56 protein-coding genes (1 of these 56 running past the window's edge) are annotated in these 57,671 nt (G+C 44.4%); 28 read left to right on the top strand and 28 right to left on the bottom strand.

The features are described from left to right. The 7 genes from sucC to sdhC form a co-directional block, all read right to left on the bottom strand. Positions 1-422: the beginning of an ADP-forming succinate--CoA ligase subunit beta gene (gene sucC / locus NL647_RS10525; protein ID WP_005446426.1), read on the bottom strand. 745 nt of this gene lie to the left of the window's left edge; the window shows 422 of its 1,167 coding nt (coding positions 1-422); the start codon lies at positions 420-422; its stop codon lies off the left edge, out of view. Positions 423-625: 203 nt separating this feature from the next. Further along, on the bottom strand, positions 626-1,834 hold the full coding sequence (gene odhB, locus NL647_RS10520; RefSeq protein ID WP_005426699.1) for a 2-oxoglutarate dehydrogenase complex dihydrolipoyllysine-residue succinyltransferase: 1,209 nt from the start codon (positions 1,832-1,834) through the stop codon (positions 626-628). Positions 1,835-1,862: 28 nt separating this feature from the next. Continuing rightward, positions 1,863-4,688 (bottom strand): 2-oxoglutarate dehydrogenase E1 component, encoded by a 2,826-nt coding sequence (gene sucA / locus NL647_RS10515; RefSeq protein WP_009698583.1) that lies wholly within the window; start codon positions 4,686-4,688, stop codon positions 1,863-1,865. A gap of 92 nt (positions 4,689-4,780) precedes the next feature. Continuing rightward, a complete protein-coding gene (locus tag NL647_RS10510; RefSeq protein ID WP_005446424.1) occupies positions 4,781-5,491 on the bottom strand; it encodes a succinate dehydrogenase iron-sulfur subunit in 711 nt (236 codons plus the stop codon). A 15-nt stretch (positions 5,492-5,506) separates the two neighbouring features. Continuing rightward, on the bottom strand, positions 5,507-7,273 hold the full coding sequence (sdhA, locus tag NL647_RS10505; RefSeq protein ID WP_009698584.1) for a succinate dehydrogenase flavoprotein subunit: 1,767 nt from the start codon (positions 7,271-7,273) through the stop codon (positions 5,507-5,509). Beyond that, on the bottom strand, positions 7,274-7,618 hold the full coding sequence (sdhD, locus tag NL647_RS10500; RefSeq protein WP_005446422.1) for a succinate dehydrogenase, hydrophobic membrane anchor protein: 345 nt from the start codon (positions 7,616-7,618) through the stop codon (positions 7,274-7,276). It lies immediately after the preceding gene. After that, complete coding sequence (gene sdhC, locus NL647_RS10495) at positions 7,612-8,004, bottom strand: succinate dehydrogenase cytochrome b556 subunit (protein WP_005446421.1); 393 nt, start codon at positions 8,002-8,004, stop codon at positions 7,612-7,614. The genes sdhD and sdhC overlap by 7 nt, the downstream gene beginning before the upstream one ends. Before the next feature lie 395 nt (positions 8,005-8,399). Here sdhC and NL647_RS10490 point away from each other — a divergent pair, with 395 nt between their 5' ends. Then, positions 8,400-9,689: a citrate synthase gene (locus NL647_RS10490; RefSeq protein WP_005446419.1), complete on the top strand. Its 1,290-nt coding sequence runs from the start codon at positions 8,400-8,402 to the stop codon at positions 9,687-9,689. 313 nt (positions 9,690-10,002) lie between these two features. Here NL647_RS10490 and NL647_RS10485 read toward each other — a convergent pair whose 3' ends face one another. Continuing rightward, on the bottom strand, positions 10,003-10,761 hold the full coding sequence (locus tag NL647_RS10485) for a Nif3-like dinuclear metal center hexameric protein (protein ID WP_005446417.1): 759 nt from the start codon (positions 10,759-10,761) through the stop codon (positions 10,003-10,005). Between the two features lie 132 nt (positions 10,762-10,893). Between NL647_RS10485 and NL647_RS10480 the strand changes: the two genes are divergently transcribed. Continuing rightward, positions 10,894-11,646: a DUF1853 family protein gene (locus NL647_RS10480; RefSeq protein ID WP_045490531.1), complete on the top strand. Its 753-nt coding sequence runs from the start codon at positions 10,894-10,896 to the stop codon at positions 11,644-11,646. A 303-nt stretch (positions 11,647-11,949) separates the two neighbouring features. Here NL647_RS10480 and pgm read toward each other — a convergent pair whose 3' ends face one another. Further along, positions 11,950-13,596 carry a phosphoglucomutase (alpha-D-glucose-1,6-bisphosphate-dependent) gene (gene pgm, locus NL647_RS10475; RefSeq protein WP_017818951.1) on the bottom strand — a complete coding sequence of 549 codons (1,647 nt, stop codon included), beginning with the start codon at positions 13,594-13,596 and terminating at the stop codon, positions 11,950-11,952. Between the two features lie 92 nt (positions 13,597-13,688). After that, complete coding sequence (gene seqA / locus NL647_RS10470) at positions 13,689-14,231, bottom strand: replication initiation negative regulator SeqA (RefSeq protein WP_005446408.1); 543 nt, start codon at positions 14,229-14,231, stop codon at positions 13,689-13,691. A gap of 92 nt (positions 14,232-14,323) precedes the next feature. Here seqA and NL647_RS10465 point away from each other — a divergent pair, with 92 nt between their 5' ends. From NL647_RS10465 to fldA, 3 genes are all read left to right on the top strand, one after another. Then, a complete protein-coding gene (locus NL647_RS10465; protein WP_009698588.1) occupies positions 14,324-15,091 on the top strand; it encodes an alpha/beta fold hydrolase in 768 nt (255 codons plus the stop codon). A 112-nt stretch (positions 15,092-15,203) separates the two neighbouring features. Continuing rightward, on the top strand, positions 15,204-15,425 hold the full coding sequence (locus NL647_RS10460) for a DUF2788 domain-containing protein (protein WP_005446406.1): 222 nt from the start codon (positions 15,204-15,206) through the stop codon (positions 15,423-15,425). A gap of 48 nt (positions 15,426-15,473) precedes the next feature. Next, the gene (gene fldA, locus NL647_RS10455; RefSeq protein ID WP_005446405.1) at positions 15,474-16,007 is read left to right on the top strand and encodes a flavodoxin FldA; all 534 of its coding nucleotides are present in this window, start codon (positions 15,474-15,476) and stop codon (positions 16,005-16,007) included. 55 nt (positions 16,008-16,062) lie between these two features. Here fldA and NL647_RS10450 read toward each other — a convergent pair whose 3' ends face one another. Next, on the bottom strand, positions 16,063-16,566 hold the full coding sequence (locus NL647_RS10450) for a DUF4442 domain-containing protein (protein ID WP_005446404.1): 504 nt from the start codon (positions 16,564-16,566) through the stop codon (positions 16,063-16,065). A gap of 199 nt (positions 16,567-16,765) precedes the next feature. Here NL647_RS10450 and fcrX point away from each other — a divergent pair, with 199 nt between their 5' ends. Further along, a complete protein-coding gene (fcrX, locus tag NL647_RS10445) occupies positions 16,766-17,215 on the top strand; it encodes a ferric iron uptake transcriptional regulator FcrX (RefSeq protein ID WP_005446402.1) in 450 nt (149 codons plus the stop codon). A gap of 72 nt (positions 17,216-17,287) precedes the next feature. Continuing rightward, a complete protein-coding gene (locus tag NL647_RS10440) occupies positions 17,288-17,875 on the top strand; it encodes a Tfp pilus assembly protein FimT/FimU (protein ID WP_005446400.1) in 588 nt (195 codons plus the stop codon). Between the two features lie 53 nt (positions 17,876-17,928). Here the strand turns inward: NL647_RS10440 and glnS are convergent, their stop codons facing one another. Both glnS and nagE read right to left on the bottom strand, forming a co-directional pair. Further along, positions 17,929-19,599, bottom strand: a complete 1,671-nt coding sequence (gene glnS, locus NL647_RS10435; RefSeq protein WP_005446398.1) for a glutamine--tRNA ligase — start codon at positions 19,597-19,599, stop codon at positions 17,929-17,931. A 234-nt stretch (positions 19,600-19,833) separates the two neighbouring features. Next, on the bottom strand, positions 19,834-21,408 hold the full coding sequence (gene nagE, locus NL647_RS10430; RefSeq protein ID WP_005446396.1) for an N-acetylglucosamine-specific PTS transporter subunit IIBC: 1,575 nt from the start codon (positions 21,406-21,408) through the stop codon (positions 19,834-19,836). Positions 21,409-21,897: 489 nt separating this feature from the next. Here nagE and nagA point away from each other — a divergent pair, with 489 nt between their 5' ends. The 4 genes from nagA to asnB all read left to right on the top strand — a co-directional run bounded on the left by nagA (position 21,898) and on the right by asnB (position 27,817). Further along, positions 21,898-23,034, top strand: a complete 1,137-nt coding sequence (gene nagA, locus NL647_RS10425) for an N-acetylglucosamine-6-phosphate deacetylase (RefSeq protein ID WP_005446394.1) — start codon at positions 21,898-21,900, stop codon at positions 23,032-23,034. 2 nt (positions 23,035-23,036) lie between these two features. Beyond that, positions 23,037-24,251: an ROK family protein gene (locus NL647_RS10420; RefSeq protein WP_005446392.1), complete on the top strand. Its 1,215-nt coding sequence runs from the start codon at positions 23,037-23,039 to the stop codon at positions 24,249-24,251. 81 nt (positions 24,252-24,332) lie between these two features. Continuing rightward, on the top strand, positions 24,333-25,922 hold the full coding sequence (locus NL647_RS10415; RefSeq protein WP_253650122.1) for a cation:proton antiporter family protein: 1,590 nt from the start codon (positions 24,333-24,335) through the stop codon (positions 25,920-25,922). Positions 25,923-26,152: 230 nt separating this feature from the next. Continuing rightward, positions 26,153-27,817, top strand: coding sequence for an asparagine synthase B (gene asnB / locus NL647_RS10410; protein WP_009698590.1), 1,665 nt, complete (start codon positions 26,153-26,155; stop codon positions 27,815-27,817). 111 nt (positions 27,818-27,928) lie between these two features. Here asnB and rfaH read toward each other — a convergent pair whose 3' ends face one another. Further along, positions 27,929-28,429 carry a transcription/translation regulatory transformer protein RfaH gene (gene rfaH, locus NL647_RS10405; protein ID WP_005446384.1) on the bottom strand — a complete coding sequence of 167 codons (501 nt, stop codon included), beginning with the start codon at positions 28,427-28,429 and terminating at the stop codon, positions 27,929-27,931. A gap of 334 nt (positions 28,430-28,763) precedes the next feature. Between rfaH and NL647_RS10400 the strand changes: the two genes are divergently transcribed. Next, entirely contained in the window at positions 28,764-30,152 is a 1,389-nt protein-coding gene (locus NL647_RS10400; protein WP_005446383.1) for a peptide MFS transporter, read from the top strand. A 90-nt stretch (positions 30,153-30,242) separates the two neighbouring features. On the opposite strand, the gene hemH is transcribed toward NL647_RS10400, so the two are convergent. The 3 genes from hemH to htpG form a co-directional block, all read right to left on the bottom strand. Further along, positions 30,243-31,208, bottom strand: a complete 966-nt coding sequence (gene hemH / locus NL647_RS10395; protein WP_017818948.1) for a ferrochelatase — start codon at positions 31,206-31,208, stop codon at positions 30,243-30,245. 140 nt (positions 31,209-31,348) lie between these two features. Further along, on the bottom strand, positions 31,349-31,993 hold the full coding sequence (gene adk, locus NL647_RS10390) for an adenylate kinase (protein ID WP_005425498.1): 645 nt from the start codon (positions 31,991-31,993) through the stop codon (positions 31,349-31,351). Between the two features lie 317 nt (positions 31,994-32,310). Continuing rightward, complete coding sequence (htpG, locus tag NL647_RS10385) at positions 32,311-34,215, bottom strand: molecular chaperone HtpG (RefSeq protein WP_050908080.1); 1,905 nt, start codon at positions 34,213-34,215, stop codon at positions 32,311-32,313. A gap of 273 nt (positions 34,216-34,488) precedes the next feature. Between htpG and NL647_RS10380 the strand changes: the two genes are divergently transcribed. From NL647_RS10380 to NL647_RS10365, 4 genes are read left to right on the top strand one after another with little or no spacing between them, the layout of a single operon-like run. Next, positions 34,489-35,364, top strand: a complete 876-nt coding sequence (locus NL647_RS10380; RefSeq protein WP_005446380.1) for a transcriptional regulator — start codon at positions 34,489-34,491, stop codon at positions 35,362-35,364. Positions 35,365-35,375: 11 nt separating this feature from the next. Beyond that, positions 35,376-35,891 carry a transmembrane regulator ToxS gene (gene toxS, locus NL647_RS10375; RefSeq protein WP_053049477.1) on the top strand — a complete coding sequence of 172 codons (516 nt, stop codon included), beginning with the start codon at positions 35,376-35,378 and terminating at the stop codon, positions 35,889-35,891. Between the two features lie 46 nt (positions 35,892-35,937). Then, positions 35,938-36,693: a sulfite exporter TauE/SafE family protein gene (locus tag NL647_RS10370; protein ID WP_253650121.1), complete on the top strand. Its 756-nt coding sequence runs from the start codon at positions 35,938-35,940 to the stop codon at positions 36,691-36,693. A 34-nt stretch (positions 36,694-36,727) separates the two neighbouring features. Further along, a complete protein-coding gene (locus NL647_RS10365; protein WP_005446375.1) occupies positions 36,728-37,006 on the top strand; it encodes a SelT/SelW/SelH family protein in 279 nt (92 codons plus the stop codon). Between the two features lie 43 nt (positions 37,007-37,049). Here the strand turns inward: NL647_RS10365 and yfcE are convergent, their stop codons facing one another. The 6 genes from yfcE to NL647_RS10335 form a co-directional block, all read right to left on the bottom strand. Continuing rightward, positions 37,050-37,595 carry a phosphodiesterase gene (gene yfcE, locus NL647_RS10360; RefSeq protein ID WP_005446373.1) on the bottom strand — a complete coding sequence of 182 codons (546 nt, stop codon included), beginning with the start codon at positions 37,593-37,595 and terminating at the stop codon, positions 37,050-37,052. A 71-nt stretch (positions 37,596-37,666) separates the two neighbouring features. Then, the gene (locus NL647_RS10355) at positions 37,667-37,876 is read right to left on the bottom strand and encodes a hypothetical protein (protein ID WP_009698596.1); all 210 of its coding nucleotides are present in this window, start codon (positions 37,874-37,876) and stop codon (positions 37,667-37,669) included. 160 nt (positions 37,877-38,036) lie between these two features. Then, on the bottom strand, positions 38,037-38,444 hold the full coding sequence (locus tag NL647_RS10350) for a CBS domain-containing protein (protein ID WP_009698597.1): 408 nt from the start codon (positions 38,442-38,444) through the stop codon (positions 38,037-38,039). Beyond that, positions 38,441-38,791, bottom strand: coding sequence for a P-II family nitrogen regulator (locus tag NL647_RS10345; RefSeq protein ID WP_005451557.1), 351 nt, complete (start codon positions 38,789-38,791; stop codon positions 38,441-38,443). The genes NL647_RS10350 and NL647_RS10345 overlap by 4 nt, the downstream gene beginning before the upstream one ends. Beyond that, a complete protein-coding gene (locus NL647_RS10340; protein ID WP_005451556.1) occupies positions 38,781-39,572 on the bottom strand; it encodes a DUF1538 domain-containing protein in 792 nt (263 codons plus the stop codon). Before NL647_RS10340 ends, NL647_RS10345 begins: the two co-directional genes overlap by 11 nt. Beyond that, positions 39,569-40,303: a DUF1538 domain-containing protein gene (locus NL647_RS10335; RefSeq protein WP_005451555.1), complete on the bottom strand. Its 735-nt coding sequence runs from the start codon at positions 40,301-40,303 to the stop codon at positions 39,569-39,571. The genes NL647_RS10340 and NL647_RS10335 overlap by 4 nt, the downstream gene beginning before the upstream one ends. Before the next feature lie 260 nt (positions 40,304-40,563). Here NL647_RS10335 and NL647_RS10330 point away from each other — a divergent pair, with 260 nt between their 5' ends. The 7 genes from NL647_RS10330 to NL647_RS10300 all read left to right on the top strand — a co-directional run bounded on the left by NL647_RS10330 (position 40,564) and on the right by NL647_RS10300 (position 46,015). Further along, complete coding sequence (locus NL647_RS10330; protein ID WP_005451554.1) at positions 40,564-41,481, top strand: TIGR01777 family oxidoreductase; 918 nt, start codon at positions 40,564-40,566, stop codon at positions 41,479-41,481. Between the two features lie 37 nt (positions 41,482-41,518). After that, positions 41,519-42,346 (top strand): SDR family oxidoreductase, encoded by an 828-nt coding sequence (locus NL647_RS10325; RefSeq protein ID WP_253650120.1) that lies wholly within the window; start codon positions 41,519-41,521, stop codon positions 42,344-42,346. Positions 42,347-42,802: 456 nt separating this feature from the next. After that, positions 42,803-43,657 (top strand): co-chaperone YbbN, encoded by an 855-nt coding sequence (locus NL647_RS10320; protein ID WP_017818943.1) that lies wholly within the window; start codon positions 42,803-42,805, stop codon positions 43,655-43,657. 157 nt (positions 43,658-43,814) lie between these two features. Continuing rightward, on the top strand, positions 43,815-44,729 hold the full coding sequence (locus NL647_RS10315) for an SPFH domain-containing protein (protein ID WP_005451550.1): 915 nt from the start codon (positions 43,815-43,817) through the stop codon (positions 44,727-44,729). Positions 44,730-44,738: 9 nt separating this feature from the next. Continuing rightward, positions 44,739-45,200, top strand: a complete 462-nt coding sequence (locus tag NL647_RS10310) for an NfeD family protein (protein WP_047513000.1) — start codon at positions 44,739-44,741, stop codon at positions 45,198-45,200. A gap of 330 nt (positions 45,201-45,530) precedes the next feature. Then, on the top strand, positions 45,531-45,713 hold the full coding sequence (locus NL647_RS10305) for a hypothetical protein (protein ID WP_100216240.1): 183 nt from the start codon (positions 45,531-45,533) through the stop codon (positions 45,711-45,713). Positions 45,714-45,832: 119 nt separating this feature from the next. Further along, positions 45,833-46,015 carry a hypothetical protein gene (locus NL647_RS10300; RefSeq protein WP_009698603.1) on the top strand — a complete coding sequence of 61 codons (183 nt, stop codon included), beginning with the start codon at positions 45,833-45,835 and terminating at the stop codon, positions 46,013-46,015. A 39-nt stretch (positions 46,016-46,054) separates the two neighbouring features. On the opposite strand, the gene NL647_RS10295 is transcribed toward NL647_RS10300, so the two are convergent. From NL647_RS10295 to zipA, 3 genes are all read right to left on the bottom strand, one after another. Next, complete coding sequence (locus NL647_RS10295) at positions 46,055-47,461, bottom strand: hypothetical protein (RefSeq protein ID WP_005451547.1); 1,407 nt, start codon at positions 47,459-47,461, stop codon at positions 46,055-46,057. Positions 47,462-47,972: 511 nt separating this feature from the next. Continuing rightward, the gene (gene ligA / locus NL647_RS10290) at positions 47,973-49,985 is read right to left on the bottom strand and encodes an NAD-dependent DNA ligase LigA (RefSeq protein WP_005451546.1); all 2,013 of its coding nucleotides are present in this window, start codon (positions 49,983-49,985) and stop codon (positions 47,973-47,975) included. A gap of 88 nt (positions 49,986-50,073) precedes the next feature. Next, positions 50,074-51,042: a cell division protein ZipA gene (gene zipA, locus NL647_RS10285; RefSeq protein ID WP_029788503.1), complete on the bottom strand. Its 969-nt coding sequence runs from the start codon at positions 51,040-51,042 to the stop codon at positions 50,074-50,076. A 249-nt stretch (positions 51,043-51,291) separates the two neighbouring features. Between zipA and cysZ the strand changes: the two genes are divergently transcribed. The 5 genes from cysZ to crr all read left to right on the top strand — a co-directional run bounded on the left by cysZ (position 51,292) and on the right by crr (position 56,205). Further along, on the top strand, positions 51,292-52,035 hold the full coding sequence (cysZ, locus tag NL647_RS10280; protein ID WP_005451544.1) for a sulfate transporter CysZ: 744 nt from the start codon (positions 51,292-51,294) through the stop codon (positions 52,033-52,035). Between the two features lie 166 nt (positions 52,036-52,201). Further along, complete coding sequence (gene cysK, locus NL647_RS10275) at positions 52,202-53,170, top strand: cysteine synthase A (protein ID WP_005436896.1); 969 nt, start codon at positions 52,202-52,204, stop codon at positions 53,168-53,170. 298 nt (positions 53,171-53,468) lie between these two features. Next, positions 53,469-53,726 (top strand): HPr family phosphocarrier protein, encoded by a 258-nt coding sequence (locus tag NL647_RS10270; RefSeq protein WP_005436894.1) that lies wholly within the window; start codon positions 53,469-53,471, stop codon positions 53,724-53,726. Between the two features lie 139 nt (positions 53,727-53,865). After that, positions 53,866-55,590, top strand: coding sequence for a phosphoenolpyruvate-protein phosphotransferase PtsI (ptsI, locus tag NL647_RS10265; protein WP_005451541.1), 1,725 nt, complete (start codon positions 53,866-53,868; stop codon positions 55,588-55,590). Between the two features lie 105 nt (positions 55,591-55,695). Further along, positions 55,696-56,205, top strand: coding sequence for a PTS glucose transporter subunit IIA (gene crr / locus NL647_RS10260; protein ID WP_005425608.1), 510 nt, complete (start codon positions 55,696-55,698; stop codon positions 56,203-56,205). Positions 56,206-56,312: 107 nt separating this feature from the next. Here the strand turns inward: crr and NL647_RS10255 are convergent, their stop codons facing one another. Together NL647_RS10255 and NL647_RS10250 are read right to left on the bottom strand one after the other, a co-directional pair. After that, a complete protein-coding gene (locus NL647_RS10255; RefSeq protein WP_005451540.1) occupies positions 56,313-57,437 on the bottom strand; it encodes a flagellin in 1,125 nt (374 codons plus the stop codon). A 114-nt stretch (positions 57,438-57,551) separates the two neighbouring features. Beyond that, positions 57,552-57,671, bottom strand: a 120-nt coding sequence (locus NL647_RS10250; protein ID WP_253650299.1) for a flagellin, incomplete at its 5' end; no start/stop codon positions are given.

Here is a 57,671-nt window from a genome sequence, read left to right as displayed (position 1 = left end):
GGTGTTTCTTCCGCAACTTTTTCGATTTCCACACCACCTTCAGTTGAAGCCATGAATACGATCTTACGGCTTGCACGGTCTACAACCGCACCAAGGTAAAGTTCGTTAGCAATGTTAGATGCTTCTTCTACAAGGATTTTAGTAACAGGCTGACCATTTGCGTCTGTTTGGTAAGTAACCAAGTTCTTACCTAGCCATTTTTGTGCGAATTCTTTTACACCATCTTTTGTATCGTGTAGCTCTACGCCGCCCGCTTTACCGCGACCGCCAGCGTGAACCTGACACTTTACAACTTTCTTTTCAGTAGTGATGCGACCCGCTGCTTCAAAAGCTTCTTGTGGCGTATCACATGCGTAGCCTTCCGGTACAGGCAAACCGAATTCTGCAAACAGCTGTTTGGCTTGGTATTCATGCAAATTCATTTTGATATTCCGTTTGTTTATCCCTTAAGGGATTTATTATTTCCATAACACCACTTCATGCGGTGCGTCTGTAGGGTCTTCTCAAATCAACTGCTTATAGATTATATCGGGGGCAGTTCAAGTGAAGGCCAGACGCTGAGCCAGTCTAGCCTTGGATGCTGTAGGCGTCGAGCTATCAGGGACAACTCGACGTTTTAGCGATATTAAACGTCTAATAACAGACGCGCTGGATCTTCTAGTAGCTCTTTAATTGTTACTAGGAAACCCACTGACTCACGACCATCAATCAAACGGTGATCGTAAGATAGTGCTAGGTACATCATTGGCAAGATTTCTACTTTGCCATCAACCGCCATTGGACGCTCTTGGATCTTGTGCATACCCAAGATTGCTGATTGTGGTGGGTTAATGATTGGCGTAGACATCAATGAACCAAATACACCGCCGTTAGTGATAGTGAAGTTACCGCCCATCAACTCATCAACCGTTAGCTTGCCGTCACGACCTTTGATTGCTAGCTCTTTGATGCCTTTTTCGATATCAGCAAAACCTAGCGTGTCACAGTCTTTTAGAACTGGCGTCACTAGACCGCGTGGCGTAGAAACCGCCATACTGATATCAAAGTAGTTGTGGTAAACGATGTCATCACCATCAATAGATGCATTCACTTCTGGGTAACGTTTTAGTGCTTCAGTTACTGCTTTCACGTAGAAAGACATGAAGCCAAGACGAGTGCCGTGACGCTCTTCAAACTGGTCTTTGTACTGCTTACGAAGGTCCATGATTGGCTTCATGTTCACTTCGTTAAACGTAGTTAGCATTGCCGTGTTGTTTTTCGCTTCTAGAAGACGATTTGCCACTGTCTTACGTAGACGCGTCATTGGAACACGTTTTTGGCTGCGAGCTGCTGCAGGCGCTTCAACGGCTGCTGGAGCTTCTGCTTTCGGAGCTGCTTTTGCGTTTGCAAGGTGCGCTTCGATATCTTCGCGAGTAATGCGACCGCCAACACCAGAGCCTTTCACTTGGCTTGCTTCTAGACCGTGTTCAGCAAGAAGACGACGAACCGCAGGGCTTAACGCATCGTTGCTCTCTTCTGTCAGCGTTGCTTTATGACGCTTGTCAGGAGATGCTTCTTTGTCTTCTGTTGAATCTGTCGTTGGTTCGCCTGCTACGGCACCTGGCTTAAGCTTTGCGATCAACTGCTTAGAAAGTACTGTCGCACCTTCTTCTTCGATAATGGCTTCTAAAACGCCCGCTTCCGGAGCAGGTACTTCAAGCACGACTTTATCAGTTTCGATATCAACCAGAACTTCATCACGCTCGACTACGTCGCCTGGTTGTTTGTGCCATGTCGCTACGGTTGCGTCAGCAACTGATTCAGGTAAATCTGGAACCAGAATTTCAATTGTCATATCTGTTTCTTCCTTTAACTTCTAGTTCTTAATTCGAAGTTTTTGAGTTCACGTTCAGAGCGTCTTCAACCAACGCTTTTTGTTGTTTCAAGTGCACCGACATGTAGCCTACTGCTGGCGAAGCAGAAGCTGGGCGACCTGCGTATTTAAGATCTGCGCCTGCTGGAATAGCAGCACGGAAGTTGTGTTGGCTACAGTACCAAGCACCCTGGTTTTGAGGCTCTTCCTGACACCATACAAAGTCTTCAACATTCGTGTATTGCTCAATAGCGGCTTGAACTTCTTCCATCGGGAATGGGTATAGCTGCTCAATACGCACAATAGCAACATCATCTTGTTCGTTATTGCGACGCTGTTCTAGAAGGTCGAAATAAACCTTACCCGAACAGAACACAACACGTTTCACTTTGCTTGGTTCCAGATTATCGATTTCTGGAATCGCTGGCTGGAATGTACCTTCAGAAAGATCTTCCAAAGACGATGTACAAAGTGGATGACGCAGTAGCGACTTAGGTGACATAACAATCAGTGGACGACGCATTGGACGCACCACCTGACGACGGATCATGTGGTAAACCTGTGCTGGTGTAGATGGCACTACAACCTGCATGTTTTGTTCAGCACACAATTGTAGGTAACGTTCTAAACGCGCTGACGAGTGCTCAGGACCTTGACCTTCATAACCGTGTGGCAACAGCATCGTCAGACCACATAGACGAGCCCATTTTTGCTCACCCGACGAAATGAACTGGTCAATCACCACTTGCGCACCGTTTGCGAAATCACCAAATTGTGCTTCCCAAATGGTCAAACCGCTTGGCTCTGCCGTTGCGTAACCGTACTCAAACGCCAGTACCGCTTCTTCCGACAATACAGAGTCAAAGACTTGGAATGGACCTTGTTTGTCATGAATATTCGCTAGCGGGATGTAAGTGCTCGCATCGTTTTGGTTATGCAAAACAGAGTGGCGATGGAAGAAAGTACCACGACCTGAGTCCTGACCAGAGATACGAATACGCTTGCCATCGTCAACTAAGGTAGCGTACGCAAGTGTCTCTGCCATACCCCAATCTAATGGCTTCTCACCACTGATCATTGCAGCACGATCGTTGTAAAGCTTGTTTACACGGCTTTGTAGCTTATGGCTATCCGGGTATTGAATTAGGCGTTGACCAAGCTCTTTCAAGCGAGTTGAATCAAATTTGTTGTCCCACTCAACATCCCAGTCGTGACCTAGATACGGAGACCAGTCAACAGAGTGAAGAGCCATTGGACGCCACTCTTTCACCACAACTTCACCTTTATCAAGCGCGTCGCGGTACTCATTCACAAGCTGAGTTGCAACTTCAATGTCTGATTCATTTTTATCGATCAATACATCAGCGTATAGCTTACGTGGTGTTGGGTGCTTTTTGATTTTCTGGTACATCAACGGTTGAGTCGCATTCGGCTCATCCGCTTCGTTGTGACCATGACGACGGTAACAAACCAAATCAATCACAACATCACGCTTAAACTCGTTGCGGTAATCCAGAGCAATACGAGTGACAAAAGCAACTGCTTCTGGGTCGTCAGCGTTAACGTGGAAAATCGGAGCCTGTACCATCTTCGCAATATCAGTACAGTACATCGTCGAGCGAGTATCACGAGGGTTCGATGTTGTAAAACCAACTTGGTTGTTCACAACGATACGTACCGTACCGCCGACACAGAAGCCACGCGCTAGAGACATGTTAAACGTCTCTGCTACCACGCCCTGACCTGCAATTGCTGAGTCACCGTGAATAGTGATTGGCAGTACGCGGCTACCATCAAAATCACCAAGGCGATCTTGACGCGCACGAACCGAACCGATAACTACTGGGTTTACAATCTCAAGGTGAGATGGGTTAAATGCTAGCGCTAAGTGGACATCGCCACCTGGCGTTGCAAAGTCTGCAGAGAAACCTTGGTGGTACTTAACGTCACCCGTACCCCATGTTTCGTCATGTTTGCCTGCAAACTCGTCAAACAAATCTTGTGGCTTCTTACCTAGAACGTTGACTAGCATGTTCAAACGTCCACGGTGAGCCATACCGATAACCACTTCACGCATGCCGCTCTTACCAGCATGACGAATCAGCTCTTTTGTCATCGGAATTAGTGCATCACCACCTTCTAGAGAGAAACGTTTAGCGCCCGGGAACTTAGCACCCAAGTAACGCTCAAGACCTTCAGCAGCAGTTAGCTCCTCAAGGAATGTACGTTTTTCAGTTTTATCGAAAGATGGCTGACCAACCACAGACTCTAAACGTTGCTGAATCCAACGCTTCTGTTCTGTATCCGTCATGTGCATGTATTCAGCACCAATAGAACCACAGTACGTTTTCTTCAGAGCTGAGTAGATGTCTTTCAACTGCATGGTTTCTTGCCCAATAGCAAAAGAACCTACGTTGAAAGTTTCTTCGAAGTCATCTTCGGTGAGATTGTGGAATGCAGGGTCTAGCTCCGCCACAGGTGGACGTTGCCATAGACCTAGAGGATCAAGCTCAGCAGCTTCATGACCGCGGAAGCGGTATGCGTTGATAAGCTGTAGAACTTTTACTTGCTTAGCGTCGACATCTGGATCACTAACTTGGACACTGTAATGCTTTGTTTCTTGAGCGAGTCGTCGGAAGTAGTCACGGACACGCGAATGCGGCTGTTCTGCCACTTCTTCTGAGTTTTTAGGCAACTCATCAAATACGCGTTTCCACTCCTCACTTACCAGATCGGGATCACTTAGATACAGTTCGTAGAGGTCCTCTACATACGTTGCATTGGCGCCAGCCAAGTGTGAAGACTCGAGCCATGCCTTCATCACGCCGTTGTGCATATTTTCCCTTAACCAGTAGTTTTCACGTTTGCTTCGGTCTGCGCCGAGCTATTAAGAGCCGACCCATTTGGGTCGGCAATTTTTGTTGTTAATTAAATCGAACGATTCACCAGCATCGACTTGATGTGACCGATGGCTTTCGTAGGATTTAGCCCCTTAGGACAAACACTTACACAATTCATGATGCCATGGCAACGAAAAACGCTAAATGCATCATCAAGATCGGACAAACGTTCATCAGTTGCTGTATCTCGGCTATCAATTAGCCAACGGTAAGCCGCTAAGAGACCAGCAGGGCCGATAAATTTATCTGGGTTCCACCAGAATGATGGACAAGAAGTTGTACAACATGCACACATAATACATTCATACAATCCATCTAAATGCGCACGTTCATCTGGCGATTGTAAGTTCTCTCGCGATGGTGGTAGAGCACCGTCATCAATCAAGAAAGGCTTAACTTTCGCATAGTTATCGTAGAACTGTGTCATGTCAACGATAAGATCACGTACTACTGGTAGGCCAGGTAACGGTCGGATGACAATCTTGTCACCTTGAAGCGCAGATAACGGAGTAATGCACGCTAGACCGTTTTTACCATTCATATTCAGACCATCAGATCCACATACCCCTTCACGACATGAACGACGGAATGCAATGCTCGGATCTTGCTCTTTTAGTAAAATCAGCGCGTCCAGAACCATCATGTCTGAGCCTTCTTCCACTTCAAGAACGTAGTCTTTCATGTAAGGTTTTGTGTCTACATCCGGGTTGTAACGGTATAAAGAGAAGTTCAGTTTCATAGTCATATCCTCCCTTTAGTAAGTACGTACTTTCGGAGGGAAAGCTTCACGATGAGTTGGCGTCATATTCACATCACGCTTAGTCATTGCTTCAGTTTCCGGGTTGTAGATTGAGTGGCATAGCCAATTTTCATCATCACGCTCAGGGAAGTCGAAGCGAGCATGTGCGCCACGGCTTTCAGTACGGTAGTTCGCCGCTACTGCTGTAGAGAATGCAGTTTCCATCAAGTTGTCTAGCTCTAAACACTCAATACGTTGCGTGTTGAATTCAGAAGACTTGTCAGCTAGGTGTGCATCTTTTAGGCGCTCACGAATCACTTTCAACTCTTCCAGACCTGTTGCCATTGCATCGCCTTCACGGAATACCGAGAAGCTGTTTTGCATGCAAGATTGTAGATCTTTACGGATTTGAACTGGATCTTCACCACCAGTGCTGTTCTCCCAACGCATAGTACGCGCTAGTGAAGCTTCGATGTCAGACTCTGTTGCTGGACGAGCTTCAGCTTGTGCAGCCAGTGTTTCGCCAAGGTGTAGACCTGTTGCGCGACCGAATACCACCAAATCAAGCAGTGAGTTGCCGCCCAGACGGTTTGCACCGTGTACCGATACAGAAGCAATTTCACCACAAGCGTATAAACCTTGGACTTCGACATCATTACCGTCAGCAGTCTGTTTGATTGCTTGACCTGAAACTTGCGTTGGAACACCCCCCATCATGTAGTGACAAGTTGGGATTACTGGAATTGGCTCTTTAACTGGATCAACGTGCGCGAATGTACGCGAAAGCTCACAGATACCAGGCAGACGAGACTCAAGAACATCTTTACCTAGGTGATCCAATTTCAGCTTGATGTGTGGGCCCCAAGGACCGTCACAACCACGACCTTCACGGATTTCAATCATCATAGAACGAGCTACTACGTCACGACCAGCAAGGTCTTTCGCGTTTGGCGCATAACGCTCCATGAAGCGCTCGCCATCTTTATTTAGAAGGTAACCACCTTCACCACGACAACCTTCTGTAACAAGAACACCTGCACCAGCAATACCCGTTGGGTGGAACTGCCACATTTCCATGTCTTGCATTGGAACGCCTGCGCGAAGTGCCATACCAACACCATCACCAGTATTGATGTGCGCGTTGGTAGTCGACGCGTAGATACGACCTGCACCACCTGTTGCTAGGATGGTTGCTTTCGATTTGAAGTAACAAATCTCACCCGTTTCCATACAGATAGCCGTACAACCCATGATCGCGCCGTCTTGGTTTTTCACCAAATCTAGAGCGTACCATTCAGAGAAAATGGTTGTTTTGTGTTTTACGTTTTGTTGGTAGAGCGTGTGAAGAAGTGCGTGACCAGTACGGTCTGCCGCTGCTGCTGTACGAGCCGCTTGCTCACCACCAAACTCTTTTGACTGACCACCAAATGGACGTTGGTAGATTGTTCCGTTATCAAAGCGAGAGAATGGAAGACCCATTTTTTCTAGTTCGATAACTGACTCAGGACCATTTTTACACATGTACTCAATCGCATTTTGGTCACCGATGTAATCAGAACCTTTTACCGTATCGTACATATGCCATTGCCAATCGTCCTTGTGCGAGTTACCAAGCGCAACTGTAATACCACCCTGCGCGGATACAGTATGAGAACGAGTTGGGAAAACTTTAGATAGCAAAGCACATGATAAGCCTTGCTCCGAAATTTGTAGTGCAGCGCGCATTCCCGCACCACCAGCGCCGATTACTACGGCATCAAACTCACGAACTGGAATAGACACTTACGCACCCCACAGAATAAATAGACCAGAGAAGACATAGCCGAACAGAACGGCAATAACACCAAGTTGAAGTGCACCGCGAAGTTTCGAGCACTTAATGTAATCGGTTAAGACTTGCCATAAACCAATCCACGCGTGAATCAGAATAGAAACAAGTGCCAACATGGTGAAAACTTTGGTGAAAGTACCACCAAAGAATTGGGTCCAAGATGCGTAAGAGATATCTGAGAAAGCACAGAAGCTCACTAGATAAATCGTGTATAGCGTCATAATGATGGCTGAAGCACGAATCAATAAGAAATCGTGAACACCATTACGACCAAATGAAGAAACGTGTTTTACCATACCAAGATCCCCGCCAGTAGTGATAACACTGCAGTTGCACCAAATGCGACTTTAGCGCTCATCGCGCCTGAATCGAGTTCTTCGAAATGACCTAGGTCCATCAATAAGTGACGAACACCACCAGCAATGTGGTAGGCAAGTGCAGTTAGAATGCCCCATAGAATGAATTTCACGAAGAAGCTATCGACAATGTCAGCGGCTTCCATAAAACCCATCGGGGACGACAGAGAAATGGACAGTAACCAAAGTAATATACCCACCGCAACAAACGTAATCACACCAGATACACGGTGTAGGATTGACGCGATTGCTGTGATGGGAAAGCGGATGGTCTGTAAATCTAAATTAACAGGTCTTGACTTTCTTTCTTTCACGGGCTTGCTCACTCAGCTCCATTGAGCATTTATTGTTATAACCAATTTCAGCTTCCAAACGTACAAAAGTTAACATTTGATTAACAAATACTCGCAATAAGCTCGGAGATAATTGTAAACACTTTGTTAACAATCGGAGTCCACAAACAAACCTCACTTTTGTTTCTAGCCCCGAATTTATAAGGATTTAACTAAAATTTTCTGTGCCAATATACGGCTAGCAACATTCTAATACAATTGATGTAACAAATTATGCTACATAGAACAGATTTTTAACGATTTTCATGAGAAAAATCATAACAAGTGCACACAAAAATGGAGAAAAATTGACTTTAAGCTTTAACAACAGTACAAAAATGGCACATAAACATCCTGGACGGATTAAATAATAAACAAAGGAGATTGTTATGGCGGATAAGAAAGCTACCCTTCATGTTGAAGGTCATGCGCCGATCGAACTGCCAATTATGGACGGTACGCTAGGTACACCTGTGATTGATGTTCGTAAACTGGGAGCCAATGGTTACTTTACTTTTGACCCAGGTTTTCTTGCCACTGCATCTTGTGAATCGTCAATCACGTACATCGACGGCGGCAAAGGTATTCTTTTGCACCGCGGTTACCCAATTGACCAATTAGCCAATAACGCAGATTACTTGGAAGTATGTTACATCCTGCTTTATGGCGAAGCCCCTACCCGTGAGCAATACGAGCAATTCAAAACAACGGTTACTCGCCATACAATGGTGCACGAGCAAATCGCAAGCTTCTTCCATGGCTTCCGTCGCGACGCTCACCCAATGGCAGTAATGTGTGGTGTGGTTGGTGCACTAGCGGCCTTCTACCACGATTCACTAGATATCAACAACGACGAACACCGTGAAATTGCGGCGTACCGTCTGCTATCGAAAATGCCAACATTGGCGGCGATGTGTTACAAGTACTCAATCGGTCAGCCATTTATCTACCCTCGTAACGACCTAAGCTACGCAGAAAACTTCTTACACATGATGTACGCAAACCCATGTGAAGAATACGAAGTAAACCCTGTTGTTGCTCGTGCGATGGATAAAATCTTTACGCTTCACGCAGATCACGAACAAAACGCATCAACATCGACCGTTCGTCTATCTGGTTCTTCTGGAGCGAACCCATTCGCATGTATTGCCGCAGGTATTGCTTCTCTATGGGGTCCTGCACACGGTGGTGCAAACGAAGCATGTCTGAAGATGCTTGAAGAGATCGGCAGTGTAGAGAACATTCCTGAGTACGTTGAACGTGCAAAAGACAAAGATGACCCGTTCCGTCTAATGGGCTTTGGTCACCGCGTTTACAAAAACTACGATCCACGCGCTACAGTTATGCGCGAAACATGTCACGAAGTTCTAAAAGAGCTAAACATTAAAGATCCACTACTAGACGTAGCAATGGAGCTTGAGCGTATTGCACTTTCTGACGAATACTTCGTGTCTAAGAAGCTTTACCCGAACGTAGACTTCTACTCAGGTATCATTCTAAAAGCGATCGGCATTCCTGTATCGATGTTTACGGTAATCTTCGCGATTTCTCGTACTATCGGTTGGATCGCTCACTGGAACGAAATGCACAGCGACCCACTAAACCGAATCGGTCGTCCTCGTCAGCTATACACAGGTGAAACTCAGCGTGAGTTCTCTCCACTGCACGAGCGTGAATAACCGTTAGAATCGATAATCGGACAAGAGTTGGGGTTGACGTGAAAGCGTCAACCCTTTCTTTATTTGAAGAGATGAGAACACGCAGCGTTCTATGAAATGCGTCGCATCGAGAGACTATTTCTCTACGCTCTTACAGCTATTACACAAGAAATTCCTGACGTTGCTCCTACCTCACAATCGGAGATGACGTCGTGAAGACTTCAGAGTTTTCGTCTTCTTTATGAGCGAGGCACAAGTGAGTTGGGGATCTGCTCTTTCTCTCTGTTTAGAAAGCAGAGCGTCCCCGTATCACGAAGGATGAAGTCCGTCCCGTCTATACTGGATTATCAATATCGATAAACGTGACATCTAACCCGTGCTCTTGCGCCAACCATTCACCCAACGCCTTAATACCGTAACGTTCTGTAGCATGGTGACCCGCAGAGAAATAATGAATGTCTAACTCACGAGCGGTGTAAGTTGTTCGCTCTGAGATCTCACCCGAAATAAACGCATCTAATCCGTGCTGAGCGGCAAGCTCAATAAAATCTTGACCACCGCCAGTACACCAACCGACGGTCTCAATCATTTTGTCTGCATTTTCAGGTGCGATATGCAAAGGTTCACGGTTTAGGACTTGATTAATTTTGTTCGCAAACTCAGCACCTGTCATCGCTTGTTTTAAACGACCAAACATCGCCACGGACTGAGGGTGACCTTCTAACCCACCTTCAACCGAGATATTCAACAAACGAGCAAGCTCAGCGTTATTGCCGAGTTCTGGGTGAATATCTAACGGTAAGTGGTAGCCGTAAAGGTTGATGTCGTTTTTAATCAAACTACGAATGCGCTTACCTTTCATACCACGAATAGGCTCTGGTTCACCTTTCCAAAAGTACCCATGATGCACAAGCAGAGCATCAGCTTCCAACTCGATGGCTTTATTGATCAAGGCTTGTGAAGCAGTGACACCAGTTACGATACGTTTGATTTCTGATTTACCTTCTACTTGCATTCCATTTGGCGCGTAGTCTTTGATAAGTTGCGGCGACAATTTCTCGTTGAGGATCTTTTCCAACTGTAAATTATTCATTATTACTTCCAATACTTGTGGCTTGAGCAAAGTGTATATCGAACCGCAATCCAGATGCCAGTTGTGACATCCCCAACTCAAACAAATTTAGATACAATAGAAAGGCTTTACCCGTGACAACAAGGATAATGGATGAATTCACTACAACGTTTCCAACAATGGATTGCTAACACCTCTCCACTTTTCAAACTTAAGCCCCCTTTTGTCACTGTCAAAGATATTCAGACGCAGGCTCTGCCAGACAATGAAGAATATGATGGAAACCCTCGCCTTGGTTTTCTGTATCAGTACCTTTGCACCAAGTTGCTAACCTGTTCGCCTCGTTATGAACTGGTTGCTGAAGAGATTCAATTAAATGACGCCACAGGGCGAACCATTGGTGCTGTCGATCTGATCTTAAAAGACGTAGAAAGTAATCAACATGAGCATTGGGAAGTCGCAATTAAATTCTACTTACTTCATCAAGGCGTTTGGTATGGGCCGAATGCTCACGACCAACTGCACAAAAAGCTCGAACGCATGCTCAACCACCAGCTAAAAATGAGCCAAAGGGAAGAGTTTCGTCAGCAACTACCGCTAAACAGTGAACCGAGTGAACATTTACTAATGCAGGGACGTCTGTACGTAAACCCTTTTTCAAAAGAGCCTATCCCTACAACCTGTTTAGGTTATGAATTAGACCTTACACAAATATCTGGTTTCTGGTGTTATCAAAGCCAATGGGAACAAATTAAACAGCCACTTTACGCACTTCCTAAACCGCTCTGGGCAACTGGTAATGAGGAATTCTTGGATCCAATCGACAAACCATCTGATAGGTTTGTTCACGCGCAGACAAAGGACGGCCAGTTTTGGTTTGTTGTACCGGATACGTGGCCCAATTAAAAACGAAAGACATTTTATTTTGTCTTTTTAGGGACAAGTTCTTTCAACGAGCTAATCTCCACATTTCCGGTTATAAGAAAGATTCTCGACCACAACCTTTCGCCGCTTTCGGAAATGACGCTGCCGAGGTCCAGTATATCCAGTTCATCACCTTCAAAAGGGAGAAACGAACGAGTTGGACTCCCTTTCTTTTTGCTCGCCTCTCCAAGCGAGGCTCCTTCGAATCTTGAAGCGAAGTATACCTCTTCACAAACAAAAAAGGGTCGACACAAAGTCGACCCTTTCAAACAATAATCGCTAAAGTTACAAACCAGCGGCTGCAAATACTTGATTAACGATTTCTTGTGCTTCAGCTTCAATTTGTTTTAGGTGCTCTTCACCCTTGAAGCTTTCACAGTAAATTTTGTAGATGTCTTCAGTGCCTGATGGACGAGCTGCGAACCAACCATTAGCGGTCGTGACTTTAAGACCACCAATTGCAGCACCGTTACCAGGAGCGTGCGTTAGACGAGCAGTGATTGCATCACCTGCTAGTGTTTCAGCCGCTACCATTTCAGGTGAAAGCTTCTTCAGTACGTCTTTTTGCGGACCATTCGCTACAGCTTGAATACGGTTGTACTTAGACTCACCATGCTTCGCAGCTAGCTCCTCATAGTAATCTTGCGGGTTCTTACCCGTTACCGCAGTGATCTCTGCCGCTAGAAGACATAACAAGATGCCATCTTTGTCTGTTGACCAAGGCGTACCATCTTTACGAAGGAAAGACGCACCAGCACTTTCTTCACCGCCGAAGCCGAACTTACCAGTGTATAGACCATCAACAAACCATTTGAAACCGACTGGTACTTCGCACAGTTCACGACCTAAATCAGCCACAACACGGTCAATAAGAGCACTTGATACTAGCGTTTTACCAACAGCAACATCTTTGCCCCACACATCGCGATGACGGTATAGGTAGTCAATACAAACCGCTAAGAAGTGGTTCGGGTTCATCAAACCTTTTGGCGTAACGATACCGTGACGGTCGTAGTCAGGGTCATTACCAAAAGCTAAATCATATTCATCTTTCAATGCCAATAGACCAGCCATTGCGTAAGGAGAAGAACAATCCATACGTACAACGCCATCTTTATCGAGAGACATGAATTGGAAAGAAGGATCAATCGCTTCACTTACTAGCGTTAGGTCTAGGTTGTACACCTGACCAATTTGACGCCAGTAATCAATACCGCTACCACCCAATGGATCAACACCAATTTTCAAGTTTGCTTTTTGGATTGCTTCCATATCGATAACATTAACTAGGTCATCGATGTACGGTTTCACCAAGTCCATCTCTACAAACAGATCCGATGCTTTTGCTTCTGCTAGAGGTAAGCGTTTAACACCTTGTAGACCTTCGGCAATTAGCGCATTTGCACGATCTTCGATCGCTTGAGTCAGTTCAGCTTCTGCAGGACCACCGTGAGTCGGATTGTATTTGATACCGCCGTCTTGTGGTGGGTTGTGAGATGGTGTGATCACGATGCCATCTGCCTTATCATCGTGCTTGATGTTGTAAGTCAGGATCGCATGAGAAATACCCGGCGTTGGTGTGTAGCCGTTGTCTTGCTGCACAATCACTTGTACACCGTTTGCAATCAATACTTCAACCACACTTGAAAAAGCAGGCTCAGAAAGCGCGTGAGTGTCTTTACCCACAAACAATGGACCCGTTGTGCCTTGTTCTGCACGAACTTCCGCTACCGCTTGAGCAATCGCTAAGATGTGGTTTTCGTTAAAAGTGTGTTTGTCTGCAGTACCGCGATGACCAGAAGTACCAAATTGAACTTTATGTTCTGCATTAGTTGCATCTGGCTGAAGTAAGAAGTAATTAGCAACGAGTGCTGGGATATTGTGAAGATCTTCCTGCTGCGCTTTTTGCCCAGCACGAGGGTGCATAGCCATGTTTGACATCCTTTCTTTAAATACAAATAAAATCAAAAAAGCCTCATAATATCCGCTACACGCTACACATTATGAGGCTTCTATCAGGTTTCTTAGATTGAACCTGTTACTTTCTCTATTAAGTCAGGCTGGAATTCCATGTGCGTCATCACCTGCTCCACCATTTGTCGTTTACGACTGGTGTTGTTGTTAGTGATTACCCAAAATGGCGTACCAGGAATTGCTTTAGGTTTGGTAGTGTTACCATTTGCTAGTAGAGTCTCTTCGTTATCAGCAAAGTAAACACGTTTGCGTCCCTTCACTTTTGTCGCTTGGGAGAAACTCTCTGGATTTAGTTTGTGTAAGGTTGATAGTACCAACATGAAGCGATCAATCGCTTTCTTAAGACCAGCAAACTCATCAGAGATAAGTAGAGAACGCATCTCTTTTACGGTATCTACTGATTCTGCTTTACCTGCATCTTTACTTACTACAATCCCTTGTGGCTTTTCTACTACAGGTGCAACGACTGCTTCCTGCAACTGACCATCAAGGTTCAAAAGGCGTCGTAAAATATCCGAGGCACTTTCACCGATATGCTTGGTTTGACCTGCAATGTAACGGTATAGATCCTCATCAACCTCAATTGTTTTCATTCGCTTTTCACATTCTCAATGTTTAAACTCTGGGGGATTATAACGAGATCCTCGCGGATACTCCACGTTAAACCCATCACGAATAAGATAAAATGTCAGCATTACTCAACTATAAGCAGGAAGGGCAAGGCCAAACGGTTGTTTTGATTCATGGATTATTTGGCAGTTTCAGTAATCTAGGTTTACTGGCTCGCGATCTCGTTCAAGATCACTCAGTGATCAGCATTGATCTCCGAAATCATGGTCTTTCTTTCCATTCAGATACACACAATTACGAAGTGATGGCACAAGATGTTGCTGATTTACTTCACCATTTAAACATCGAGCCAGCGTTAGTTATTGGTCACTCAATGGGTGGCAAAGTAGCGATGAAACTCGCAGATGTCGCACCTGAATTCGTCAAACAGCTGATTGTATTAGACATGGCTCCTGTGGCTTATCAAACCAACCGTCATGACAATGTATTTAATGGCTTGCGAGCAGTAATCGAGGAACAACCAGCCAATCGACAACAAACTATGGATATTCTCGCTCAACACATCGAGATGGATGGAGTCAGACAATTCTTGTCAAAGTCCCTATATAAAAACGGGAACAAAATGGATTGGCGTTTTAACGTCACGGGCTTACTGAACAACTACGACAACATCATCGGTTGGAACGACATCGCACCCACCGACATTCCAACTCTATTTGTTAAAGGCGGCGATTCCGACTACTTGATGCCAGAGCACCAGCCTGCAGTTAAGCGTCAGTTTAACAATGCAAAAGCGCACATTATTGCTAACACAGGACACTGGTTACATGCAGAAAAACCAGCAGAAGTTATGCGGGTGATCAGGAAATATATTTCCAGTTAACAAATTCGGAAAACAACGCCAGATTATTGAAATAACCCTTCTTGTTGTGCATTAACTTTACGGTTTAACAGTGGTATAGTGCGCCCAAGAATTTTTGGCATGAAGGACGACAATGCTATACGACTATATGGACATGCTCGAGTCGATCGGGCTCGATCTTCTTTTTGCTGCTATCTTCTTTTTCATCGGGATGGCAATAAAAGATGTACTAAAACAAGGTAACGTACCTGTTTTCGGTCGTCGTATTGTGTGGTTGGTTCTTTTCCTTGGCTGCGCTGGCTTCATTGCGAAAGGTCTGATTCAGCTCAGTTGGGAAGGCACAGGGCTCGGTTAAGCTCTCTATCCCATAGCCAGTAACAAACAATGTAAAGGTATAGACTCTATGGCAAGTGTAGGTATCTTCTTCGGTAGCGACACAGGTAATACTGAAGCCGTTGCAAAGATGATTCAAAAGCAACTAGGTAAACAACTAGTTCACGTTCAAGACATCGCAAAAAGCAGCAAAGAAGACATTGATAACTTTGATCTTCTGCTTCTAGGTATTCCGACTTGGTACTACGGCGAAGCACAATGTGACTGGGATGACTTCTTCCCTGAACTTGAGCAAATCGACTTCTCGACAAAGCTAGTTGCTATCTTCGGTTGTGGTGACCAAGAAGATTACGCAGAGTACTTCTGTGATGCAATGGGTACAGTACGTGATATCGTTGAAGCGAAAGGTGGTACTATTCTGGGTCACACTTCAACTGAAGGTTACGAGTTCGAAGCATCTAAAGCACTTGTAGAAGGTGATGATAGCCAGTTTGTAGGTCTATGTATCGATGAAGACCGTCAACCAGAACTTACTGATGAACGTGTTGAAAACTGGGTTAAGCAAATCTACGAAGAGATGTGCCTAGCTGAGCTTGAAGGCTAATTAAAAGCATTCATTAAAAAGACCTCCACTCTGGAGGTCTTTTTGTATGTGGTAATCAAGATACCTCAGTAGCAATTTCTTCTTCGCGAAATTGTGGTTTCTTGCGTACATACAATTTGCGCTGAACTTCAGAGACCACATTGCCTTCCTTATCTTTGACGTGGGTAATAAACTCAGGGAAACATTTTTCTCCATTGCGCGTCATCTGATAGATGTCGTCCAGCATTCCTTCCGTCACCTCAAATTCAGCAAACAAATCACTTTGTCCTGGCTTGATAAAGTTGATGCTCGCCTCTTTGTCCCATACATAATATTCTTCACGTAGAATACCCATGAGCATCAGCGAGTAGATAGGATCCGTCAGGGAAAAAATGCTCCCTCCATATTGAGTGCGATTGGCGTTTTTATTCCACCATCTCAACTTCAAACGTACTTTAACCGTTCGAAAGTCTTCAGAAATATGTAAGATTTTAATACCCGCCCCCCAAAATGGCGGCCAAATATTGAGCGCAAATTTCACAATTCCCGGTTTATATATCTTAGCAAGTCGCTTATTCATAACTTTCCATGTCTTTGCGATTCTGATGTTATCAATTTGTAACTGGTCTGATCTGTAATATAATCGACCTGTTTCTAATTTACAAAAAGAATCTATTAACCCTTTGAAGTTCGTGGTTTAATGTTTCGAACGCTTCGCCTATAATGGTAGGAATATTGAATTCTGTTAAATCGCTGCAGATGATCCAACGGGAAAGTATATGTCAGACAATAATCAGGCGCTGAAGGATGCGGGCTTAAAAGTAACCCTTCCGAGGCTAAAAATTCTAGAAGTACTTCAGCAGCCAGACTGCCAGCACATCAGTGCTGAAGATTTGTACAAAAAGCTGATTGATCTCGGTGAAGAGATTGGTCTTGCAACCGTTTATCGTGTACTCAACCAATTCGATGATGCTGGTATTGTAACTCGTCACCACTTTGAGGGCGGCAAATCAGTTTTTGAATTATCAACGCAACACCACCACGACCACCTTGTTTGTCTGGATTGTGGTGAGGTTATTGAATTTTCTGACGATGTTATTGAGCAACGTCAAAAAGAAATCGCCGCTAAGTACAACGTGACGTTGACTAACCACAGCTTATACCTATACGGCAAATGCAGCGACGGTTCTTGCAAAGATAATCCAGACGCACACAAACCAGTAAAATAAGAAGTATTTCTTTTTATTGATAAACATAGTAAAACGTCAGCTAAGGCTGACGTTTTTTTATGGAGAAGAGCAATGAAGAGAAGGAATCCTCAAGGCTTTACCCTACTAGAACTTATCATTGCGATCGTCATTCTCGGCATCCTAGCTGTTGTTGCAGCTCCCCGTTTTTTAAACCTCCAAGACGATGCGTATCAAGCAAAAATGGAATCCATCGCTGACCAATTCGAAACAGGCGTGCGATTTACCCAAAGCCAATGGTTAGTCAATGGTGGAACACAGGAAGCTCAAACAGATATCGATGGATATGGTGGTGGCGAACTGGATGTAAATGAGTTTGGCTTTCCGCTTGGCACTAACAAGGGCAACAGAAATGGCGTGATTGGCAACCCGTATAACATAGGACAAGGGAATGCTGGTTGTATTGCCGTGTGGCAAGCTTTACTCGGCAACGAATATTCTCTATCAAATAATCGTAACGCGAACGATAGGTTTGATTTTATTACCCGACGAGTCCAAGACAAAGAATCCCACCAATCTGTTTGTTATTATACCTTTACTAAAAAAGGTTACGATCGCAATCCTGATAACTCTAGCTTCGTCATATGGTATGACTCAAAAACAGGCAGCGTCACGACATCAAAACCAACTAGATTGGAATAACAAACAAAAATGCCAGCAATGATGCTGGCATTTTTATTAGCGAAGGATTGAGATTATTGGTTCTCGATTTTCGCCCAAGTATCACGTAGACCAACCGTACGGTTGAATACTAGGTTCTCTGCTGAAGAGTCTTTTGAATCTGCACAGAAGTAACCCATACGCTCAAACTGATAACCTGTTTCCGCTTCTGCGTTTACTAGGCTTGGCTCAACAAAACCGTTTAGAACCACTAGTGATTCTGGGTTGATTGTCGCAGCAAAGTCATCCGCAGCCGCTGGGTTTGGTACTGTGAACAAACGATCGTACATGCGGATTTCTGCAGGCAATGCTTTGTCTGCTGATACCCAGTGAATTACGCCTTTCACTTTACGACCATCTGCAGGGTTCTTACCTAGCGTTTCAGCATCGTAAGTACAGAAGATTGTCGTGATGTTACCTTCTGCGTCTTTTTCGATGCGCTCAGCTTTGATCACGTATGCGCCACGTAGACGTACTTCTTTACCTAGAACCAGGCGCTTGTACTTCTTGTTCGCTTCTTCGCGGAAGTCTTCACGCTCGATCCAAACTTCACGAGTGAATGGCACTTCACGCTCACCCATCTCAGGTTTGTTTGGATGGTTAGCAACAGTCAGCGTCTCTACCGCGCCAGCTTCGAAGTTCTCGATAACGATCTTAACTGGATCTAGAACAGCCATCGCACGTGGTGCGTTTTCGTTTAGATCGTCACGAATACAAGATTCTAGTGAACCGAACTCAATCATGTTCTCTTGCTTCGTTACGCCAATACGCTTACAGAATTCACGAATAGATGCTGATGTGAAGCCACGACGACGCAAACCAGACACTGTAGGCATACGTGGGTCGTCCCAACCATCAACCAATTTCTCAGTCACTAGTTGGTTTAGCTTACGCTTAGACATCACTGTGTATTCAAGATTTAGGCGGCTGAATTCGTACTGGTGTGGACGACAATCAATCGTGATGTTGTCTAGAACCCAGTCGTACAGACGACGGTTGTCCATGAATTCTAGAGTACAGATAGAGTGCGTAATGCCCTCTAGCGCATCAGAGATACAGTGCGTGAAGTCGTACATTGGGTAAATGCACCACTTATCACCAGTCTGGTGGTGAGTCGCGAAACGTACACGGTAAATAACTGGGTCACGCATTACCATGAATGAAGAACCCATATCGATCTTCGCACGTAAACACGCTTTACCTTCTTCGAACTCACCTGCGCGCATTTTTTCAAATAGCGCTAGGTTTTCTTCGATTGGACGATCACGGTATGGGCTTGGTTTACCCGGAGCCGTTAGCGTACCGCGGTATTCACGAATCTGCTCAGGACTTAGCTCATCAACGTACGCTAAGCCTTTATTAATCAATTCAATTGCATATTCGTAAAGCTTGTCGAAGTAGTTTGATGAGTAACATACTTCACCATCCCACTCGAAGCCCAACCAGTTTACATCTTTCTTGATAGACTCAACGTATTCGATGTCTTCTTTTTCAGGGTTTGTATCGTCGAAACGTAAGTTACATTGACCCTGGTAGTCCTGAGCAATACCGAAGTTCAAACAGATAGACTTAGCATGACCGATATGCAGGTAGCCATTTGGCTCCGGCGGGAATCGAGTATGCACGCTAGTGTGTTTACCATCCGCTAGATCTTTATCAATGATCTGGCGAATAAAGTTTGATGGACGAGCATCAGCTTCACTCATCTATAGCACCTCAAAAATATTAGTATTGTCAGAGAAAACAGTACTCCGTAGCCTTACTCGGTTTACAGAGTGCATTGTTCCTAATGATCCACAATTCTTAGCGATTAGACAACAAGAACCGTCGTTAAAACGGGAATATTTCTGTTCTTCGCTTGAAAGCGCAGCATATTAAATCCGTATAAACAAAAAAAGACCTCCCGAAGGAGGTCTTTATAGAGAGTCATTAAGATGTAATTAAGGAAGTTTTACATCTGATAGGTCTTCACCTGCACCGATTGCTTTCATTTCACCAGCAACGATTTCTGCAAGAGGACCAAGGATAACTTGAAGGTTGTTTTCGCCTAGCTTAACAACACCTTTCGCGCCTAATTTCTTAAGTACTGCTTCGTCTGCAACAGAGCGATCCTTAAGTGTTAGACGTAGACGAGTGATACACGCGTCGATTGAAGTTAGGTTGTCGTGACCACCTAGCGCTTTTAGGTATTGACGAGCTAGGTCACCTTTTGCTGCATCACCAGCAGGAGCTGCAGATGTTTCATCTTCGTCATCTTCACGACCTGGCGATTTCAGGTTGAAAGCGCGGATTGCGAAGCTGAATGTGAAGAAGTATAGAGCACCGAAAGCCAAACCTAGAGCAAGTAGTACTAGAGGCTTAGTTGCTAGACCGTAGTTCAGTACGAAGTCGATTAGACCTGCAGAGAAACCAAAGCCGTGTAGCGTGCCAAGCATGTTTGCAAGTACTAGAGATAGACCTGTAAATACCGCGTGGATAGCGTATAGAGCAGGAGCTAGGAACACGAACATGAACTCTAGAGGTTCAGTGATACCTGTTAGGAATGAACAGAATGCTACTGAGAATAGTGCACCACCAACTTGGCTACGCTTCTCAACCGGAGCTGCTAGGTACATAGCAAGTGCTGCACCAGGTAGACCGAACATCATTACAGGGAAGAAACCGTTCATGAATACACCAGCGCTCTTATCGCCGCCGAAGAAGCGGTGTAGGTCACCAGATTTCAGAGTTTCAGTTACTTCTTTAACTGTTGCTGTGATTTCTGGAGTTACAGAGTTAGCGAATTCGAATGTGTGAGTTTGACCAGCAACAAGAGTCTTAGCTAGAGCTGGGTCAACACAAAGCTGTTGTAGAGCAGGAAGCGCTTGACCCGCCGCTGTTGCGCCAGATACTAGAACTTCTTGACACGTACCCATACCGAACCAGAAGTACGAGTTTAGTACGTGGTGTAGACCTACAGGGATTAGTGCACGGTTAAGCGTACCGTATACGAATTGACCGATAGCACCAGAAGTAGAAACTGCGTGCGCTAACGCGTCAAGACCGCCTTGGATTGTTGGCCATACAACACCAGCAATTGCACCAGCAACTAGCGAGAATAGACCCGCCATGATTGGTACTAGACGTTTGCCAGAGAAGAATGCCAACCACTCAGGTAGACGAGTAGCGTGGAAAGCGTTGTAAGAGTGACCAGCGATGATACCTGCAATGATACCGCCGAAGAATGACATGTTAACGCTTGCATCGATCGTTGCTGCTGTCGCAGTAAGAACGAAGTAAGCAACTGCACCAGCTAGACCTGCAGCACCTTGACCGTCTTTAGAAAGACCAATCGCGATACCTAGACCGAATAGTAGTGGAAGTTGACTAAAGATTGCATTACCAGCAGATGCCATAAACGCAATATCTAAAAGGTCAGGCTGACCCAAACGTAGTAAAAGCGCTGCAACTGGAAGCGTTGCGATAGGAAGCATAAGAGCTTTACCTAACTTCTGCGCGTATCCAAGAATATTCACCTTAAGTTCCCCCTATAGGATTTTATGTTTTGTTGAATGACTTATTTCAGTCGTTCAATTTAGTCGCTATCAGTTTATGATATTAATTTTGCTCCGCAAATTAAAACCTCATTGTTTGTGATCATAATCACCAGAAATTGGTCATTCAGAAGGTTTTTGCTAGCGAGATCATAAAACTTATTTTATTATACGAAAAAATGGCGTTTTAGAGATAAGATTCTCGTACTTTATGCAAGACAGAATCAGTGTTATTTTGGTATCTCTACAGATGATTCGCAGTAACTTCGCTCTGGAAAACAATCATAAAAACTAATTCATTTATTATTTTTCAGTTAGTTACTCTGATAATGACATCGATAAAACGCGACTTGCTGTATGTGACTCGTTATCTAATTCAGTGATACAAACTAAGTACCAGCCTGACTCATAGAGTCACCAGTTAGATAACGGGACAGAAAATGAATTCTCATCTATAAGGACTAGCTGACTATGTACGCGCTAAGTAACTGTAAAATCTATACCGGTAGTGATGTTCTTACCGATCATGCTGTCATCATCGACAATGACCAGATTCAATCAGTTGTACCAGTGACTCAACTACCAGAAGGTATTGAAGTAAAAGACCTGGACGGTGCTAATCTAAGCCCTGGTTTTATCGACCTACAGCTAAATGGCTGTGGTGGTGTGATGCTTAACGACGAAATCACACCAGAAACAATGCAGATCATGCATGAAGCTAACCTAAAGTCGGGTTGTACAAGCTTCCTACCTACCCTAATCACATCTTCAGACGAAGATATGCGTGCTGCTATCACTGCTGCTCGCGAGTACCACAACAAATACCAAAACCAATCGCTAGGTCTGCATCTTGAAGGTCCGTACCTTAACGTAGCGAAAAAAGGTATTCATAGCGTTGACTTCATCCGCCCTTCTGATGACGGTATGATCGATCTAATCTGTGCTAACGCAGACATCATCGCGAAAGTAACGCTTGCACCAGAACAAAATGATCCTGAGCACATTGCACGCTTGAAAGCAGCTGGCATTGTTGTTTCTATCGGTCACACGAATGCAACTTATGCAGAAGCTCGCCAAGGTTTCGATGCAGGCATCACATTCGCAACTCACCTATTCAACGCGATGACACCGATGGTTGGCCGTGAACCAGGTGTAGTTGGTGCGATTTATGACACCCCTGAAGTCTACGCTGGTATCATCGCTGATGGTTTCCACGTTGATTACGCAAACATCCGAATCGCTCATAAAATCAAAGGCGAAAAGCTTGTTTTGGTGACGGATGCCACAGCTCCAGCAGGTGCTAACATTGATCACTTTATTTTTGTCGGTAAGAAAGTATATTACCGAGATGGTAAGTGTGTTGATGAAAATGGCACACTAGGCGGCTCAGCTCTGACTATGATTGAAGCAGTTCAGAATTCAGTTGAGCACGCAGGCATCGCTTTAGAAGAAGCTCTACGAATGGCTACGCTTTACCCAGCAACCGCAATCGGTGTTGAGGAGCGTCTTGGCCGAGTTCGAAAAGGAATGGTAGCTAACCTGACCATTTTCGATCGTGACTTCAATGTAAAAGCGACGGTTGTTAACGGACAATACGAGCAAAATTAAGCATGAATGGCGGACAGATTGGTAATGTAGATTTAGTAAAACAGCTTAACAGTGCTGCGGTATACAGGCTGATTGACCAACAAGGTCCAATCTCCCGTATTCAAGTCGCGGATGTTAGTCAGCTCGCCCCAGCGAGTGTTACCAAAATAACCCGCCAACTATTAGAGCGCGGCTTGATCAAAGAAGTCGCGCAACAAGCTTCTACCGGTGGTCGTCGAGCCATCTCGTTGACCACTGAAGTAAAACCTTTTCACTCTATCGCTGTACGATTAGGTCGTGACTATGTGCAATTCTGTTTGTACGACCTAGGTGGAACGGCACTTGCAGAAGACCAGCACGAACTTCACTATACCAATCAAGCAGACCTTATCGCAGGTTTGATTGACTTGCTAAAGGACTTCGTGAGTCGCTGCCAAGATAAAATTGACCAACTGATTGCTATCGGTATCACACTGCCTGGTTTGGTGAACCCAACCACAGGCGTAGTGGAATACATGCCGAATACAGACATCGATAACCTTGCACTGGGTGAAATCATCCGTGAAAAGTTCAATACCGCTTGTTTTGTCGGTAACGATGTTCGTGGTATGGCATTGGCTGAACATTACTTTGGTGCAAGCCAAGATTGCCAAGACTCAATTCTTGTCAGTGTTCACCGTGGTACTGGTGCCGGCATCATTGTTAATGGTCAAGTATTCCTTGGCTTCAACCGTAACGTCGGTGAAATTGGTCACATCCAAATCGACCCACTTGGCGAGCAATGCCAATGTGGCAACTTTGGCTGTCTAGAAACGGTTGCAGCAAACCCAGCAATCGTACAACGCGTTAAAAAGCTTATTGCACAGGGCTATGAATCAAGCCTTACTCAACTAGAGCACATCACAATCGATGACGTTTGTACTCATGCGATGAACGGCGATGAACTTGCTAAGCAAAGCTTAGTGCGCGTAGGCAACCAACTTGGTAAAGCTATCGCAATTACGATTAACTTGTTTAACCCACAAAAAATCGTCATTGCCGGTGACATTACGGCGGCTGAAGAAATTGTTTTCCCAGCAATCCAGCGCAATGTTGAAAACCAATCTTTGAAGACTTTCCATAACGAACTTCCGATTGTTGCTTCTCATATTGATAAGCAACCAACAATGGGCGCATTCGCAATGATAAAGCGCGCCATGTTGAACGGAGTTTTGTTACAAAAGTTACTAGAAGACTAAGTTTATACAACCAATTGAGTTACAATCTCGGGCTGTGGTTTCACAGCCCGTTTTTGTATATCAGGAATATAGCTCAATAGTATGGAAATTATTCTAATTACAACGGCGTTTCTCGCCGGCTTCATCGCTCTAAAATGTAACCTTCCGCCCTTGGTTGGTTTCCTACTCGCAGGCTTCGGTCTTCACGCGTTTGGCTACCAAAGTAATGACGTCATTGTCACGCTTGCTGATCTTGGTGTGACCTTGCTGCTTTTCACTATTGGTCTAAAGTTGGACGTAAAAACGCTACTTTCCAAAGAGATTTGGGGTGGCGCAACCGCGCACAATATTCTTTCTACCCTTTTCTTTGCGCTGGTTCTCGTTGGTCTAAAACTGCTCGGTTTGTCATCACTGGCCACTATGGAACACAGCCAGATTCTGTTGTTGGCTTTCGCTCTGTCTTTTTCTAGTACTGTCTTCGCGGTAAAAACCCTGCAAGAAAAAGGTGAGATGAATGCGACTTACGGCACCCTAGCAATTGGTATTCTGGTCATGCAGGATATTTTTGCTGTGGTCTTCCTTACCGCTTCAACAGGTAAAATTCCGGAGTGGTATGCGATAGGTTTGTTTGCACTCCCTCTTATCCGCCCATTGTTCTACAAACTCCTAGATAAAGTAGGTCACGGCGAGATGCTGGTTCTATTTGGTATCTTCTTTGCGCTCGTCGTCGGGGCTGGTTTGTTTGAACTCGTCGGTATGAAGCCAGATTTAGGCGCGCTGATTTTAGGCATGTTACTAGCTGGGCATCGTAAAGCATCAGAGTTATCAAAATCGCTCTTTAATATGAAAGAGCTCTTCCTCGTGTGCTTCTTCCTCAATATTGGTTTGTCAGCATCATTGAGCTTCACTGGTGTGGGTCTTGCGCTGCTATTCATCTTGTTGCTACCGATCAAAGGTCTGCTGTATTTCCTTACTATCAACCACTTTAAGTTCCGTGTTCGGACTTCATTACTGACGTCTCTTTCTCTTTTCAACTACAGTGAATTTGGGTTGATTGTCGGTGGACTGGCTTACAAGATGGGCTGGATGCCTAGTGACATGCTAGCGGCTATCGCTGTGGCTGTTTCGATTTCATTTATCATCTCAGCACCGTTAAATCGTCTTGGTCACCAAATCTACCAACACTCGGGCAAATGGTTACAAGAAACGGCGGCAGAGAAATTGAACCAACGAGATCAATTAATCAATCCAGGGCATGCCCAAGTATTGATCCTAGGTATGGGTCGAATTGGCACCGGTGCTTACGACGAATTACGATCTCGCTATGGCAAAGTTTCTCTTGGTGTTGAAGTAAGAGAAGAAGCTGCGCATAAACACCGCTCTGAAGGTCGCAACGTTATTTCAGGCGATGCAACAGACCCTGACTTTTGGGAACGCATTTTAGATACAGCAAACGTAAAGTTGGTCCTATTGGCGATGCCACACCACCAAGGTAACCAAACCGCGCTTGAACAGCTTCAAAGCCGAAACTATAAAGGGCAAATAGCAGCAATTGCCGAATACCCAGATCAACTTGAAGGCTTACTAGAGACTGGGGTCGACGCCGCATTCAACATCTATAGCGAAGCTGGTAGTGGTTTCGCACGCCATGTTTGCGAGCAACTTCAACCTCAATTTACACCGATGATATAAGCATCAAACGTAACTATCCTTATTGAGCCCTCTTCTAATAAGAGGGCTTTTTTGTGCATTTTTTAAACCAAACCTTGATCGCATTCACCATATCAAGGTTATTTTTAAACAATATCTAATCATCAAGCCTTTTTATCATTTTTTTCATCATCAAACGTTGCTTTTTTTACTAAGAATGGCAAATTGAACCCATACCGATTAAAAATTGTTTAGTTTAAAAAGGATGTTGTATGTGTTCAGTATTTGGCATTTTAGACATTAAGAGCGATGCAGCAGCATTGCGCCCTATCGCACTTGAGATGTCGAAAAAGCTTCGTCACCGCGGTCCAGACTGGTCTGGTATTTACTCATCAGAACGCGCGATTCTTGCGCATGAACGTTTGGCGATCGTTGGTCTAAATAGTGGTGCTCAACCACTATACAGCCCTGATAAAAAACTCATCCTTGCTGTAAACGGTGAAATCTACAACCACAAAGAAATTCGTGCTCGCTACGAAGGTAAATACGAATTCCAAACTGACTCAGACTGTGAAGTTATCCTAGCGCTATACCAAGACATGGGTGCAGACCTTCTTGAAGAACTAAACGGTATTTTTGCGTTCGTACTTTACGATGAAGAAAAAGACGAGTACTTAGTAGGTCGTGACCACATTGGTATCATTCCTCTTTACCAAGGTTATGATGAACATGGTAACTACTACGTTGCATCAGAAATGAAAGCACTGGTTCCAGTATGTAAGACCGTGAGCGAGTTCCCTCCGGGTTGTCACTACGGCAGTGCAGATGCAGAACCTCAACGTTACTACATTCGTGACTGGAATGAGTACGCAGCAGTACAAGGCAACAGCACAAGCAAAGAAGAACTTACAGAAGCTTTAGAAGCTGCGGTAAAACGCCAACTAATGACTGACGTGCCATATGGCGTACTTCTTTCTGGTGGTCTGGATTCATCGATTACATCTGCTGTAGCAAAACGATTTGCAGCAATGCGTATTGAAGACGACGAAAAGTCTGAAGCTTGGTGGCCACAGCTGCACTCTTTCGCTGTAGGTCTAGAAGGAGCACCAGATCTGAAAGCCGCTCGCGAAGTTGCAGAACAAATTGGTACGGTTCACCATGAAATGACGTACACCATCCAAGAAGGCTTGGACGCGATTCGTGACGTGATTTACCACATTGAAACATATGACGTAACGACTATCCGCGCTTCAACACCTATGTTCCTAATGGGTCGTAAGATCAAAGCAATGGGAATCAAAATGGTACTTTCTGGTGAAGGCGCTGATGAAATCTTCGGTGGCTACTTATACTTCCATAAAGCGCCAAACGCGCAAGAGTTCCACGAAGAGACCGTACGTAAGCTTCTAGCTCTGAACATGTTTGACTGTGCACGTGCAAACAAATCGCTAGCGGCATGGGGTGTTGAAGGTCGTGTACCATTCCTAGATAAGGAGTTCATTGACGTAGCAATGCGTTTGAACCCTGCCGATAAGATGTGTGGCAACGGTAAGATGGAGAAGCACATTTTACGTGAGTGCTTCGAACACTACCTACCGGAGTCGATTGCATGGCGTCAGAAGGAACAGTTCTCTGATGGTGTTGGTTACAGCTGGATTGATACGCTAAAAGAAGTCGCAGAGCAAAAAGTAACAGATCAGCAAATGGAGACGGCTCAATTCCGCTTCCCTTACAACACACCTACAACTAAAGAAGGTTATGTATACCGCGAGATCTTTGAAGAGTTGTTCCCTCTACCATCAGCTGCGGAATGTGTTCCTGGTGGCCCATCAGTCGCGTGTTCTTCAGCGAAAGCGATTGAATGGGATGAGTCATTCCAAAACTGTGTTGACCCATCAGGTCGTGCCGTTCAAACCGTACACAACGATGCATACTAATCGTATCACGTGTTAAATAGGGCTGAGTCACCAGCCCTTGAACACTGGTAAGTTAACACGATCAAAAAGAGGTGCATTACGCACCTCTTTTTGATCTTTCAATGAGTTGGTTTACATAAATTCCAAATCATTATTGTCAATGCTGACAGGCACTCGCTTAGAGAGCATTTGAACCAACATAATCGAACGCTTTTCACCATCTTGTTCGTGATAAATCGCATCAATACCAGCAAACTGTCCGTTCATAACACGAACATGATCGCCTGGTTTCGGCATACATTCTGGGCTTGTCGGCTCCTCAGCACACTTTTCAATCTGCTTTAGTTCATAAACAAGATCACCTTGAATCTCTTTTGGTTGTGCTCCGAAGCGTACGAAGTCAACGACACCTCGAGTGGAACGTACCGATGTAAAATTCGGTCCTTGTTCATAATCAAATCGAGAAAAAACATAGCAAGGGAATAATGGTTCTTCGACCTTTTGTCGCTTGCCGCGTAAGATCTTTTCGACCTCCACAGTTGGGTAAAAACACTCTACTCCTTGGTTTTCAAGGTGTTGCTTCGCCCTAACTTGCTCTCCTCGTTTACAATACAATAAATACCAACGTTTCATTTTATTACTAGCCAATTATATTTTTATTTCATCCTAGCATTAAGCCTAGAACGAGTCATGGGTATTCAAGAAACCTATCAGTAAGCCTCTTAAACATAACATGCATAACTTACACTTTTTCGAAGCATTAAGAAAATAAGTCTATAGGCAAAAATGGAAAGTAAGTTTGTAACACGAACGATTCGCCGATTAAAACCCCACAAAATCAACGCGGAGCCATCATTTAATAAGGCAAATGAATCGTCACATAAAATTTTATTGTTTGTAAGTCATCAAAATGACATGTATACGTAGATTTCTTTAAAAAATGTAATAACTACTATTAGAAGAGCTTATGTCAAACCAACATCAATACTTTGGTCACCCACGTGGCTTGTTCTTATTGTTCGGTACTGAACTTTGGGAACGCTTTTCTTACTACGCAATGCGCGCCATTCTAGTACTGTATTTAACTGACACAACAATGAACGGTGGCCTTGGCTGGTCGACTAAAGATGCCCTAGACCTATACGGCATCTATACTGGACTTGTCTACATTACTCCTCTCATCGGTGGTTACCTTGCGGATAACTACTTAGGTCAACGCCGTTCTATCTTGATTGGTGGCGCGTTGATGGCAATCGGTCAATTTACACTAGCAATGCCTGCTGACGCCCTAGGTCTTGGTGCTCTACACACATTCTATTTAGGTCTTGCTCTACTTATCTGTGGTAACGGTCTATTTAAGCCAAACATCTCTACAATGGTTGGTGACTTGTATCAAGAAGGTGACAACCGTCGTGATGGTGCTTTCACTATCTTCTACATGGGTATTAACCTTGGTGCATTAATCGCTGGTGTTGTTTCTGGCTCTGTAACAACTGAATTCGGTTGGAAAGCGGGTTTCGTGGCTGCTGGTATCGGTATGCTTATCAGTCTAGTCATGCAGATGACGTTTGCTCAAGCATGGCTTGGTGATATTGGTCGTGTTCCAGCTGCAAAACGTGATCTAGCGATTAAAAAATCTTCTCAAAAAGAACCGTTAACAAAAGAAGAAACGGATCGCATCAAAGTAATCCTAGTGATGAGCCTATTCACTATCGTATTCTGGGCAGGCTTTGAACAAGCTGGCGGTCTAATGAACATCTACACTCAGCAATACACAGATCGAATGATCGGTGGCTTTGAAGTGCCTGCTGCGTGGTTCCAATCACTAAACCCATTCTTCATCATCACGCTAGCACCTGTACTAGCCGTGCTATGGGTGAAACTAGGTAAACGTGAGCCAAACTCACCAGTGAAATTTGCTTTAGCGATGTTCTTCCTAGCGCTTGGTTTCCTATGTATGGTTGGTGCGGTTATTGAGCAAGGCGGTGACACTACAGTTAAGACATCCATGTTGTGGCTTGTTGGTGCATTCTTCTTCCATACTCTGGGCGAATTGTGTCTATCTCCGATTGGTCTGTCTCTTGTTACTAAACTGGCTCCGCTGCGTCTTGCTTCACTAATGATGGGTGCATGGTTTGGCTGTAATGCAATTGCAAACTACGTTGCTGGTTATGTGGGCTCTCACGTTGGTGAGCTAGGTGCACTGGCTATCTTCAGCGGTATTGCAGTAACAGCGATGGTTTCTGGTGTCATTCTTCTGTTGTTCTCTAACACGCTTGTTCGTTGGATGCACGGTGCTGAAAACACACATAGCACAGCAGAACAAATTGAAGAGCAGCAAACTCAAGTTGCTTAATATATAAAGTGCAAATAAAAACAAAGGGTCGCAATTGCGACCCTTTTTGTATTCAAAGCTCTAAGTGAAAGAATGTAGGACACAGACGCTTTACAACTTTGAGCGAACCAAATCCACCATCATCTCGATGTGTAACTCGTTGTCATTTAAACACGGAATGTAGCTAAAGCTCTCACCACCAGCTTCTAAGTAAATTTCACGGCACTCTTCTGAGATCTCTTCCAGTGTCTCTAAGCAGTCAGCAGAAAAAGCTGGCGTTACGATATTCAGCTTTTTTTTACCTTGGCTGGGTAGGACTTCTAATGTCTTGTCCGTGTATGGTTGTAACCATTCTTCGCGACCAAATCGAGACTGGTAGGTCATACCAATTTGATCCTCATTCAAACCAAGGGCCTCACCAAGCAAGCGAGTTGTCTCGGCACAATGTTGAGGATAAATATCACCATTGTCCGCGTATCGCTTCGGAATACCATGGTAAGAACATAGCAAGTAATCACCCTTACCATTTGCTTCCCAATGCTCGCGTACCGACTGAGCTAAAGCTTCAATGTATTTAGGGTGATTGTGGTAATCGCGAATAAAACTAAACTCTGGCATCACAGGCATATTCTTAAATGCCTTTGTCATCCCGTCAGAAACTGCAGCTGTCGTTGTTCCTGAGTATTGAGGGTAAAGCGGCAAAACGATCACTTGTTCAACGCCTTGGGCTAATAGCGCCTCAAAACCGGTTTGCAAGCTAGGATTGCCATATGTCATTCCTAGCTCTACTGGCATGTCTAAAGCTGTGCTCAGCTTCTTTGCCTGGCGTTTTGAATACACCATGAGAGGTGATCCCTCTTCCATCCACACCGACTCATACAACTTGGCAACTTTTGGAGAACGAACTGGAAGAATGATGCCATGCAAAATCGGGCACCAGAGCCACCGTGTCATATCAACAACACGATGATCATGAAGGAACTGACTTAGAAAGCGTTTAACGGCTGGCGGAGTTGGCTCATCAGGCGTCCCAAGGTTGACCAATAACACGCCCTGCTTCTTATTGTTGTTTTTCATAACATCCTATTCATGGTAAACGGCTTGATTTGTACGGCATATCTAAGAGAAAAGTTCATCGTACTAACAGGCAGAATAAAAAAAGCGACCCAAAGGTCGCTTTTAAATATATCAAAATATTAAATTTTGCCGTTAGCAAATTATGCTAGCGCTTTCTCAATATCTGCGCTTACTTCTGCAACTTGCTTAGTGCCGTCGAATTTAAGGTACTTAGTGTTGCCAGCTTCTGCTTCTTTGCCGTAGTAGTTGATCAGTGGTGCAGTTTGCTCGTGGTAGACGCCTAGACGTGCGCGTACTGTTTCTTCTTTGTCGTCATCACGAACAACAAGATCTTCACCAGTTACGTCATCTTTACCTTCCACTTTTGGTGGGTTGTAAACAACGTGGTAAGTACGACCAGAAGGAAGGTGAGCACGACGACCAGCCATACGCTCAACAATCACATCATCAGCTACGTCAAATTCAATCACGTAATCTACGTCAACGCCCATTTCTTTTAGGCCATCAGCTTGAGGGATAGTGCGAGGGAAACCATCTAGTAGGAAACCTTTTTCGCAATCGTCTTGAGCAATACGCTCTTTGATTAGACCAAGGATGATTTCATCAGAAACTAGCTGACCAGCGTCGATAACAGCTTTAGCTTGTTTACCAAGCTCTGTACCTGCTTTGATAGCAGCACGAAGCATATCACCAGTAGAGATTTGTGGAATACCGTATTTATCCATGATGAAGTTTGCTTGTGTGCCTTTACCTGCACCTGGAGCACCTAGAAGAATGATGCGCATGATTTATCCTCTTTAATATTTAAGATTTATACCGAAGCTCACAATAGCTGGACTTCTAGGTATCACCCTCGAAGCACTGGCAACGATAAGTTTCGGTATAACGTTTAGGCGAGCCAAAATACACGCCTTATTACTCACATTCAAGTGTTGAGATTCTAACATAGGTTCACTGTGCAATGAGCAGATTAAGACTAAAGAATGTTAGCGATGCCAGCTTTCCTGTCTTATTGACTACTAACTCAACACTTAAAGTGTGAATCTATGCGTTTACAAACAAAAAGCTCGCATTTCGCGAGCTTTTTAGTGGTATTTAGTTATTAAACCTTAGTCAAAAGCTTATTGATGGCACCTAAGAATTGAGAAGGATCTTCCATCGAGCCACGCTCGGCTAACATTGCCTGACCCAGTAACACTTCTACCCAGCGACCAAACGCTTCGTCGTCTGCTTCATCCGCCATTCGCTTCACGAGCTCATGCTCAGGGTTGATTTCGAAGATGTATTTCACTTCTGGTACCGCTTGACCTGCTGCTTCAAGAAGCTTCGCCATTTGCGTCCCCATTTCGAAATCGTCCGTCACCACAACGGCAGGTGTTGTTGCAAGCTTGAAGGTTGTACGAACTTCTTTTACGCGGTCACCTAGGTAAGACTGAGTGCGCTCAACAACAGACTTAAACTCTTCTTCTGTTTCTTTCTGCTTTTCTTTTTCTGCTTCGTCTTCGAACTTGCTCAGATCCAGACCCGCTTTGGTGATCGATTGGAACTGCTTGCCGTCAAACTCTGTCAGGTAGTTCATCAACCACTCATCAATTCGATCGAACATCAAAATAACTTCAATGCCTTTCGCCTTAAATTGCTCTAGGTGCGGACTGTTCTTCGCCGCTGCGTAGCTGTCTGCTGTTAAGAAGTAAATCTTATCTTGACCTTCCTTCATGCGTTCAACATAAGCAGCCAAACCAACAGATTGCTCAGCTGAGTCCACTTCAGTAGATGCGAAGCGCAATAGACCGGCAACTTTCTCTTTGTTTGCCATGTCTTCAGCAGGACCTTCCTTCATCACCTGACCAAACTCTTTCCAGAATGATTGGTATTTCTCTTCGTCATTCTTCGCCATGCGCTCCAGCATTGTCAGTACACGCTTAGTACAAGCGTTACGCAATGACTGAGTCACTTTGTTGTCTTGAAGAATTTCACGAGAAACGTTCAGTGGCAGATCGTTCGAATCAATTAAGCCGCGGACGAAACGCAAGTAAGACGGCATAAACTGCTCTGCGTCATCCATGATGAATACACGTTGTACGTATAATTTCAGACCCGACTTGTGATCGCGGTTCATCATGTCCCAAGGTGCCTTCGCTGGAATGTAAAGCAAGCTTGTGTAATCGTTCTTGCCTTCTACGCGGTTATGACTCCAAGTTAGAGGATCTGCAAAGTCGTGAGAAACGTGTTTGTAGAACTCTTGGTATTCTGCTTCAGAGACGTCTGATTTGTTACGAGTCCAAAGTGCTTGAGCTTTGTTGATTTGCTCCCACTTCTTCTCACTTGTTTCGTTGCCTTCCTCATCGCGAACAGCAGTTTGGATAGAAACTGGAATACCGATATGGTCGGAGTATTTGCTGATCACGTCACGTAGACGCCATTCATTTAAGAACTCTTTCCCTTCTTCACGCATGTGAAGCACGATATCAGTACCACGAGATTCTTTCGTGATCGTCTCAATAGTGTATTCGCCTTCGCCCGCAGAATGCCATTGAACCGCTTCATCTGCAGAAATACCTGCGGCACGAGTGCGTACCGTCACAGCATCAGCAACAATGAATGCAGAATAGAAACCCACACCAAACTGACCAATAAGCTGAGAGTCTTTGCTCTGCTCATCGGATAATTTAGAGAAAAACTCTGCTGTACCTGATTTTGCAATGGTACCTAAATGTTCAATCACATCATCACGGCTCATACCGATGCCGTTATCAGAGATTGTTAGTGTATTAGCACTTTCGTCAAACGCCAGCTTAACACCCAGATCCGCGTTACCCTCATATAAATCTGGGTTAGATAGCGCTTGGAAACGAAGCTTATCTGATGCGTCAGACGCGTTTGAAATCAGCTCGCGTAGGAAAATCTCTTTGTTTGAGTAAAGAGAGTGAATCATCAGATGAAGTAGTTGTTTTACTTCTGATTGAAAGCCACGAGTTTCTTTGTTTTGTGATACGGTTTCGCTCATGTTTGCTCCATAACATCTAAACTAAAAAGACTTTTAATGACAAAGTCCTAACCGCCACCTTAAAAAAGCAGCATTACTAAGATGTCATTTAACATGTGGCTGACAAATGTAAATTCAAGGTCAATATTGCTAAAAACGGTGTTTTTTTAGAAAATTTTAATTATCCTACGTCCCTAAAAGCATCTAAAACGTAGCACATGTCTTTTTGCGCACGCCTTATTATGTGACGCAAATCACTTATAATTACAGAATCATCCATCTAAGAAGAACTAAATGACTAACATCGGCACCAAATTTCTGCTTGCTCAAAGATTTGTCTTTGACCCAAATAGTAATTCGCTCGCTGACCAACAAAATGGCAACGAAGTTGTACGATTAGGAAGCAACGAAAGCCGTATTCTACTCATGTTGGCAGAGAGACCCAATGAAGTGTTAACGCGTAACGAGCTTCACGAGTTCGTATGGCGGGAGCAGGGTTTTGAGGTGGATGACTCAAGCCTTACTCAAGCGATTTCCACTCTACGTAAAATGTTGAAAGACTCTACGAAGTCGCCTGAATTTGTAAAAACGGTGCCAAAGCGCGGTTACCAACTGATTTGTTCAGTTGAACGTTTAAGCCCACTATCTTCTGAAGCAGCACTCACCGATGTTGATGCTCAAGAGGAAGAAAATGAAGCTCCAGTCGTTGACCTAGAGCAATTCGCAGAGCCCACTGCTGAGACAAAAGCAGAAACAGCCGTCGAACAAGCACCGACAGCTCAACCATTAAAATCTGCACCTGCACAAAAGAACACAAACTGGTTATTCAGAATCATCGTGTTAGTTGCCCTGCTACTTCCTGTTGGCGTGTTAATGCTAACCAACCCTGCAGAATCACAATTTCGTCAAATTGGTGAATATCACAACGTGCCAGTGATGACACCGATCAACCACCCTCAATTAAACAATTGGCTGCCGTCCATTGAGCAATGCATTCAACGCTATGTTGAACACCATGCTGCTGAGTCTTCACCAGTCGAAGTCATTGCAACAGGTGGTCAAAACAATCAATTGATTCTGAACTACATTCACGACAGTGATCACTCATATGAGAATGTAACACTGCGTATTTTTGCTGGTCGTAACGACCCAACTGACATCTGCAATTAAGGGAGGCTGAAATGAAGATAAGAATAGCATCTGCGGTTTTAGCCGTATCCATCCTTTTTAGTGGTTGGTTGTACTGGGGTAGTGACCTTAAAGTTGAGCAAGTCCTTACGTCAAATGAGTGGCAATCAACCATGGTGACACTTATTACTGATAACTTGCCAGATGATACCGTAGGTCCGCTACGCAAAGTCAACGTTGAGTCGAATGTGAAGTACCTACCTAATGGTGACTATATTCGCGTGGCAAACATCAAGCTATTTGCACAGGGCTCAAACATCGAGTCTACGATCAATATCTCTGAAAAAGGTCGTTGGGAAGTCAGTGATAACTATTTGCTGGTCTCTCCTTCTGAGTTCAAAGACATCTCCGCATCACAATCTAAAGATTTTTCGGAGTCTCAACTTCGTCTTATCACTCAAATCTTTAAGCTAGATGCTGAACAGAGTCGTCGTATTGACGTCGTTAACGAAAAAACTCTACTACTGACTAGCCTGAATCACGGTTCTACGGTACTGTTTAGAAACTGATTTTGATTCGATAAGAAGGGGGCAAGATGCCCCCTTTATTTTGCATATGGATTGGCTAGACACCCTCACCCTCTTCTTCGGTTCCCTTGTCGCAAATACGCTTGCTTCACTCTCTGGCGGTGGTGCGGGATTACTGCAGTTTCCACTTCTTATCTTTCTTGGTCTTCCCTTTTCTGTCGCACTAGGTACGCATAAAGTCGCTTCAGTCGCACTCGGTTTAGGCGCAGCAAGCACACACCTTAAAGCCGGTACGATTAAACCAAAAGTCGCCCTCTATCTCATACTCACCGGCAGTATTGGCGTGGTGATTGGCGCTAATCTCATTGTACAAATCCCAGATGGCATTGCTGAAAAAATGCTTGGCGCGATGATCTTAGCTCTTGGTATTTACTCTCGATTTAAGAAAGAGCTCGGTCAAGCGGAAACTAAAACGCATCGTGACAGTGCCGGCTGGCTTATTGGTGGACTGGGTTTACTGCTGATTGGGATTGTAAACGGCTCACTCACAGCAGGTTCTGGGTTGCTTGTGACACTCTTTCTTGTCCGCTGGTTTGGTTACGATTACAAGCAAGCGGTAGCTTACACCATGATTTGTGTCGGTCTGTTTTGGAATGGCATTGGAGGTATTGCCGTTGTGCAAGCTGGTGCCCCTATTCATTGGGCTTGGTTACCTGTTTTATTATTCAGCTCATTTCTAGGTGGCAGCATAGGCGCATGGGCAGCAACTCGATACAGCAATCGCGTCATCAAAGTTGCCTTTGAAGTTCTCACCTTCGCCGTTGGAATCAAATTGCTCCTCTGACGTTTTAAAAAATTTGAAATTAAGGAATTCGGAAATGGATAAAGCCATCATTGACATTTATTACTGTCGCCAGTGCAATTGGATGCTACGTTCAACCTGGCTCTCACAAGAGCTATTACATACCTTTAGTGAAGAAATAAAAACGATGAGCTTACACCCAGATACGGGCGGTCGGTTCGAAATCTTTTGTAATGGCACCCAGATTTGGGAGCGTAAGAAAGATGGTGGCTTTCCTGAGGCGAAAGTCCTCAAACAACGCGTTAGAGACATCATCGACCCAGAACGCGATCTAGGACATTCAGACACAAAATAGGGAGCCATTCGCTCCCTTTATCTTTTCTTTACTCGCAAGGCTATTAAATCGTAGTTTGTGCTAGTACTTCGCCTTCTGGAGTTTGAACTGTTAGCGTATTACCTTCGAGTACACCATAACTGCGTGGTAAGCCATTTCTCGGGAACGTCATTGAGCCCGGATTGAAAATGATGACACCATCTTGCATCTCCGCCACAGGAACATGAGTATGACCATGGGCAATGATGTCGCCCTCACGCAACGGCGGTCGCTTTGTGGTGTTGTATAGGTGACCATGAGTCAAGAACATACGCTTACCAGACTCTAACAGAAGCCAAGCATACTCCGTCATCATTGGGAAATTTAACAGCATCTGATCCACTTCACTGTCGCAGTTACCGCGCACAGAGATAATGCGCTCACTGTATTGATTCAGCAATTCTGCCACTTGTGGTGGGTTATAGCCTTCTGGTATTGGATTTCTTGGTCCGTGATTAAGCGTATCGCCCAATAAGATTAGGTGCTCTGCACCAGAGGCTAAATAAAGCTTGATGGTTTCTTCTGTGGCTGGCAAAGAACCGTGCAAGTCTGAGGCAAAAAATAGTTTCACGACATCGTCTCCTCAAAATGTATGAGGGTATTCTACGGCATTCCTATAGAAGCTCAACCACAGTGAAACCTCTAATGACCACGCAACATTTCCACCAGCATCGGAACCAGGTAGAACCACGCGACATAACCAACGCCCACTAAGACAATCATCCAGAAAATGAGGGACAAGAACTTTGACTTAGCAAGATGGTTAAGTGGATCTGGCTCTCCGCAGCCAGGACAAGTATGAGCTCGTTTTGAAATTTGTTTCTCGCACACAGGACAAGCAACTAGCGGCATGACATGACATCCTCAATTATTTCTTTAATTCTCAAAGGATAAGCCTCAGATCGAGGATATGCAATGGCACTAATACGCTAATCTTCTTAGCTAGGCAAAATGTCGCTGACCTGAGAAATTATCTTTACCAGCAGCGCGCGAACCACACTCAAAACCGTCGCTATACTTCTTCCCGAGCCATACCATTGATAACAATATTGTTATAACTCACCATGCCAATGACCTCTCCATTTTCAATGACTGGCGCGCGGCTGATACCAAAACGCTCAAACAAACGCGCACAATATTTCACATTCATATTGGGGTCGACGGTTAACGCAGGTTTGGTCATGATTTCATAGATGTTGGTGCGTTGTGGTGAACGGTTTTTTGCCAACACTTTTTTCGCTATGTCGTTCATTAAGACGATGCCATATTCATCATCGTCATCACGCTTTTTCACCACCAGCGCTTTCACTTCACTCTTCCTCGCTAGCGTGATCCCTTCGTGAACCGTAATCAACCCATCGACAATGATGTATGTTGCCGCCATTACGTCTCTGACTCTAATCAGCTCATGACTACTCATAACTCATCCTCTACCACTTTAGTTAGCTTCTCGACTTGGTGTGCGACACCGACAGCATCCTCGACATCAATCTGCACGGCAATCCCTTGACCGGATTCCTGATCGAACTCTCCAACGTCACTGATGGTTTCTAAAATGTGTCTCGACAAATGCTCCTCTACAACAAATAACAGCACATCTTTTTGCACCTCCAAGGTTAATCCAAAGAAAGTTCGTTTCTGGTTTAAACCTTGTCCTCGGGCATTGTTGATCACCGTAGCCCCCGTTGCTCCTGCATCTCTTGCTGCATCGAGCACCTTGTCGGTTTTGCTGTCTTCAACAAAGGCCAAAATCAATTTAAAGCGCATTTTCTTTTTCCTCCGCGGTTCCTTTATTCAACCACTGGGTAATCTGGGCATAGCCCATCACAGAAATCATTGGAAACAGGCTGGCAAACGCTATCAAGCCAAAGCCATCTATCATTGGGTTTCGTCCTGGTACGGTTGAAGCTAACCCCAACCCAAGCGCGGTCACTAAAGGTACGGTCACCGTCGAGGTAGTAACACCGCCTGAATCGTAAGCCAAAGGTACAATCAACTTTGGCGCATAGAAGGTTTGAATCACCACTACGATGTAACCGGCGATAATGTAGTAGTGAATAGGATCACCAACGACAATCCGATAGCTGCCTAGAGCAATACCAACTGCCACCCCCAAAGCAACGGCAACGCGCAATCCATTCACACTAATACTGCCACCAGAAACCTGATTTGCCTTTATCGCCACTGCAATAAGAGAAGGCTCTGCGATTGTCGTGCTGAAACCGATAAAGAAAGCAAAGATATACACCCAGTAGTAGTCTACCCAACTTAAGGCTTGACCGATGGATACTTTAAACTCGCGTAGAAATGCAGGGGCAGTAAGCTGCGTTGCCATGGTTTCACCCAACGGAAACAGCGCCATTTCTAACCCAAGCAAAAACAGCGACAAACCGAGGATAACGTAGGCAAATCCAAGCAGGACTTTAGGCAGGTTAGAGATGGGACGTCGTAATACTGCAAGCTGGAAGCCAAAAATAATGGTCGCAATCGGGATCACGTCACTGATAGTAGAAACAAAGGTATCGAAGAAGTGCTCAAACGAAATCATGCCACCACCATCCCGTATACCATCACAAACATCATTGGTAGCAATGAGGCAAAGGCGATCAAACCAAACCCATCAATCATAGGGTTTCGCCCTTTGATCGCAGAAGCGAGCCCAACGCCAAGCGCTGTGACCAAAGGAACCGTAATTGTGGATGTCGTCACTCCTCCAGAATCATAAGCCACCCCAATGATTGATTCAGGCGCAAATCCCGTTAGTATCACAACGCCAATATAACCGCCTATGATCATGTACTGAATCGGCCAGCCCTTGAGAATTCGCAACACGCCGAGCACAATCGCTACACCTACCGACAAGGCAACCGTTAAGCGTAATCCATCTGCGTACTCTTCCATAGATTGTTCTGTATTGGCAATCATGCCCCCTTCAGCCGCAACTTCTGATGCTTCCTCTGCAACAGCGGTCAAGGCTGGTTCTGCAATGGTGGTACCAAAACCCAAGCAGAACGCAAAGATCAGTAACCAGAAAACGCTGCCTTTATTAGCAAACGCTTGTGCCATATTTTCCCCAATGGGAAACAAACCAAGCTCTAACCCAAAGATAAAGAAGGTTAAACCGAGAATAACCAGAAGAAGACCAAATAGAATAGAGACGAGATTAGGCAGCGGTTCCTGAAGTACGACCAACTGAAAAAAAGTGATGACAATAACAATAGGTAGCAAGTCACGAGCACTACTGAGCAACGCTCTAAATAGAGCAACAAATGCCTCCATACTCCCTCCTACCCACTGACTGTTATTTTCCTTTAAGTTCAGCATGACACAGTTTCCCTAAGCTAAGTGTGAGCTTTGCTAAAGGCTTGATAACATTTTGTTACATTCTTTCAAATTGTGAACTTTGCATCGCTTCCCAACAAAATGCTTCTAACTCCTTAGGAACTAATAATAAAATCGACACTGCAAGTCATTGATATGATCACGCTAGGCGTATAACGACTATAATGTTTGAATAGTTTTACCATCAAAGGGATGACATGAAGATACTACTGACCGGCGGCACAGGCTTTATTGGCTCAGAGCTACTTAAGTTACTGACCACTCACCAAGTCATTTTGCTTACGCGTAACCCAGAGCAAGCAAAACAACGACTTAATCATGCCGATGTCGGTAATATTGAATATCTCGACTCCCTTGATTCACTTGAAGATCTTAATGATGTTGATGCCGTGATTAACCTCGCAGGCGAACCGATCGCAGACAAGCGCTGGAGCAAGGAGCAGAAAGAGATCATTTGTAACAGCCGTTGGAAGGTTACCGAGCGTATTGTCGCACTGATCCACGCAAGTACAGAGCCACCATCGGTGTTCATCAGTGGATCTGCCGTTGGTTATTACGGCGACCAGCAAGACCATCCTTTTGATGAGTGCTTACACGTCAATAGCGAGGCGTTCGCTCACTCCGTTTGTGCTCGTTGGGAGCAGATAGCAAAACGTGCAGAATCCGAACAAACCCGAGTATGCTTGTTGCGTACTGGCGTTGTCCTTGGTCCAAATGGTGGCGCACTTGCCAAAATGATTTTGCCTTACAAACTAGGTTTAGGGGGACCATTGGGTAGCGGTAAACAATACATGCCATGGATCCATATTTTGGATATGGTTCGTGCCATTATGTACTTGCTTGAAACGCCACACGCTCATGGTGAATTCAACTTATGTGCTCCCCACCCTGTTAGCAATCGAATCTTTAGTGGCACACTGGCGAAAACGCTAAAACGTCCACATATTCTCTTCACCCCTAAATGGGTGATGAATATGGCGATGGGAGAATCCTCTTGCTTACTGTTTGATAGCATTCGCGCCAAACCGAAAAAGCTGACCGAATTGGGTTTTCAATTCAGCTACTCTCGCGTCGAACCTGCACTCAAGAACTTGCTTCAAGATCGAAGTTATTGAATCATAAGGCTCACTATACTTTCGTGAGCCCTCTAATATGAAAAAATCCATTCTTATCACCGGATGCTCCACTGGCATCGGCTACGTTTGTGCCCATGCTTTGAAAAAAGAGGGCTTCCACGTGATTGCCTCCTGTCGGCACGAACAAGATGTCGAACGCTTAACAAGCGAAGGACTAACCTGTATTCAATTGGATCTTAACGATTCTGAAAGCATCTCTTCGGGAGTCAAGCGAGCATTAACACTAGCCGACGGAAAGTTATATGCCGTATTCAATAACGGGGCATATGGTCAGCCTGGCGCGCTAGAAGACTTGCCGACAGAGGCGCTCCAAGCTCAGTTTCAAACCAACTTTTTTGGCTGGCATCAGTTAGTCAGAGAAGTACTGCCACATATGCGCAAACAGGGTGAAGGAAGAATCATCCAAAATAGCTCTGTGCTTGGGTTTGCAGCCATGAAATATCGTGGTGCCTATAATGCCTCTAAGTTCGCACTCGAAGGCTGGACCGACACACTACGTTTGGAATTGATGGACACCAACATCAAAATCGTACTGATAGAGCCGGGACCTATTGAAACCCAATTTAGACACAATGCATTAAAAGCCTTCGAGCGATGGATTGATGTCGAGAACAGCCCACACAAAGCCGCGTACGAAGGTCAGAAGCAGCGTCTAGATAACGACAAGTCGAACAATAGATTTGTGCTTCCTGCAGAATCTTGCATCGAGCCAGTGCTTCATGCGCTAACAAGCGATAAACCAAAAATCCGCTACCGCATTACAACGCCAACTAAAGTATTTGCCGTGTTAAAGCGCCTATTACCAACACGTATTCTTGATAAGATTCTGCGACAAGCAGCATAAAAACTTTTTATCACAATGTAATTTTACCGTAACAATGTGATGTCATTATGAGCATGTAGGTTAAGAAAGCCTCAATGTTCGAATCAATTTCTAAGTTAGTATCTTCATCTATCGAGCCTGAACACGATGTTGATACTCACTTTAGATTTGGTATCGCCACCCTTTCTGTTTTGTATTTACGCGAGACAATAATGACATTAAATCAGCTCAACTGGCTTAGTGTGGGTGTAGTGTTGACTGTGTTCATCCTATTTTGATACCTCACCCAGCACACAAAGATAATGTCTAACAAGACTCCCTAATTCGTGCTGGAATAGCCAAAGTTTTATAGCACTTTCGCTTGCTATCAGGATTACGCTGCTTCGGCAGCGTTTTTCCTTTCTATCGCTTGAATTTCCCAAATATCAACTCCATATCTACAATCAACGACAAGAAACAAAAAGCAAGGACACTCTGATGCAATCCCCATTTATCGTTGAGTTAACAGAACAAAATTTCCGCGAGACTCTTGAAGGGTCAATGAACACGCCAGTGTTGATCCACTTCTGGGCGAGTGCTCAACCAGAAAGTGCGCAAGTGATCCCTGAGCTACAAATGCTAACTCAACAATACAACGGTGCATTCACCCTTGCTCTATTGAACTGTGAGCAGCAACCAGCTTTAGCATCACAGTTTGGCGTACAAGTCTTACCAACTATCGCGTTGTTTATGAACGGTCAAGCGGTAGATGGTATGGGTGGTCCTCAGCCGATTGATGCCATTTCAGCCATGCTGCAAAAACACCTCCCAAGCCAAGACGAAATGCAGTTAAAGCAAGCAAGCGAGTTGCTACAACAAGGCGAACATGCTCAAGCTCTAGCTATTTTGCAAACCCTTTCAGAAGATCTGCAAAACCGCGGTGATGTAAAACTAGCGATGGCAGATTGTTTGCTAGAAACCAAACAATTTGAATTGGCACAAACGCTATTGAGTGCAATCCCACTGGAATATCAAGATAACTACTATAAGGGATTGATTGCCAAGTTAGATCTGCACCTCCAAGCAGCAGATAGCCCAGAGCTTCAACGCCTTGAACAAGAGCTAGCCGCAAACCCAGATAACTTCGAATTGGCATGTGAGCTTGCAGTTCAATACAACCAAGTTGGTCGCGATGAAGAAGCGTTGGAGCTACTTTGGAATATTTTAAAAACCAACCTCGGCGCACAAGACGGTGAAGTGAAGAAAACTTTTATGGATATCTTAAGTGCATTGGGTCAAGGCAATGCATTAGCAAGTAAATTCCGTCGTCAGTTGTACTCTATTCTCTACTAATTAAAGTACTAACCTGCTGAATTAAAAATATAAAAAGGTCGGATTAATCCGGCCTTTATTCTGTCTATAATTTATCGAGGCTCTCATTTCTACGATTGTGTCATAAGCCTAAATGAGTAAAAATGAAACAAACATTATGCACTTAAGGGAATAGAACATGCCAATCGACTCATTGATCACCATCGGGATCTTAGTTGTACTAGCCATTATTGTCCTCGCTTCTGGGATCAAAACCGTACCACAAGGGAACAACTGGACCGTCGAACGCTTCGGACGTTATACCCACACCTTAAAGCCAGGTCTAAACCTAATCATTCCTTTCGTTGATCGCGTAGGTCAAAAAGTCAACATGATGGAACGTGTACTGGACATCCCGGCACAAGAAGTCATCTCAAAAGACAACGCGAATGTTGTTATCGATGCAGTCGGCTTTGTCCAAGTCATCGACGCAGCCAAAGCGGCGTATGAAGTCAACGATCTAGAACACGCTATCCGTAACCTAACACTAACGAACATTCGTACCGTGCTCGGCTCAATGGAATTGGATGAGATGCTTAGCCAGCGTGACATGATCAACACCAAATTGCTCTCTATCGTTGACCAAGCAACCAACCCTTGGGGCGTAAAAGTAACTCGTATCGAGATCAAAGACGTTCAACCACCAGCAGATCTAACAGCAGCAATGAACGCTCAGATGAAAGCAGAACGTAATAAGCGTGCTGAAATCCTAGAAGCTGAAGGGATACGTCAAGCAGAAATCTTACGAGCAGAAGGTCAAAAACAATCGGAAATTCTGAAAGCGGAAGGTGAAAAGCAATCGGCGATCTTACATGCGGAAGCGCGTGAGCGTGCAGCTCAAGCAGAAGCAAAAGCGACTTACATGGTATCTGAAGCAATCGCTAAAGGTGATGTTCAGGCGGTTAACTACTTTATTGCCCAAGGTTATACCGATGCACTGAAGAGTATCGGTCAAGCGGAAAATGGTAAGATCATCATGATGCCGATCGAAGCGACAGGTCTAATGGGCTCAGTCGCGGGTATTGCTGAAATGTTCAAACAAAGTAAGGACTAAGGATTGCCTATGGATTTATTTAGCCTATTAGAAAGCGTGTCATTCTGGCATTGGATTGCGCTTGGTTTAGCCTTGCTCGCTGTAGAGCTATTGGGCACAGCAGGCTATTTTCTTTGGCTAGGCATTTCCGCCCTGATCGTTGGCGCTATCCTATCTTTCTTACCAATGAGTTGGCAGATGCAGTGGCTTGCCTTTGTGGCTTTCAGTTTGGTTACCACTTGGCTATGGTGGAGAAAGCAATGGTCCAAGGATCGCAAAAGTGATCAAGCCAGAGATCTCAATCAAAAACACAAACAGCTGATAGGTAATATTGTCACGCTCGAAGAAGATTTTCACATTGGAATAAATCGTCTTAGAGTGGCAGATACAACGTGGTCAGCTGAATGCGAACACGAATTGCCGACGGGAACTCGGGTCGAAATTATCGCCGTAGACGGCATAATTTTGAAGATTAAACCGGTTTCTCGCTGATTTGTGTCAAAATAAAAGGGTGCTCAGCATCCTTTTATTTCCTTTCCGTGACTAATGCTTTTATTTCATCTACTTATTTAAATTAACCACAAAAATTAAGTAATAGAAATATTATTAATATTCTCTCCTTTGTCAAAACAGATCCTCCTACTAAATTAAAATTTCAAGCACATAGATAAATATATCCCAAAATTTAAAATCTAAATTCATTTTAAAAAATAAAACACTGTTGAATTAATTTTTGATCTTTCTAGGTCTCTATACATACTTAACGCATAAGCATGGCAATTAAATGCTTATATTTTTTTAAGGTAAGTAAGAGGATGTACTATGAAGAAGTGTTTTTTGTTTTTAGCGTGCAGCGCGTTTGCGTTTTCTTCATTCGCCTATAACAACGGGAATGGAGGCACCACCAATCTAGGACCTATCGTTGAATGTGTTTTACCAAGTGGCGATGTTGCCCATCTACCTAGTGAGATGTGCCGCTTTCAAGGTGGTTCATGGGACAACTAAATCGTAGGTTAGATTAAGGAGCAGAACGCTACGCTTTAATATTTCCCACCTAAACAACGAACTCAAGTAATTAAGTGAAATTAAAAAGAAAATACATTCTAGATTACAAGGTAAATAATATGAAACTGGTAACTGGATTATTAGTCGCTATCGCTGCATTAATGCCATTGACTTCGCTAGCAAATGGCGCTTCTGGTGGTAGAACATTAGCACCGGAAATAAAGTGTGAATTGCCCAACGGCAACGTACACATGCTTCCTCCCCTATATTGCAAAATGTATGACGGAAAAGAAGTAAAATAAAAAAGGAGCCGATTGGCTCCTTTTCTTAACTTCTAAATATTAGTGGAAGCTGTATGGGATAAGAACTTGTAGACGTAGGTCTGTCTCATCCGCGTCTGCTGCACCAGCAAACTCGTCACGCTCTAGGATAGTACCGTGTAGACGCACGGTTGTACCTTTAAGAGAACCGCTTTGTAGAGAGTAAGAAACTGTTGCGTTAACTGCGTACTCGCTCTCGTAATCCCAGTCACCAGATGCGCCGCTTGCTGCAGAGTCTGCACCAGAACCGTAGCCGAAGCCTAGGTAGTAGTTCCAGCCGTTACCTTGGTTGTAAGATAGACGGTTGTACCAAGCTAGCTCGCCAGCTTTGTTCCAGTCAGATAGAGCATCCCACCATTGTGACCAAGTACCGTTATTCATACCGTAAGTATGGATTGTACGAGGAACGAAATCTGAACGGTTGTCTGTGTCTGTGTAACGTAGTTCAGACATCCAAGACAGTTTACCGAACGATTGGTTTAGAGATAGACCAGTGTGGAAACCTAGACCATCGTATTTCACATCGTCATCAACACCGTAGAAGTCAAATGCAAGAGTAGTACGGTCACTTACTGTGTACTTCAAGTAAGCTTTGTATGACGTGTTATCAGTTTCGTCATGGTAGCTAGTTACTTGACCTGCACCCCAGTCGATACCGTTAGCATATTTAACGCCTGTCGCTTGACCAAGACCAACTTGGAAGAATAGAGCGTCAGTAATGTTACCGTTCAAACCTAGAGAGTGTAGGTAGCTCCAAGAAGTGTCTGACCATAGTGCTGGCGCGTAGTCATCTTCGTGTAGCAACCATGGTGCTGTAAATTGGTCTGCACCAAAGTAGCTTAGGTTGAAATCACCCAGCTTCGCGTTTAGTTCGAAACCACGGTAAGTACCTGGTACGAAGCTCCAAACGTTACCGATTGTGCCATTACCACCAGCTTGCAACATACCGAAGCGAGCGTTAAAGTTTTCGCCAGTCTTAAACTTCAGAGCAGCTTTGTAAACTTTAAGTTGATCACCGTCACCTGCACCCCAGTCTAGGTTAGTACAAGTAGAGATCTCGTTACATAGGTAACCGTCTGCGCCTTTCAAGCTATCGTTGTATAGGTCGCCAGAGTAGTAAGCTGCTACGTCTGCACCTAACCAACCATCATGGTAGCCAGAAGTGAAGTCAATGATCGCGTTGTAAGATGAGTAGTTTAGACGGCTCCAGCGGTCGCCATTCTCACCACCAGGTTTACCTGTTGTACGAGTACGAGAACGAGTATCAACAACGAACATTGCATTAAGACTTGAGTCTTGCATAAATTCGTTAACTTTTTCTACATACTCACCACCAGCTGCACTTTCAGTAGATGCTGTAGCCGGAGCTACTGCAACCGCACCAAACATCGCAGCTGTTAACGCTGAAACCTTGAAAAATTTGTCCATGGAAAAAACTCCTAAAAATGGATATAGCTGTATTTTTCTATCTCGCCTTAAGTTGGCCGCCGAAGGAGAGAAGTAAATTCCTGAGTGAACCTCAATATTTCTAAATTGGTTCTTTTTAGTTCCTGCATACACACCGTGTATCCACGCTTCTAAGACTAACTTCGCATCTAAAAACATCCAAATGGAACTTATTTTTTTTCTAAAAAAATATGACCAACGCCAAAGTTCCATATAAGTTGTTGATCCAGATCTTATTTTTAACACCAAAGACACAAACCAAAGAAAAGGCTTTAAATATCAAACACATAATGAAAACCCATCCATTCTATTTTGAAGTCGATCGCAGAGTTTTAGTTATAAAAGAAGAATAACGTAAGGAGAGATCCCGATCACTGAAATCAGGAAAAGTGGTATTTGAACGGTTATTGAATGACTTTTTAATCGCCAAGAAAAAGCCCCAAGCAACTGACACTTGGGGCTTTTAGGTATTTTTTATCTTTTTTGAGGAGAGTTATTTCATCAAATTGAGTAAGTCTTGCTCAGTTTGAATCTCAATTCCAAGTTCTTGAGCTTTAGCTAGCTTAGAACCGGCATTTTCTCCAGCAAACAAAATATCTGTTTTCTTCGAAACACTACCAGTTACTTTTGCGCCTAAATTCTGTAGTGCTTCTTTCGCCTCTGAACGGCCTAACTGAGAAAGCGTACCGGTTAACACCACGGTTTTACCTTCCAAAGGTAATTCGACCCCTTCCTGTGGTGTGGCGATTTCTGGCCAGTGAATGCCCTGCGCCAGTAGGTCTTGTACAACCGCTTGGTTTTTCTCTTCGCTGAAGAAAGTGGTAATGTGTTTTGCTACGACCACACCAATATCTTGAACCTCAACCAACTGCTCTTCTGTTGCTTGCTCAATGGTTTCAAGGTTCTTGAAATGTTGTGCAAGGTTTGCAGCTGTAGCTTCACCGACTTCTCGGATACCAAGTGAGTACAAGAAACGTGGCAATGTTGTTAGTTTTGATTTCTCAAGAGCATTCACAACGTTGGTTGCCGATTTCGGTCCCATTCGTTCCAAGACCGTCAGTACGCCTGCAGAAAGCTTGAACAGGTCAGCTGGCGTTTCGACCATCTCACGATCAACCAATTGTTCAATGACCTTCTCGCCCAATCCGTCTACATCTAGCGCCTTACGAGACACAAAGTGTTTTAACGCTTCTTTACGTTGAGCCTGACATACTAAACCACCAGTACAACGTGTAACGGCTTCACCTTCGATACGTTCAACATGAGAGCCACATACCGGACAAGCATTGGGGAATAGGATCTCGCGCGCCGTTTCTGGGCGACGTTCTTTGATAACAGAGACAACTTGCGGAATCACATCACCAGCACGACGAATCACTACTTGATCACCTACCATCACTTGTAAACGTTCAATCTCGTCTGCGTTGTGAAGAGTTGCATTACTTACCGTGACACCACCAACAAATACTGGCTCAAGCTTAGCTACTGGCGTAATGGCACCTGTACGACCAACTTGGAACTCCACATCATTTAGCGTGGTAATTTCTTCTTGCGCAGGGAATTTATACGCGATTGCCCAACGAGGAGCACGAGCAACAAAACCCAAACGCTCTTGAATTGCAATATCATCAACTTTAATGACGACGCCATCAATTTCATACGCCAAAGCTTCACGACGGTTAAGAATGTCTTGGTAGTAGGCTTTTACCTCTTCCAAGTTATCGACTCGCTTGGTTTCAGGGCACATTGGTAAGCCCCAAGATTTGATTTGTAAGAATCGCTCGTAGTGGCTGTTTGCTAACGTAGCACCTTCAACAACGCCAACACTGTAAGCATAAAAGCTCAATGGACGCGAAGCGGTAATACGTGAATCTAGTTGACGCAGACTGCCCGCCGCCGCGTTACGTGGGTTAACAAAAACTTTCTCGCCTTTTTGACGAGCGATCTCGTTAAGTTTGTCAAAACCCGCTTTTGGCATAAAGACTTCACCACGAACTTCTAGACGTGTCGGCCAGTCTTTACCCTGCAGCTTTAATGGAATTGCGCTGATGGTACGCACATTTTCCGTGATGTTTTCACCAGTAGTACCATCACCACGTGTCGCAGCCTGGACCAAGACACCATCTTCGTACAATAGACTTACAGCCAAACCGTCAAGCTTAGGCTCACAGCAGTACTGTTTGATGGTATGACCGACAACGCGATCTTGAGCGCGTTTATGAAAACCATCCAGTTCCGCATCATCAAAAGCGTTATCCAACGATAGCATCGGCACTTCATGAGTAACTTGGCTGAACTCAGACAGTGGCTGACCTCCTACGCGTTGACTTGGAGAGTCGACGGTAACCAGTTCTGGGTGTTCGGCTTCAATATCCAATAATTCACGCATCATACGATCGTATTCTGCATCTGGAATCTCTGGGTTATCTTCCACGTAGTAACGAACCGCGTGGTAATGCAACGACTCTTTTAGCTCTTCTAGTCGCTGATGTACTGATTCAGACATATTAAAGCCCCGTGTATATTCATTAATGAGGTTGGGAATCTAAGAAAAAGGGCTCCTAACGGAGCCCTATCATTATTTGGTGTTAAGGTTATGCGTTAGCAGCATTAAACTCAACTATTTGACGTCGATATGATGCTAATCGATCAGGTGTCATCAGGTTACGTTGATCATCCAGTACGTTCCCCCCCATATCGTCCGCGACTTGCTGTGCAATACGCAGCATAAGGTTGAAGTTTTGGTCTGCTTCACCATAGCAAGGGAGAGTCATAAAGAAGGAAATACCTTTCGTTGAAAACTCTGCTGGGTCACCGTGCTCTAACGTACCCGGCTGCATCATGTTTGCAACACTGAATAACACTTTACCATTGCCAGACAAGTCCACATGACGATGGAAGATATTCATTTCACCGTAAATCAAACCGTTTTGCTGAAGGCTATCGAATAGCTTAGTACCAATAAATGGCTCTTCGCCTGCACAGTGCACATTTAACACAATCACTTGCATTTCTGGCTCTGGCTTCGGCTCTTCAACCGCTACCTCTGTCATTACAGGCGCAATCTCTACTTCTGCCGATTCTGGTACAACCGTTGCTTCAAATACCGGTTCGATAATTTCTTCTTTTTCCGCGATAGTTTCGTTTTCAGCAAAAGTGTCTACTGACTCTTGTAAAACTGGCTCTACCACGTCTTCTTCTGTTTTTGTCGCAACAAAAGCTGGGATTTCTTGCTCTTCTTTATGCTCTTTCTCTTCTTTTACATCAAGAACATCATCGATCAGAGGATCAGAAGCGAATTTATTATCAAATGAATTCTCCATCCCAAAGTCTGGCTCTTTGCGATCTTTACGGATGATTTCGAAGTCGTCTTCTGGAGCAGGAGCAAAATCACGCTCTTGTTCTGGAGACTCTTTATCCTCTTGGTCAACATCCAACTTACCAAGCGGCTTGTTACCAAATTTTGCTTTGCCTTCTTTTTTGCTTGTCCACAGACCATGAAATAGCAATGCGGCGATGGCTAATGCGCCAACAACAATGAGTACGAATCGCAATTCCTGCATTATTTACTCTCAATCTACTTGTTCTACTACTCGCACATCCTTGAGCAGTAACCCAAGTGCAATAAATCCGAATGATGCTTTTACTTTACCAAAACTATATGTAGGTTTAGAACAACTTAATGCAAGAAGTTCGGTTTTTTGTTGTGATTCTTGCCACGATTCCACTTTACAAGACCCAAAATGTTAGGGCATTGAAAGAAAACCATCCACAGGTACAATGAGTTTTCACTTACACGAAACAAAATAGATATGAAGTTGAATAATCAGCCTAGAACCGGATTCGGTTACTTCCTATATGGGATTCAAATAGCACTCTCTCCGGAGATCCGTCGCTTTGTGGTTTTGCCATTACTTGCCAACGTATTACTCGTGGGTGGCGCGATTTTCTATCTATTCTCCCATCTCGATGTTTGGATCCAGAACTGGATTGGTCAGTTACCAGATTTTCTCTCTTGGCTTACCTACATATTATGGCCAATATTGGTGTTAACTATTCTCGCCACATTCTCTTATTTCTTTAGTACATTAGCTAACTTCATCGCCGCACCATTCAATGGTTTACTCGCTGAAAAAGTCGAAGAGTCCTTAACGGGTCAAAAAGTGAATGATGATGGCATGGCTGCGGTGATAAAAGATGTCCCTCGCGTGCTAGCACGAGAATGGCGAAAATTGCTTTATGTCCTACCAAAAGCGATTGGCTTGTTTCTTCTTCTGTTGATCCCTGCACTCGGGCAAACGGTTGGACCTTTCTTGTGGTTCATCTTCACCGCTTGGATGCTTGCTATCCAGTACTGTGACTATCCGTTTGATAACCATAAAGTGTCTTTCAACGAGATGCGTTACAAATTGAAACAAAAGCAAGGGAAAGCCTATGGCTTTGGAGTGTTGGTTTCGGTGTTTACCACGATTCCAATTCTTAACCTAATTGTTATGCCTGTTGCTGTCTGCGGTGCAACTGCAATGTGGGTGAACGAATTTAAGCATCAACAATAACTCACACTTTCATTCGATACGGGGAGGTTTTAGATGCCTCCCCTTTCATTTTGCTCAATTCTCGACCAACCTCATAAGATATAACTTTTTAATCCTTTTCCCTTTTTTTGAGACCGCATATTCTTCTACTCATATTCACAATATCGTGTAATGAAGGAACATCACTATGAGCAAGATCTACGAAGACAACTCTCTTACTATCGGTAACACACCTCTTGTTCGCTTGAATAAAGTGAGCAAAGGTAAAGTTTTGGCGAAAATCGAAGCGCGTAACCCAAGCTTCAGTGTTAAGTGCCGTATTGGTGCGAACATGATTTGGGAAGCAGAAAAGGCAGGTACTCTTAAGCCGGGCGTTGAGCTAGTTGAGCCAACCAGTGGTAACACAGGTGTTGCACTTGCATTCGTAGCAGCCGCTCGCGGTTACAAGCTCACTCTGACAATGCCAGAATCAATGAGCCTTGAGCGTCGTAAGCTTCTTAAAGCGCTAGGTGCAAATCTAGAACTAACAGAAGCAGCAAAAGGTATGAAAGGCGCGATCGCTAAAGCGGAAGAAATCGTTGCAAGCAATCCAGACAAATACCTTCTTCTACAGCAGTTCAACAACCCTGCCAACCCAGAGATTCATGAGAAGACAACTGGTCCAGAAATCTGGGAAGCAACAGACGGTGAAATCGATGTATTCGTAGCAGGTGTAGGTACAGGCGGTACCATCACAGGCACAAGCCGCTACATCAAAGGTGAGAAAGGCAAAGCCATCACATCTGTTGCAGTAGAGCCAGCAGAATCACCAGTAATTGCGCAAGCGCTAGCAGGTGAAGAAATCCAACCAGCGCCTCACAAAATCCAAGGTATTGGTGCAGGTTTCATCCCTGGTAACTTAGATTTAGAACTTCTAGACCGTGTTGAGCAAGTGACTTCTGAAGAAGCGATCGAGATGGCTCGTCGCCTAATGGAAGAAGAAGGCATCCTAGCTGGCATCTCATCAGGTGCAGCAGTCGTTGCAGCAAACCGACTCGCAGAACTTCCTGAATTTGAAGGAAAAACAATCGTAACAGTTCTACCAAGCTCTGGTGAACGTTACCTAAGTACAGCACTATTTGCTGGTATCTTTACCGAGAAAGAGAACCAACAGTAATATGTGGTCAAATCAATTTTTCGTTTAAAAAAGCCCCGTTCAGGGGCTTTTTTGTTGATCCCTGCCCCACCTTTGGTAATATCAGGGTGTTTTATTTTTAGGTTCAAAATAAAGAATCTAAACCAAAAAGGTTTCAGTGTAATTACGCACGCAAACAGTTGCGTAATTACCAAACTTTTGACTAGTATCAGTTCTGACACGCTTTGAACTCTCCCGTGCTAGCGCACAAGGTGTAAAGCAGTTAAGCTAAAACTTAGTCACAAACTAACAAAAAAATACATTTATTGGGGTATATCACATGTACGAGAAGCAAGTAGAAATCACAGCAGAAAACGGTCTTCACACTCGTCCAGCTGCACAGTTCGTTAAAGAAGCTAAAGCATTCGACGCGGACATCACTGTGACTTCTAACGGTAAAAGCGCTAGCGCTAAGAGCCTATTCAAGCTACAAACACTAGGCCTAGTAAAAGGTACTCTAGTAACTATCTCAGCTGAAGGCCCACAAGCTCAGCAAGCAGTTGACCACCTAGTTGCTCTAATGGACCAACTACACTAATTCGGTCTCCTATTTCAGAAGCCATTTTGTGAAAGCAAAATGGCTTCGTTGGAAATAGACTCAAAACTAAGCTAAAACTATTCGTTAGCGCACCCATTATTCTCCCGTTTTATAAAGTTGACCAACTTAAGGTAAGGCTATGATTTCAGGCATCCTAGCATCTCCTGGTATTGCAATCGGTAAAGCACTACTACTTCAAGAAGATGAAATTGTCCTAAACACAAACACTATTTCTGATGATCAAGTAGAAGCAGAAGTTGCACGTTTCTTTGACGCTCGTAACAAATCTTCTGCTCAACTAGAAACTATCAAGCAAAAAGCGCTTGAAACGTTTGGCGAAGAAAAAGAAGCGATCTTTGAAGGTCACATCATGCTTCTTGAAGACGAAGAGCTAGAAGAGGAAATCCTAGCACTTATCAAAAACGACAAAATGTCTGCTGACCACGCGATCCACTCTGTGATCGAAGAGCAAGCAACGGCTCTTGAGTCTCTAGACGACGAATACCTGAAAGAACGTGCAACTGACATCCGTGATATCGGTTCTCGTTTCGTTAAGAACGCTCTAGGTATCAACATCGTCTCTCTAAGCGATATTGATCAAGAAGTTATCCTAGTAGCTTACGACCTAACGCCATCTGAAACTGCACAGATCAACCTAGACTACGTTCTTGGTTTTGCTTGTGACATCGGCGGTCGCACTTCTCACACTTCAATCATGGCTCGCTCTCTTGAGCTTCCAGCTATCGTTGGTACTAACGACATCACTAAGCAAGTTAAGAACGGCGACATGCTGATTCTTGATGCGATGAACAACAAGCTCGTTATCAACCCATCTGACGCTGAGCTAGAAGAAGCAAAAGCAGTTAAAGCTGCATTCCTTGCTGAAAAAGAAGAGCTAGCTAAGCTAAAAGACCTACACGCAGAAACAACTGACGGTCACCGCGTAGAAGTTTGCGGTAACATCGGTACTGTTAAAGACTGTGACGGTATCATCCGTAACGGTGGTGAAGGTGTTGGTCTGTACCGTACTGAATTCCTATTCATGGACCGTGACGCACTTCCAACTGAAGAAGAGCAATACCAAGCTTACAAAGAAGTTGCTGAAGCAATGAACGGTCACGCTGTGATCATCCGTACTATGGATATCGGCGGCGACAAAGATCTTCCATACATGGATCTTCCAAAAGAGATGAACCCGTTCCTAGGCTGGCGTGCAGTACGTATCAGCTTGGATCGTCGTGAAATCCTACGTGACCAGCTACGTGGTATCCTACGTGCATCTGCACACGGTAAACTGCGTATCATGTTCCCAATGATCATCTCTGTTGAAGAAATCCGTGAGCTTAAGAAAGCGATCGAAGAGTACAAAGCAGAACTACGCGCTGAAGGTCATGCATTCGACGAAAACATCGAAATCGGTGTAATGGTTGAGACTCCAGCTGCAGCAGCTATCGCGCACCACCTAGCGAAGGAAGTATCTTTCTTCTCTATCGGTACAAACGACCTAACTCAGTACACACTAGCGGTTGACCGTGGTAACGAGATGATTTCTCACCTATACAACCCACTATCACCAGCTGTACTTACTGTGATTAAGCAAGTTATCGACGCTTCTCACGCTGAAGGTAAGTGGACTGGTATGTGTGGTGAGCTAGCAGGTGATGAGCGTGCAACACTTCTACTTCTAGGTATGGGTCTAGACGAGTTCTCAATGAGCGGCATCTCTATCCCTAAAGTGAAGAAAGTTATCCGTAACTCTAACTTCGCAGAAGTGAAAGCAATGGCTGAAGAAGCACTTTCTCTACCAACAGCAGCAGAAATTGAAGCAGTTGTAGAAAAGTTCATTGCAGAGAAAACTCAATAATCAACTAATTCCAATGAGATAGGCGGTTAAAAAAAGTCGTCTATCTCGAAAGATTGGTATACTATAATTCGACAGAATTAAATAAAACGTTAGGAGCATGACACAATGGGTCTGTTTGACAAACTTAAGAAGCTAGTATCTGACGACAGCGCTGACGCAGGTGCAATCGAAATCATCGCACCACTTTCTGGTGAGATCGTGAACATTGAAGATGTGCCAGATGTTGTTTTCGCTGAGAAAATCGTTGGTGATGGTATTGCTATCAAACCTGCTGGTAACAAAATGGTAGCTCCTGTAAACGGTACTATCGGTAAGATCTTCGAAACGAACCACGCGTTCTCTATCGAGTCTGACGACGGTGTTGAGCTTTTCGTTCACTTCGGTATCGATACTGTTGAACTTAAAGGCGAAGGCTTCAAGCGTATCGCTGAAGAAGGTCAAACTGTTAAAGCTGGCGACACTGTAATTGAATTCGACCTAGCTCTTCTAGAAGAGAAAGCGAAATCAACGCTAACTCCAGTTGTTATCTCTAACATGGACGAAATCAAAGAGCTAAACAAGCTTTCTGGTTCTGTTACTGTTGGTGAAACTCCAGTTCTACGTGTAACTAAGTAATTTTTACTTAGCTGAACACGAAAAAAACGCTGCCATTGGCAGCGTTTTTTATTACCTGAAACTTTTGTTCCTGAGCGATGTTCATCGCTGCAACCCGCTCAACCCGCTCAACTGAGCAAGCCAAGTGCCGAGCTCGGTCTCTGCTTCGCTTGGGCTAATAATGCGGTCGTCGCATCTTGCAGCACTTGTGACCGTACCATCTCCGTCGACTCACGAGCAAAATCAGTATCGCGTATCCGCCCTTTTGATTCGGTCACACTCCGGTTCACCGTGTTAAGGTTATCCATCGTGCCGCTAACCCGGTTTTGGAAGCCACCTATTTCACTTCGATGCGAATCAACATACTTAATTGCTGCATCAATTACCCCAACTGAAAGCTGCGCCCCGCCAACAGTCGACATATCGATGTCGTCCATTGTGACTAAACCACCAGCACTAACATCAAGCTCATCCGTTAAACTGCCCTCTAACGTTACACCTTCAGGTGCATTCAGCGTCGAGGCAAAGAATTGCAGTTCATTGTTTTCAGTCACTGAGGCACTCACTATCGATTGCTGCGCATTGATATAAGTAGCAACCTGTTCAATGCGATCTCCTAGTTTGAGCCCAATAGATTCTGTTTGGGTTTGCCCTTTACTGTCTTGGTATTCAAATTTAAGGGTTTGATTATCTTTAGTGACTCGCCAATCTTTATCGACCGCATCACCAACATAATGCTGCCCTCCCATCTCCGGGATGTGACTGCGCATATTCCGCAGTGTCAGAGAGATAGAGTTGGCATTCGCTCCAATATGGAAGCTTTGCGAGCCGTAAGAACCATCAAACAGGTTTTTATCTGCAAATGTTGTCGTGATCGCGACACGATCAAGCTCATCTTGCAGCGCTACGACCTCGTATTGAATACTTTGCCGATCACTTGAGTCATTACTGCCGTTTGCCGCTTGAAGCCCCAGAGAGCGCAAGCGTTGCAATATATCACTGCTCTCATGCAAAGCGCCTTCTGCGGTTTGTGCCACCGAATACGCATCGTGCGCATTTCTCAAGGCGACATCAAGCCCTCTCGTTTGGACATTAAGAGTATTGGAGATTTGCAGACCTGCAGCATCATCACTGGCGGAATTAATCCGATAACCCGAGGTGAGGTTTCGCTGAGACTCTATGTTTTGCTCAGCCGCATGACTGAGATGTCGCTGCGTCATCATCGCAGTGACATTGGTATTTAAAGAGACCATCTAATCGATACAAACTCCTTGTCACCTATCCTATTCGGTGTCCCTAATGCGTGATTCGAATATGCAAAAAGCCAGGGATGAACCTGGCTTTTGTATCGCGTCGTATTAGGTTGATTAACCTAGTAGGCTTAGCGCTGAGTTAGGCGCTTGTTTCGCTTGCGCAAGGATTGAGCTTGACGCTTGCGATAGAATTTGTGACTTAGTCATTTGAGTCGTTTCTTTCGCGAAGTCGGT

Origin of the sequence: Vibrio sp. Y29_XK_CS5 (assembly GCF_024181835.1) — a bacterium.
GTDB lineage: Bacteria > Pseudomonadota > Gammaproteobacteria > Enterobacterales > Vibrionaceae > Vibrio > Vibrio harveyi.
This window is presented reverse-complemented; position numbering and strand designations above follow the sequence as displayed.

Excerpts from the sequence above, each read along its gene's own strand:
- odhB (WP_005426699.1), bottom strand. The coding sequence starts at position 1,834 with ATGACAATTGAAATTCTGGTTCCAGATTTACCTGAATCAGTTGCTGAC.
- sucA (WP_009698583.1), bottom strand. The coding sequence starts at position 4,688 with ATGCACAACGGCGTGATGAAGGCATGGCTCGAGTCTTCACACTTGGCT.
- NL647_RS10510 (WP_005446424.1), bottom strand. The coding sequence starts at position 5,491 with ATGAAACTGAACTTCTCTTTATACCGTTACAACCCGGATGTAGACACA.
- sdhD (WP_005446422.1), bottom strand. The coding sequence starts at position 7,618 with ATGGTAAAACACGTTTCTTCATTTGGTCGTAATGGTGTTCACGATTTC.
- NL647_RS10490 (WP_005446419.1), top strand. The coding sequence starts at position 8,400 with ATGGCGGATAAGAAAGCTACCCTTCATGTTGAAGGTCATGCGCCGATC.
- NL647_RS10485 (WP_005446417.1), bottom strand. The coding sequence starts at position 10,761 with ATGAATAATTTACAGTTGGAAAAGATCCTCAACGAGAAATTGTCGCCG.
- NL647_RS10480 (WP_045490531.1), top strand. The coding sequence starts at position 10,894 with ATGAATTCACTACAACGTTTCCAACAATGGATTGCTAACACCTCTCCA.
- pgm (WP_017818951.1), bottom strand. The coding sequence starts at position 13,596 with ATGGCTATGCACCCTCGTGCTGGGCAAAAAGCGCAGCAGGAAGATCTT.
- seqA (WP_005446408.1), bottom strand. The coding sequence starts at position 14,231 with ATGAAAACAATTGAGGTTGATGAGGATCTATACCGTTACATTGCAGGT.
- NL647_RS10465 (WP_009698588.1), top strand. The coding sequence starts at position 14,324 with ATGTCAGCATTACTCAACTATAAGCAGGAAGGGCAAGGCCAAACGGTT.
- NL647_RS10460 (WP_005446406.1), top strand. The coding sequence starts at position 15,204 with ATGCTATACGACTATATGGACATGCTCGAGTCGATCGGGCTCGATCTT.
- fldA (WP_005446405.1), top strand. The coding sequence starts at position 15,474 with ATGGCAAGTGTAGGTATCTTCTTCGGTAGCGACACAGGTAATACTGAA.
- NL647_RS10450 (WP_005446404.1), bottom strand. The coding sequence starts at position 16,566 with ATGAATAAGCGACTTGCTAAGATATATAAACCGGGAATTGTGAAATTT.
- fcrX (WP_005446402.1), top strand. The coding sequence starts at position 16,766 with ATGTCAGACAATAATCAGGCGCTGAAGGATGCGGGCTTAAAAGTAACC.
- NL647_RS10440 (WP_005446400.1), top strand. The coding sequence starts at position 17,288 with ATGAAGAGAAGGAATCCTCAAGGCTTTACCCTACTAGAACTTATCATT.
- glnS (WP_005446398.1), bottom strand. The coding sequence starts at position 19,599 with ATGAGTGAAGCTGATGCTCGTCCATCAAACTTTATTCGCCAGATCATT.
- nagA (WP_005446394.1), top strand. The coding sequence starts at position 21,898 with ATGTACGCGCTAAGTAACTGTAAAATCTATACCGGTAGTGATGTTCTT.
- NL647_RS10420 (WP_005446392.1), top strand. The coding sequence starts at position 23,037 with ATGAATGGCGGACAGATTGGTAATGTAGATTTAGTAAAACAGCTTAAC.
- NL647_RS10415 (WP_253650122.1), top strand. The coding sequence starts at position 24,333 with ATGGAAATTATTCTAATTACAACGGCGTTTCTCGCCGGCTTCATCGCT.
- asnB (WP_009698590.1), top strand. The coding sequence starts at position 26,153 with ATGTGTTCAGTATTTGGCATTTTAGACATTAAGAGCGATGCAGCAGCA.
- rfaH (WP_005446384.1), bottom strand. The coding sequence starts at position 28,429 with ATGAAACGTTGGTATTTATTGTATTGTAAACGAGGAGAGCAAGTTAGG.
- NL647_RS10400 (WP_005446383.1), top strand. The coding sequence starts at position 28,764 with ATGTCAAACCAACATCAATACTTTGGTCACCCACGTGGCTTGTTCTTA.
- hemH (WP_017818948.1), bottom strand. The coding sequence starts at position 31,208 with ATGAAAAACAACAATAAGAAGCAGGGCGTGTTATTGGTCAACCTTGGG.
- adk (WP_005425498.1), bottom strand. The coding sequence starts at position 31,993 with ATGCGCATCATTCTTCTAGGTGCTCCAGGTGCAGGTAAAGGCACACAA.
- htpG (WP_050908080.1), bottom strand. The coding sequence starts at position 34,215 with ATGAGCGAAACCGTATCACAAAACAAAGAAACTCGTGGCTTTCAATCA.
- NL647_RS10380 (WP_005446380.1), top strand. The coding sequence starts at position 34,489 with ATGACTAACATCGGCACCAAATTTCTGCTTGCTCAAAGATTTGTCTTT.
- toxS (WP_053049477.1), top strand. The coding sequence starts at position 35,376 with ATGAAGATAAGAATAGCATCTGCGGTTTTAGCCGTATCCATCCTTTTT.
- NL647_RS10370 (WP_253650121.1), top strand. The coding sequence starts at position 35,938 with ATGGATTGGCTAGACACCCTCACCCTCTTCTTCGGTTCCCTTGTCGCA.
- NL647_RS10365 (WP_005446375.1), top strand. The coding sequence starts at position 36,728 with ATGGATAAAGCCATCATTGACATTTATTACTGTCGCCAGTGCAATTGG.
- NL647_RS10355 (WP_009698596.1), bottom strand. The coding sequence starts at position 37,876 with ATGCCGCTAGTTGCTTGTCCTGTGTGCGAGAAACAAATTTCAAAACGA.
- NL647_RS10350 (WP_009698597.1), bottom strand. The coding sequence starts at position 38,444 with ATGAGTAGTCATGAGCTGATTAGAGTCAGAGACGTAATGGCGGCAACA.
- NL647_RS10345 (WP_005451557.1), bottom strand. The coding sequence starts at position 38,791 with ATGCGCTTTAAATTGATTTTGGCCTTTGTTGAAGACAGCAAAACCGAC.
- NL647_RS10340 (WP_005451556.1), bottom strand. The coding sequence starts at position 39,572 with ATGATTTCGTTTGAGCACTTCTTCGATACCTTTGTTTCTACTATCAGT.
- NL647_RS10335 (WP_005451555.1), bottom strand. The coding sequence starts at position 40,303 with ATGGAGGCATTTGTTGCTCTATTTAGAGCGTTGCTCAGTAGTGCTCGT.
- NL647_RS10330 (WP_005451554.1), top strand. The coding sequence starts at position 40,564 with ATGAAGATACTACTGACCGGCGGCACAGGCTTTATTGGCTCAGAGCTA.
- NL647_RS10325 (WP_253650120.1), top strand. The coding sequence starts at position 41,519 with ATGAAAAAATCCATTCTTATCACCGGATGCTCCACTGGCATCGGCTAC.
- NL647_RS10320 (WP_017818943.1), top strand. The coding sequence starts at position 42,803 with ATGCAATCCCCATTTATCGTTGAGTTAACAGAACAAAATTTCCGCGAG.
- NL647_RS10315 (WP_005451550.1), top strand. The coding sequence starts at position 43,815 with ATGCCAATCGACTCATTGATCACCATCGGGATCTTAGTTGTACTAGCC.
- NL647_RS10310 (WP_047513000.1), top strand. The coding sequence starts at position 44,739 with ATGGATTTATTTAGCCTATTAGAAAGCGTGTCATTCTGGCATTGGATT.
- NL647_RS10305 (WP_100216240.1), top strand. The coding sequence starts at position 45,531 with ATGAAGAAGTGTTTTTTGTTTTTAGCGTGCAGCGCGTTTGCGTTTTCT.
- NL647_RS10300 (WP_009698603.1), top strand. The coding sequence starts at position 45,833 with ATGAAACTGGTAACTGGATTATTAGTCGCTATCGCTGCATTAATGCCA.
- NL647_RS10295 (WP_005451547.1), bottom strand. The coding sequence starts at position 47,461 with ATGGACAAATTTTTCAAGGTTTCAGCGTTAACAGCTGCGATGTTTGGT.
- ligA (WP_005451546.1), bottom strand. The coding sequence starts at position 49,985 with ATGTCTGAATCAGTACATCAGCGACTAGAAGAGCTAAAAGAGTCGTTG.
- zipA (WP_029788503.1), bottom strand. The coding sequence starts at position 51,042 with ATGCAGGAATTGCGATTCGTACTCATTGTTGTTGGCGCATTAGCCATC.
- cysZ (WP_005451544.1), top strand. The coding sequence starts at position 51,292 with ATGAAGTTGAATAATCAGCCTAGAACCGGATTCGGTTACTTCCTATAT.
- cysK (WP_005436896.1), top strand. The coding sequence starts at position 52,202 with ATGAGCAAGATCTACGAAGACAACTCTCTTACTATCGGTAACACACCT.
- NL647_RS10270 (WP_005436894.1), top strand. The coding sequence starts at position 53,469 with ATGTACGAGAAGCAAGTAGAAATCACAGCAGAAAACGGTCTTCACACT.
- ptsI (WP_005451541.1), top strand. The coding sequence starts at position 53,866 with ATGATTTCAGGCATCCTAGCATCTCCTGGTATTGCAATCGGTAAAGCA.
- crr (WP_005425608.1), top strand. The coding sequence starts at position 55,696 with ATGGGTCTGTTTGACAAACTTAAGAAGCTAGTATCTGACGACAGCGCT.
- NL647_RS10255 (WP_005451540.1), bottom strand. The coding sequence starts at position 57,437 with ATGGTCTCTTTAAATACCAATGTCACTGCGATGATGACGCAGCGACAT.